This is a genomic window from Limnoglobus sp. (genome assembly GCF_059499385.1).
In genome coordinates this window covers 1-55315 of sequence record NZ_JCABYM010000042.1, presented here as the reverse complement: position 1 = coordinate 55315, position 55315 = coordinate 1, and the positions used below count along the sequence as shown (strand labels likewise).

Below are 55315 nucleotides of genomic sequence, written 5' to 3'. Positions count from 1 at the left end.
ACCACGAACCGGCCGAAGGTCGGCGAGGACCTGGCGGCGGAGCTGGAAGCGGAGGCGGGCGGCACGACGGTCGCGCTCGGCCTGCGGGTCGTCCACGCGACGCCGGTGCCGACCGGCGACTGCCTCGTCGGGGCGCGGTTCGACCGGCCGCTGACGGAGGCCGAGTTGCAGCACTTCGTCACCCCGCCGGAGACGGCGAAGGCGGTGAGCGCCGGGCTGCTGGAAGGCTGGAAGCCGCCGAAGAAGGGGTAATCACTCGCGGGCCAATTCGCGAAGCAGTTCGTCGTACCGCGGCCCGTGGCCGTGGATGACGAACCGCCGTTCCGTTTCGCCGACGACCTCGATCCGAACCTCCAGCCGTTCGGCCGGCATCGCCCCCGGCACGCGGTCGGCCCATTCGACGATGCTGACGCCGTCGCCGGAAAAGTACTCGTCCGCGCCGAGGTCGAGGAACTCGCGGTCGCCGGACAGGCGGTAGGCGTCGAAGTGATAGATCGGCAGCCGGGCCGCGTACTCCTGGATAAGCACGAACGTCGGGCTGGTGACGGCCGCCGGGTTGCGGACGCTCAGGCCCTCGGCGATGGCCCGCGTCAGGTGCGTCTTGCCCGCGCCGAGCTGGCCGATCAGGGAGATGACCGCGCCGGGGAAGAAGAGGGAGCCGAGCCGACGGCCGAAGGACTCGGTGGCATTGAGATCGGGGATGTCAAACGAGAGGGACGACATGATCTGGCGAGCCGAGCGGCGTAAGCCGCCGGGTGAGCGCCCCTCACCCGGCGGCTTACGCCGCTCGGCTCGCCGGTCTCCGAGCTTACTAAGAAGCCTTCGCCACCTTGTGGGCCTTCGCGGTCCTGTGGCGCAAATACGCGTACATGAACTCGTCCAGGTCGCCGTCGAGCGTCGCCTGCACGGCCGGGGACTTCATCTCGATCCCGTCCCGCTCGTCCCGGACCAGCGTGTAGGGCTGCATCACGTAACTACGAATCTGACTGCCGAACGCGATCTCCCCCTTCGCGTCGTACCGGTTCGCCAGGTCGCCGAGCCGCTTCTGCTCCTCGATCTGGTACACGCGGGCCTTCAAGAGCGCCAGCGCGTTCGCGTAGTTCTTCGGCTGGCTCCGCTCCGTGCGGCTCTCGCCGCGGACCTCCTGCCCCTTGTAGTTGTAGATCAGCCGCACGCCGGACTGCGTCTTGTTCTGGTGCTGGCCGCCGGGGCCGCCGGAGCAGAACGTCTGCATCTCCAGTTGCTTCTCGGGGATTTCGATCTCGATCGTGTCGTCCAGTTCCGGCGTCACGTCCACGGCGGCGAACGACGTCTGCCGCGTGCCGCCGTCGCCGAACGGGCTGATGCGGACGAGCCGATGGACGCCGATCTCGCTCTGCAGGTAGCCGTAGGCGTACTCGCCGGCCACGCGGAACTGCACGCTCTGGATGCCGGCCTCAAGGTTCGGCTCCTTGTCCAACTCCTCGACGGCGAACCCGTGCTTCTGCGCCCACCGGACGTACATCCGGTAGAGCATTTCCGCCCAGTCGCACGCCTCGGTCCCGCCGGCCCCCGGCTTGATCGTCACGACGGCGTTGTTCGCGTCCTGCTTGCCGCTCATCATCGCCTGCAGCTCGAACGCCTCGTACTTCTTCGCGGCCTTCGCCAGCTCACCTTCCAGCTCCGCCGCGAACGACGGGTCGTCTTCGGCCAGCTCGATCATCGCGTTCAGGTCGTCGGTCGCCTTCGCCAACTCCTCGTAGGGCTTGAGCAGGGCGTTCAGCACCTTCACCTTCTGAATGGTCTTCTGGGCCGCGTCCGGGTTGTCCCAGAACGAGCCTTCGTTCATCTTGGCCTCGAAGCCTTCCCGCTGTTTCAGCTTGCCCGCGATGTCAAAGAGACCCCCGGAGTTGGGCCAAGCCGGCGGTGAGTTCTTCGGTCTTGCGGCGTGTTTCCGGACTCAGCATCTCGATTTCTCCAGGTTCTCGACATCGGAAGCGGGCCGTAGCATACCTACGGGGTGCGCCCGGCGGCCCACCACTAATATACGACGCGAAGGAACCGACGATGGGCAAGCTAACCGGCAAAGTGGCCGTCATCACCGGCGGCGGGTCGGGCGTGGGCAAGGCGACGGCCGCCGCGTACCTGACGGAAGGGGCGAGCGTCGTCATCGCCGGCCGCGACCAGGCGAAATTGGACGCCGCGGCCGCGGAACTCGGCGGGCAAATCCTGGCCGTACCGTGCGACGTGGCGGACGCCGCGCAGTGCAAGTCCCTCATCGAGACGGCGACGAACCGGTTCGGGAAGGTGGACATCCTGTTTAACAACGCCGGGGCGAACCTGAAGGCTCGCACCATCCGCGAGCTGACGCCGGAGGCGTGGGACAAGCTAATTCGGGCGAACCTGGACGGCACGTTCTACTGCACGCACTACGTGCTGCCGCAGATGTTCGAGCGGCGGGACGGGGTGATCGTGAACCTCGTGTCCGTGGCCGGGAAGCGGGCGAACCCGCTCGGCGGGGCGGCCTACGTGGCGTCGAAGTTCGGGCAGGGCGGCCTCGGCATGTGCCTGTCGAACGAGGAGCGGGAGAGCGGCGTGCGGGTGAGCAACGTCTACCCCGGCGAGATCGACACCCCGATCCTGGAGCACCGGCCGAAGCCGGTGACGGACGACCACCGGGCGGTCATCCTGAAGCCGGAGGACGTGGCGGCCGCGATCCTGTTCGTGACGACGCTCCCGCCGCACGTCTCGATCCCGGAGCTGGTCATCAAGCCGACCGTGCACCCCTACTGGTAAAAACCGTTTTCACCGCGGAGGGCACATGAGGGCACGAGAGGAAAGACCAAGAAGAGATTTCAAAGAGTGGGTTTTGAACTCTTCTCTCTCTTCTGTCTTCTCACGTGCTCTCTCGTGCCCTCTGCGGCGAAAATATCTTCACTTCCGCAGCCCGTCCACGAACTTCTGCAAGTCCGGCGGCAACGGCATCGTCCAGTGCAGGTGCTCGCCGGTGACGGGGTGCTCGAACCCCAACTCGGTCGCGTGCAGGGCCAGCCGCGGGGCCGGCGTCTCCGGCAGCGGGTCGCCGCCGGCCGTCCGCGTGTACACCTTCTCGCCGCACACCGGGTGGCCGGCCTCCGACAGGTGAATCCGAATCTGGTGCGTGCGGCCGGTCTCCAGCCGGCACGACAGGACCGAGTGCCGCGGTAGCCGCTCCTCGACGGCGACGTGCGTGACGGCTTCCTTCCCGGTGGCGTCCGGCTGCTTCGTGCTGCCCCGGCGGCCGTCCCCGCGGTCGCGGATGAGCGTCGTGCGGATCGTCTGCGGCGAGAGGAACCCCGGCACGACGGCGAGGTACCGGCGGACGACCGTGTGCTTGCGGAACTGCAACCCCAGCCCCCGCTCCGCGAGGACGCTCCGGGCGAAGACGAGCAGGCCGCTCGTCTCCTTGTCGAGCCGGTGGACGATCCGCAGCGGCGGCAGCGACCGGGCCGGGCGGTCGAGCGTGTTCGCGACGGCCCACTGCGCCACGTCCTGGAGTGTCGGGTCGAGCTGCCGCCGCTTCTCGCCCCACTCGAGTTCGGCCGGGTGGCGGACGCTGCTAATCCCGGACGGCTTCTCGACGACGACGACGTGGTCGTCCAGGTGGCGGACGACGAGCGTGTCGGCCGACGCGTTCCGCGGCCGGGCGGTCGGCTTCGCGAGCAGCTCGACGACCTCCCCCTCGTGGACGCGGCGGGCCGGGTCAGTGCAGACGCTCCCGCCGACGGTGACGCGGCGGCCCTCGATCAGGGCACGCACGTCGTTCCACGACGGCTGCCGTTCGTGCAGCCGCGACCGCAGCACCTTCGCGAGGGTGTGCTCCGCCTCGGCGGCGATGACGGCGAAGGGGGGGAGTGTCATTTCTTGAAGAAGAGGAGGACGATCTGAACGGAGAGGGTAATAACCCCGCCGACGAAGAGCATGACGAACTGGAACAGCCGCGTGTCGCCGAGTTTCTTTTGCTCTTCGAGTTGAGCCAATCGGTTCTCCAAAACTGGAAACTGTTTATGCTCTTCAATCGCCCGGTCCAGGCGGTTGAGGCGTTCGTCGATGACGGCCAACCGCTCCCTGACCCGGTGGACGTCGGAACGATCAATGTCCTTCTGAATGGCCAGAATTTGAGCCTTAAGAACGAGTACCTCTTCCTGGAGAATCCGAACCTTCTCGGTCGGGCTAGGATTGGGCATTGACCGGCTCCTCGGATACGTCGAGTATTTCCAAACGTTCTTCCAGATTCGCGTAGCGGTTCCACATCACGTTCTGCCAGAGGCGAAGCATCCGCCGCTCGCGGGAGGTCGGGTCGAGGAACTCACCAGGCTCGATTCCGTCCACGAAGCCTTTGCCGCCGAAGTCGTCCATCAGCATCAAGTGGGCGGCCAAGAACTCTTGCCCTTGATGTGTGTTTCGGAGGGCGAGCGAGAGCGTCAGATCGCCGGCAAACGCGGGGTAAGCTTCGGCGGTCAGCCCCTTCACGAAGTCAACGGCCGAGCGGGCCGCCGAAAGGATTTCTGGGCGTTGCTGTACCGACGGGTCGGTTTCAAGGTAGGCTCTCGTGGCGGCCGTCGTGCTCATTGCTTATCCTCCGTTCCACCTCAGTATACCACGTTGCAACGTCGCGAATGACGGCACGACGGCCCGGCCCAGCGGCCCTGCCCCTTGCGGAGGAACACCTCGATCCCGTCGATGTTGCAGTCGAGCCGGCCATCGGCCGTCAGCCCGCTACCGAGCGCGGTACCTTCTTCGCGAGCGTGTGCTCGGCCTCGGCGGCGATGACGGTGAAGAGGGGGAGTTGGGTCATGGCGATCGGGGTTACCGCACCGAATGCTTGGCGGGCGTGGTAACTCCCGTTCTACCACTTGCGGGCGGCGTTGACCCGGCCCGCCGCCCGCCCGGACGTGCCGCCGGGCTACTTCTTCGGCCGGAACAGCCGCGGCGCGAAGTCGTGGAAGGCAATCCGCCACGTCAGCCACTCGTGGCCCAGCCCCTTCGCGTCGCGGAACACGACGTTCTTCGACCCGCCCTTCTGAAGGTAGTCGTGCAGGTCGCTCGCGGCCTTGTGGATGCCCGCGTCCAGCCCCTGGTCGCCGGAGTGCAGGTACAGCAGGCTCATCTTCTTGTCGAACGCCACCGGGTCGGCGAACACCCCGCCGAAGGCGGCCTTCACGTCCCCCTGACGGAACACCCCGCTGAACGCCCCGACGGCCGAGAACGTGTCCGTGTGGGTGAGCCCGATCTGCATCGCCTGCCCGGACCCCATGCTCAGCCCGGCGACGGCCCGGTGCTCGCGGTCGGCGAGCGTGCGGTACGTCGCGTCGATCATCGGGACCAGGTCCTTGACGACCACGTCCTCGAACGCCCCGCCGCCGAACCCGCGGCCGGGCGTCGGGGCCGCCGGCCGCTCCCCGGCCCGCGTCGCGTACCCCTTCTCCATCACCACGACCATCGGCACCGCCTTCCCCTCCGCAATCAGGTTGTCGAGGATGAAGTTCATGTGCCCCTGCTTGACCCACCCGGTCTCGTCCTCCCCGCCGCCGTGTTGCAGGTACAGCACCGGGTACTTCTTGTTCGGGTCGGCGTCGTACCCCGGCGGGGTGTAGACGAACGCCCGCCGGGTCTGGCCCGTGACCTTCGACGTGTACCACCGCGCCCGCACCTCGCCGTGCGGCACGTCCTTGGCGTGGAAGAAGTCCACGTCCTTCTGGGGGATTTCGATCCCGCTCGTCGGCTTGCTCGTGCCGAAGAACGTGTCGGTGCCGGGGTCGTTGACGAGCACCCCGTCCACGAGGAAGGCGTAGTAGTGAAAGCCGGGGACGATCGGCGGGGACGTGAACGACCAGACGCCGTCGCCGCCCTTCGCCATGTCCCAGTGCCCGCGCGGCCCCAGCCCGTAGTTCGTGAACACCTGCACCTTCTTGGCCTCCGGGGCCTTGAACCGGAACGTCGCCCGGCCGTCGGCGTGGACCCGCGGGTACTGGGCGTTCGGCAGGTTCGTCGCGGACGGCTTCCCCTCGTCGGCCGGCTTGTCGGCGTCCTTCTTCTCAACCCTGGATTCGTCGCGCTTCCCGCCATCCTGGAACACGAGCCGGGCGAAGTGGTAGAGGTCGCTCTTCCAGACCTTGAAGTCGTGCCCGCCGCCGCGGATGACGCGGTACTCGTGCGGCACGTTCTTCTCGTCGAGCATCTTGTGGACGTTCTCGCTGATACGGAACAGCCCGTCCTTGTCCCCGCACGCGACGTACAGCAGCTTCAGCTTCTTCGCGGCGTCGGCGTGGTCCTTGACCAGCTCGGCCGGCCGCCGGGTGTTCGGGGCGGAGGAGAAGCCGCCGACCCAGGCGAACGTGTCGAGGTTGCCCAGCCCGAAGTTGAGCGACTGCCCGCCGCCCATCGACAGGCCGGCGATGGCCCGACTCTCGCGGTCGGCCTTCACGGGGTAGGTCTTCTCGACGAACGGGATCAGGTCGGTCAGCAGGTCCTTCTCGAACGCGGCGAACGCCGGCCCCTGCTTGGGGATCGGGTCGCGGGCGGTCACGTCCGTCGCCGCCCGGCCGTTCGGCATCACCACGATCATCGGCGCGGCCTTCTTGTCCGCGTACAGGTTGTCCAGGACGACGTTCGGCACGCCGCCCCGCGGCCACTCGTTCTCGTCCCCGCCGATGCCGTGCAGCAGGTAGAGGACCGGGTACTTGGCGTCCTTCGCGAACCCCGGCGGGGTGTACACCGTCGCCTTCCGCTTCGCCCCGACGGTGGCGCTGTCGTACTCGACGACCTCCACCTTGCCCCGCGGAACGTCGTCCCGCTTCTGGTCGTAGCCCGTCGGCGGATCGGGGTACTTGTCGGCCGTCTCGGCCGGCTTCGTCTCGGCCTTCGACTGGGCGAGCACCGGCCCGCAGGCCAGGGCGGCCCACGCCGCCAGCGCCAGGATTCGCACGCTCATCGTTCGTCCTCCGGGGAGTGAAGGGGCGTCGATCCGCCGACCGGCACGCCGTCCGCGTTCAGGGCACCGGCGACCCGTCCCAGCACTTCCACGAGCGTCTCCGCCTCGTCGGGCCGGAGCGCCGCGAGCAGTTGCTGCCGAATCGGCTCTCCCGCCGTCCAGAGTTTGCGGCACGTCCGCCGTCCCGCGGCCGTGAGGGCGACCGTCCGGGCGCGGGCGTCGGTCGGGTGGGCGGCCCGCGCGACCAGCCCCCGGTCCGCCAGCAGCACGAGCATGGCCCGCACGGTGCTGGGGTCGGACCCCATGCGGCGGGCGAGTTCCCGCTGCGTCAGGGCGTGCCCGCCGCGGGCGAGGGTGGCGAGGAGAACGAACTGGTCCGCGGTGGTGCCCCGCGGCGCGAGCCGTTCCTCCGTTCGCCGGTGGAGGGCGAGGTACGCCCCGCGGAGGGCGATCGCGATGTCGTGGCCGGCGGTCATGGCGGGGCCGGAGGGGATTCCGTGCGTATACGCACGATACGGGCGCGATGGTACACCGGCGGCGAAGTCGGTGCGAGTGAGAATCCGGTGAGAAGTATTTTCCCGTGAAGGGCGGCGGGACCGGGTTCGACCGCCGGGGGCAATCCCGTCTTGCACGCGGCCTTCCGGCCGTGGTACTTCTTCCCCATGACCGCCTGGACCCCGCGTCACAAACTCGCCGACTGGCCGACCCTGCTGGCCGCGCGGGACCGCGCCCGCGCGGACGGGCGGACGGTCGTGTGGACCAACGGCTGCTTCGACCTGCTGCACCCCGGTCACCTCGCGAGCCTCGCGGCCGCGCGGCAGCTGGGGGATGTCCTCGTCGTCGGGCTGAACTCGGACGCCTCGGTGCAAGTCAACAAGGGGCCGCTCCGCCCGATCCTCTCGGAGGCGGAGCGGGCGGCGATGCTCGCGGCCGTCGAGTGCGTGGACTACGTCATCGTCTTCGACGAGCAGACGCCGGAGGCGGCGCTCGCGAAGCTGAAGCCGGACATCCACTGCAAGGGCGCAGAGTACGCCCCGCCCCACGGCCGACCCGTTCCGGAACGGGCGGTCGTCGAAGGCTACGGCGGGCGGGTCGCGTACCTGCCACTCGTGCCGGGGCTGTCCACGACGGACCTGATCGCCCGCGTCCGCGCCAAGACCGAGATCAACCGTGCCGCGTGACGTGCTGCTCTTGCTCGACCGCGACGGCACGTTGATGGACGACGTGGGCTACCCGAACGACCCGGCCGCCGTTCGCCTGATCCCCGGCGCGGCGAACGCGGTCCGCGAGTTGGTGGGGCGCGGGTTCGTGCCGGCCGTCGTGAGCAACCAGTCCGGCCTCGCCCGCGGGTTGATTTCGCCCGAACTGGCGGTCGCGGTTCACGCGCGGTTCGTCGAACTCTTCGAGAATGAATCCGGCGTGCGGCTGCCGTGCTTCTACTGCCCGCACGGGCCGGCCGACGGGTGCGATTGCCGGAAGCCGCAGCAGGGGCTGTTGAAGCAAGCCGCCGAGGCGCTCGGCATGGTCGGCCGGCCGGCCGTGATGGTCGGCGACAAGCCGGCGGACGTGGAGGCGGGGAAGCGGTTCGGGGCGATGACCTTCTTCCTTCGCCAATCGCACGTCTACCCGAATCAGCTGCCGCCCCCCGACTTCAGCGCGAGCGACTGGACAGAGATTCTGTGGCGGCTGCAAGCGTCCGGAGGACTCACATGACCCCCATCGACCTCCTGCCCCGGTTCCGCGGCTGCCCGGTCCTCGTCGTCGGCGACCTGATGCTCGACGAGTTCGTCTGGGGCAGCGTCGCCCGCATCTCGCCGGAGGCCCCCGTCCCCGTGGTGGAAGTGCAGCGGCGGACGTTCGTGGCCGGCGGCGCGGCGAACACGGCGGCGAACGTCGCGGCCCTCGGCGGCACGCCGTTCCTCGCCGGCCTCGTCGGTGACGACGCGCAGGGCGAGCGGGTGTGCGAGCTGCTTCGCACGAACAACGTCGATGTCGGCCCGGTCGTCCGCGACCGCCACCGGCCGACGACGACGAAGACCCGCGTGATCGCGCACAGCCAGCAGATGCTCCGCGTGGACCACGAGAAGCCGGGGGCGATTCCCAAAGAGATCGAGGACGCGCTGCTCGGCCGGATCGCGACGGTGCTGCCGGTCGTCCGCGGGTGCGTGGTGTCGGACTACGGCAAAGGCGTCGTCACGCCGCGGTTCGTCGGCGAGCTGATCGCGACGTGCCGGGCCGCCCGCGTGCCGGTCGTCGTGGACCCGAAGGGCGTCGATTACCAGAAGTACCGCGGGGCGACGGTCATCAAGCCGAACCAACTGGAAGCGGGGAAGGTGCTGAACCGCGACCTCCGCGACGCCGACGCGGTACGAACCGCCGGCCGCGACCTGGTCGAGCAACTCGGCACGTCGATCCTGATTACGCAGGGGGCGGCCGGGATGTCGCTGTTCGAGAAGGGCCGGCCGATGGTCCACGTCCCGGCGCAGGCCCGCGAGGTGTTCGACGTGACCGGCGCGGGCGACACGGTCGCCGGCACGCTGGCGTTGGCGCTGACCGGCGGCGGCCCGCTGGAGGCGGCGTGCCGGCTGGCGAGCGCGGCCGCGGCCGTCGTGGTCGGCAAGGTCGGCACGGCGACGGTGAGCGTCGAGGAGCTGGCCGCGGCCGTCGGCGGAGCCGCGAAGCGGGCCGCGGCATGATCGTGTACAATGCCGGCGAGGGGGACATGCGATGCCGCTCCGCGACCACTTTCATCCGCCGTTAACGGATCGGTACAGTTGGGACGTGTTCCACGGCCAGTGGCCGGCCATGATCGTTCTCGCCCTCGGCCGCGTCCTGCCGCCGAACTACTACGCCGGGCCGACGGTTCGGCTGGGGGCCGGGATCGAGCTCGATGTCGGCACGTACGAAACGCCAGAAGCGGTCGAACCGGTTCCCGTCGGGGAGAGTGGAACCGCTTTGACCGCCTTGCCGGAATCGACGCTAACGGTGGTTTCCGAGGTGCCGACGGCCGACGAGTACGAGGTGCGGGTTTACAACGTCGCGAAAGCCCGCGAGCTGGTGGCGGCCATCGAAATCGTCAGCCCGTCGAACAAGGACCGGCCCGAACACCGCCGCGAGTTCGTGGCGAAGTGTGCGTCTCTGATCCGCCAAGGGGTGTGCGTCTCCGTCATCGACCTCGTCACCGAGCGACGGGCGAACTTGTACCTCGACCTGCTCGACTTCTTGGGTGAAAGCGATCCGGAATTCGAACGGCACGGGGCCCCACTTTACGCGGTGACCTGCGCGGGGCGTGTTCAAGCCGGAAAGTGGGCGCTGAAGACGTGGGCCTACCCGCTTACCATCGGCCAACCGCTGCCGACCTTGCCGATCAGGCTGTCGGAGTGGCGGGGCGTCTCGCTCGACCTGGAAACCCCGTACGAGGAAACGTGTCGGGCGTTGCGCATGCCGAAGTAACCGCACCCGACGAAACCCGCCGGGCGCGATCGGGCGTTAGGTACGGTTACTTCTTCACCCCCGTCATCCCGACCGTTTCCACCGTCACGCCCTTGCGGAAGTCGGCCGCGGACAGCTTCTCGGCCGCGTCCAGGTGGGCCTTCTTCGCCGTCAGGATGATCTTCGCCGGGACCGGCGGGCCGGCCGAACCCGACGGCTTCGCGTCCGTCCCGGTTACCCGGATTTGGATGTTCTTGGCCAGGTCCAACGCCCGCTTCGCCTCGTCCAGGTTGCCGGCCCCGATGTGCGCCTGGGCCAGCGACTTGTAAGCACTGGTTACGCCCGTGCGCAGCTCCTTGACCGCGGCCGCCACGTCGTCCTCCTTCATCCCCTTCGGGAAGTCCCCCTTCACCGCGGCAACCGTGGTCACCATGTCCGGATAGCGGGCCAGGGCCGTCTGGTACGCCTTGACCGCGTCGGCGTGCTTCCCTTGCTTGAGGTGCAGGTCGCCGAGGACGATTTGCTTCGCCTCGTCCGGCGTGAACCCCAACCGCGTGCCGGTCGGGGCCGACGGCGTCCACAGGTTCGGGTCGGCCATCGTGCCGGTGGCGCGGTCGTGGGCCGGGCCGGAAACGCCGTCGTAGGTGACGACCACGCTCACCGCCTCGTCGGCCGTCAGGTGGCGGAGGTGGCGGCCGTTCGCGGCCAGCACCTTCGTGACCGTCTCCGTCAGGTTGCCGGGGGCGCACATGACGGCCAGGTTCGGCTTGCCGCCGTCCGCGTCCGCCTTCGGCGGCACGCCGCGGAGTTCGTCGCGGGCCTTCTCCCAGTCCGTCTGCGGCTTCGCCAGGGTCGCGGCCGCGGCCAGGTCGAATTTTGCCACGGCATCCCAGGTGTGACACTTCTGGCAGGTTACCCCCAGGGCGAGCGTCTTCTCGTGCGGCGGTAGGGCGTCGCGCGAATGCCCGGACACGCGGATCGTGTACGCGACGCCGTGGCCCTTGAGGTAAACGCCGTCGAACGACTCGGCCGACGGGCCGGCCGCGTGTTGGGTCGCCCAGTGGTAAGTGAGCGCGAGGTTCGACCCGGCCGTCGGGTTGCCGGTCGTCGCGTCGAAGACCGCCGAGTACGGCATCGGGGTTCCGCCGGTGTGGACCGCGGCCGTCTGCTTCCGCGGGAAGCCGAACGATTTGTTCAACAGCAGCCGCAGGACTTCCACGTCCTCCGTCATCTCCGCGGCCTTCGTGACGGCGGCCGCCCGCCGCTCTGCCAACAACTGCGATTCCGAGACGGCCGGCGGCAGGTCCGTGGTTGTCGGCGGCGCGCCCTTGTCCTGGCCGACGAGCGGCAGGGCGACCAGCACGACGAGAACGGCCGTGGCAAACTTGAACGCGGTCATCGGTTCGTCTCCTTCCGCGAGGACTGGTGGAGGATGTACAGGGCGTCGGTCGTGTTCTTCGCCTCCGTCCACCGGCTGTCGGAGAGCGACCGCAGTTCGCCGACCTGTTTCGCCAGCGTGCGGAGGGCCAGCCGTTGCTTCTCGTCCCGCTCGCTCACGTCGGCGGCGACGGTCAAGAGCAGGTCGTTGATCTCGGTCAGCTTCGCGTCCAGCTTCGCCGTGTCCGGCGGCTCCGGCACGGGGGCGGCTTCGAGCTTCGCCAGCCGCGCCCGCAGTTGGTCGAGGTCCGTCGGCGGTTCCGGCCGCGTCCCGCCGAGGCCGACGGCCAGCAGCACGCCGGCCGCGAGGCTCGCGCTCGCGCCCGCGGCCCACTTCCAGAACCGGGCCGCGGCCTTCTGTCGTTCGACTTCCTTCCCCAGGATCGCGGCCACGTCCACCAGCGGCAGGTCCGGCGACGGGAGTGCGTCGAGCAGGCGGCGAACGTCCGGCGGGATGTCATCGGTGTTCATCGTGGTCCTCCGGCGCGTACCCGGCGAGTCGGTCGGCCAGCTGGCGGAGGGCGACGCCGAACCGGGACTTCAGCGTGCTCGCCGGAACGTCCAGCGTGCGGGCCATGTCCTCGAAGCTGAACCCCTCGTAGTGCCGCAGCACGACGACCTCTTGCAGCGGCGGCGGCAGCGCGTTCAGGGCGGCCGTCACCTTCGCGACCGCCTCGTTCCGCTCGGCCCACCCGTCGGCCGACGGCTCGAGGCACGCGAGTTCGGCCTCCGGGTACGGCTCCGTGGGCCGCTTCGCCCGCCGGGCCGCGTCGCGGGCGGCGTTCAGGGCGACGCGGTACAGCCACGTCCCGAAGTGCCCGCGGTCGCGGTACGTGTGCCGGGCGAGGTAGACGCGGGTGAACACGTCCTGCGTCAGGTCGCGGGCCGTCTCGGCGGACCGCGTCATGCGGAACAGGAAGCGGCCGATCTTGGCCTCCCAGGCGCGCACGAGTTCGGCGAACGCGGCGGGGTCGCCCTGCTGCCACCGGCGGATCGTCTCAGCGCGCGGCTCGTCGGCCCCCATCCCACCTCCGGGCCACCGGGATGCTACCTGTCCTAACGCGAGAACGGCGGGAAGTGACGAAGGGAAAGTGAGGCGATCTGTTCAGGCGGGGGAATTATTGCGTCTCATCCGCGACGCCGCCTTGCCGGGGCGACGGCCATGACGAGGACCGTCATCGCGTCCGCGTCCACCTGGTAGTAGACGCCGAGCAGGTCGCCGTACCAAAGTCGATCCCTCCCGCCGCGGGATTCGCCCAGGTCGCCGGGTATCCGCCGAAGCCCGTAGTCGATCCAGACGGAGGCTTGGCGGAACGAGTCGCGGTCGGGGGCCGCCTGTTCGAGGCGGTGCAACTCGGCGACGGCCGAGGCCGTCCATCGAACGATGTACGTCATTCCCAACCCAACCGCTTCTTCACTTCCTCGAACGTGTAACTCGGCTCGGCCGCCCGGCGGTCGAGTTCCTCGCGGGTCAAGGTCGGGTCCCACGGCACGAGTGGGGCGTTCGGGTCCGGCTCACCCTGCGGATAGATTTTCGCCAACGACCGACCGGACTCGTCGCAGATTTCGACGTTCTGCCCCTTCGCTCGAAGCTCGGGCAACAGCTTCTCGAGATCGGCGAGCGTGCCGATCTTCTCCCCGCCGACGTAGAGTTCAGCCATAACTGTTCCTCCTCAACCGGGATTATAGCCGACTCAATACGCCCGTGCGAACACCACCCGCTTCGCGCTCGGCCGGCCGGTCACCATGCACGCCCCCGGCGTCGGGTCGCCGTCGAAGGGCATGCACCGGATCGTCGCTTTCGTTTCCTCCTGAATCTTTAGCTCGGTTTCGCACGTGCCGTCCCAGTGCGCCCAGATGAAGCCGGGCTGCTCGATCAGCTCCTTGAACTCGGCGTAGCTGTTCGCCGTGCGGGTCGTCGATTCGCGGTAGCTTTTCGCCTTCTCGAACAAAGATTTTTGGATGTCCCGCAGCAGCGCGTTGATGTGCTGCGCCGCCTCCGTGAGGAGGATGCCGAACTTCTTCCCGTCCTTGCCGGGCACGTCGCGGCGGGCGACGGCGCACGCCGACTTCTCCAGGTCCTTCGGCCCGATCTCCACCCGCACCGGCACGCCGCGGAGTTCGTACTCCGCGTACCGGAAGCCGGGCTGCTTGTCGAACATCGTGTCGATCTTCACGCTGATCGGCTCGTACCCGAAGAAGTCGTCCCGCGGCAACTCCCGCAACTCCTTCGCCAGCTTCTCGGCGGCGGCGATGCACGGGCCGCGCTCCGCGTCGTTGCGGCCGAGCGGGCAGACGACGACGTGCAGCGGCGCGAGCCGCGGCGGCACGACCAGGCCGTTGTCGTCCGAGTGCGTCATGATGAGGCCGCCGATCAGCCGCGTGCTGACGCCCCAGCTCGTCGCCCAGGCGTGCTCGACCTTGTTGTCCACGTTCGTGAACGTCACGTCGAACGCCTTCGCGAAGTTCTGGCCGAGGAAGTGGCTCGTCCCGGCCTGCAGCGCCTTGCCGTCCTGCATCAGCGCCTCGATGCAGAGCGTGTACACCGCGCCGGGGAACTTCTGCCCGTCCGACTTCGGCCCGACGAGCACCGGCATCGCCATGAACTCCTCGGCGAACTGCTGGTACACCCGCACCATCCGCAGCGTCTCCTCCTCGGCCTCCTTCGCGGTGGCGTGGGCCGTGTGCCCCTCCTGCCACAGGAACTCGGCCGTGCGGAGGAACAGCCGCGTCCGCATCTCCCACCGGACGACGTTGCACCACTGGTTGATGAGCAGCGGCAGGTCGCGGTAGCTCTGAATCCAGTTCTTGTACGTCTTCCAGATGATCGTCTCGGAGGTCGGCCGGACGATGAGCGGTTCCTCCAGCTTCGCCGCCGGATCGACGGCGAGCGGCTGCCCCTTCTCGGCCTTGAGCCGGTAGTGCGTGACGACGGCGCACTCCTTGGCGAACCCCTCGGCCATCTCCTCTTCCTTGGCGAGGTAGCTCATGGGGATGAAGAGGGGGAAGTAGGCGTTGACGTGGCCGGTGTCCTTGAACAGCCGGTCGAGGCCGCGCTGCATCTTCTCCCAGAGGGCGTACCCGGTCGGCTTGATGACCATGCACCCGCGGACGTCGGAGTTGTCCGCGAGGCCGGCCTCCTGGACGACGTCGAGGTACCACTGGGGGTAGTCCTTGCCGCGCGGCGTGATCTTCTCGGCCATGATTCGGTTGTCCTGAACACGAGGCTGTTGGAAGGGATAGTTATAGGACCGCGTCGGTTCGGTTGCGGCCGGTCGGCGGTCGCGGTAAACTCACGGGAACGGAATTCCGTCGGGAGATGTTCATGTCGGCCCTTGCCAACACGACCGAGAAGCAGATCGCGCTCGACGCGCTGGACCGCCTGCCCGCCACGGCGACGCTCGAAGAGATGATCGAGGAGCTGGCGATCCTGGCGGCCATCCGCCGCGGCGAAGCGGCGGCCGACGCCGGCCGCGTCGTCTCGCACGCGGAGGTCGAACGGAGGTCGGCGCTGTGGACTTCCAAGTAGTCTGGACCGAACCCGCGCTGGATCAGTTCGAGGAAGCGGTCCGGTACGCCGCGACCGAAAGCCCGGCCTGGGCGGAGAAGTTACGGGCGGAACTGCTGGAAACCGTCGCCACGTTGGCGAGACTCCCCTTCCTCGGGCCGGTTTACGAACGCGACCGGCGGGGCCGGACCCGCGAAGTCATGTGCCAGATGTACCGCGTTTTCTACCGCGTCGATGAACCCGCCGCGCGGGTCGAGGTATTGTCCGTCTGGCACGCCGCCCGCCCCGAACCGCGACTGCCCCGCTGATGCCGATTTCGCGTTCCCCTTTTCGACCCGTCGTGTTAAACCACCCCTCATGAAGAACCCCTACCCGCTCCAGTTCGAACCGATCTTCAAGACCATGCTCTGGGGCGGCGCGCGGTTGCGGCCGTTCCTCGGGAAGCCGCCGGCCGACGAGCCGACCGGCGAGGCGTGGGTGCTGTCGGACGTGGACGGCAGCCCCAGCCGCGTCAGCAACGGGCCGCTCGCCGGGGCGACGCTCCGCGAGCTGCTCGCCGCCGACGCGCCGGGCATCCTCGGCGACGCGAAGCTGTCCAACGGCCGGTTCCCGTTGCTGCTCAAGTTCCTCGACGCGAAGCAAGAGTTGTCCGTGCAGGTTCACCCGACCGACGAACAGGCGGCGGCGAAGAAGCCGGGGGCGCTCGGCAAGACGGAGGCGTGGGTCGTGCTGGACGCGAACCCGAAGACGAGCAAGCTGTACGCCGGGTTCCGCCCCGGCGTGACGGCCGACGGGTTCCGGGCCGCGATGGCGGGCAAGACGACGCCCGAGACGCTGCACACGTTCGTGCCGAAGCCCGGCGACTGCGTGTTCCTGGAGGCGGGCACGGTCCACGCCATCGGGCGGGACTTGATGCTGTTCGAGGTGCAGCAGACCAGCGACATCACGTACCGGCTGTACGACTGGGACCGGGTGGACGCGAAAACCGGCCGGCCGCGGGAACTGCACGTCGAGGACGGGCTCGCGTGCTCGAACTTCGCGCTCGGCCCGTGCGACCCGGTGACGCCGGTGAAGGACGGGGAGCGGGATCGGCTGGTGAGCTGCCGGTACTTCACGCTGCACCACCGGCACGAGACGAAGCGGTTCACCGTCGGCGAGAAGGGGAAGTGCCGACTGCTCGTGGTGCTGGAGGCGGACGGGCGGTCGGAGATCGAGTGGGAGGACGTGACCGGCCTCCGCAGCGGCGACGTGTTCCTGCTGCCGGCGAGTTTGGACGAGTGCTCGATCCTGCCGGCCGGCCGCGTGCGCGTGCTGGAGATCGGGTTAACCTGACTTCCGAAGTCCGGCTTCGACTTCGGAAGTCGATCCCCCGCAGAGGCGTTCGCGGCAACGGCAACCGCCCCTCCGCCCGTTCGACTTCCGAAGTCGAAGCCGGACTTCGGAAGTCAGGTGTTTCACATCTTGCGCATCTTCCGCGCCTGACTACCATTTCCCCATGCGGATCGACCTGAACGCGGACCTCGGCGAAGGGGCCGGCACCGACGCCGACCTGCTGCCGCTCGTGTCGTCCGCGAACGTCAGCTGCGGGTTCCACGCCGGCGACGCCGACACCGTTCGCGCGACGCTGGAGCTGGCCGCCCAGCACGGCGTCACCGTCGGGGCGCACCCCGGCTACGCGGACCGCGAGCACTTCGGCCGCCGGGAACTCGCCCTCACGGACAAGCAGGTCGCCACGCTCCTGATCCACCAGTTGGGCGCGATCGTCGGGTTGTCGCGAATCTGCCGGTCGGTCGTGCGGTACCTGAAGCCGCACGGGGCGCTGTACAACCAGGCGTGCCGCGACCCGGCCTACGCGAAGCCGGTCGCCGCGGCCGCGTTCCTGTACGGGCTGTCGCTCGTCGGGCTGCCGGGGTCGGAGTTGGAAAAGGCGGCCGCGGCGGTCGGGCTGCCGTTCGTGCCGGAGGGGTTCGCCGACCGGCGGTACCGGCCCGACGGGTCGCTCGTGCCGCGGGCCGAGCCGGACGCGCTGATCCGCGACCCGAAGGACGCGGTCGAGCAGGTCGAGTGGCTGATCCGCGACCGCGGCGTGCGGACCGTCTGCGTCCACGGCGACACGCCGGACGCGGTCGCGTTCGTGCGGGCCGTGCGGACCAGTTTGGAGGCCCGCGGGCACGAGATTTGCGCACACACGGGGTGTGCCTGACGGGCAGTTTCGCGACCCGATTTCGATCGTTCGACGAAACGATTCCGCCCGATTTTCAAGCAAAAACCGCGCGCTTGCGCAGGCGCAAAAGGTTGCCCACTCCAGTGCAGTCCCTTTATCCGGCGCAACCGGCCGGGGATTCGGTAAAAATGACCCGTTTGGCTCAAGTCTCGACTAGGATCGCGTTGACCGCGCTCTACCGTCAACGTAGACTTCCGCGATTGAACCCGAATCGCCTCGCAGTCACCATCCCGACGACCGCCGCTCGGACGACCCCCTCGCCGACCGCCGGCCCCAACCGTCGGGAAATTTCTAGGGAAATAGGTAGCCCATGCCGGACATGAACCACTGGCGGACGGATCGCCTCGTCGAGGGGGATGATCTCGCGGCCGAACCGATGCTCGGCCTGCCGATCCGGACGCTCCTCCCCGAGTCCTACGAACCCGGTTACGCGTACCCGCTGCTCGTGCTGTTCCACGGCCGCGGCGGGAACGAGGAACAGGTTCTGCGGATCGCGCCGAAGATTTCGACCCAGAACTTCATCTACCTCAGCCTCCGCGGGCCGGAGCCGTTGGGCCGTCGGCCGAGCGGGCAGCGGGGGTTCGGGTGGAAGCACGCGAGCGCCGACGAGATGTTCGGCGAGTACGTGCGGCTGGCCGTCGAGCTGACCCGGCGGACGTACCACATCCACTCGGAGCGGGTCTACCTCGTCGGCGTGAACGAAGGCGCGGACGCCGCGTACCGGGCCGGGTTCGCCCTGGCCGGGAAGGTGGCGGGTGTGGTCGCCCTGAACGGGACGATGCCGCGGCCGGCGGACGGGCGGCCGGTCTTCAACATGGCCGACGCCCGGCAGATGAAGGTGTTCCTCGGCCAGAGCCTGAACAACCCGGCGGCCGACCCGTCCGGGATGGCGCAGGACTACACGGCCCTGTACGCGGCCGGGGCGGACGTGCGGTTCTTCGAGTACGCGAACGCGACGAAGCTGCACGCCGGGATGCTCCGGGACATCAACCGGTGGGTCGTCGGCGCGGTGAACGCCGAGCACGACCTGTACGCCGTGCGGGACTAGGGCAGGGTCTGGGGTATGGGGTCTAGGGTCTGGGGGTAAAACCCCGGACCCTTTTTGCTTTACCCCAGACCCCAAACCCCATACCCCAGACCCCATGAACAGAGTCATTCTTGCCGTCCTCGCCCACCCGGACGACGCCGAGTTCCTGTGCGGCGGCACGCTCGTGCGGCTGATGCGGGAGCACGGGTGGGCGGCCCACGTCGCGACGATGACGGCCGGCGACTGCGGGTCGGCCGAGCACCCGCCGGAGGAAATCGCCCGCATCCGTCGTGCGGAGGGGGCGGCCGCGGCGACGGCCATCGGCGCGACGTACCACTGCCTGGAGGAGCTGGACCTGCGGGTGGTGTACAGCGACGAGACGGTCGAGAAGGTGGTGCGGCTGATTAACCAGGTGAAGGCGGACGTGGTGCTGACGCACAGCCCGGACGACTACCACTTGGATCACGAGCAGACGAGCAAGGTCGTCCGGGCCGCGACGTTCGCCGCGCCGATCCCGAACTTCCTGCACGGCCGCCACGTGCACCCGCCGATCCCGCACATCCCGCACCTGTACTACTGCGACCCGCTGGAGGGCAAGGACGCATTCGGGAACGCGATCCCGCCGTCGTTCCGGATCGACATCTCGGGCGCGATCGACGACAAGGGGCGGATGCTGGAGTGCCACGAGAGCCAGCGGGCGTGGCTGCGGCACCACCACGGCGTGGACAGCCTCGTGCAGTCGATGCGGGACTGGGCCGCCGCGCAGGCGAGTGGCCGCGGCGTGGCGTTCGCCGAGGGCTACCGCCAGCACCTGGGGCACAGCTACCCGCAGGGGAATTTGCTGGGCGAGCTGCTGAAGACGGTGTAACCTCGCGGGCACACCGAGGGCCGTCCGATGCAACTGCCCGGCAAGCCGTGCGCGATCTGCGACCAACCGATCTCCGGCCGCTCCGACGGCGAGTTCTGCTACCGGTGCGGCGTCCCGGTCCACCGGCGGTGCATGCCGGCCGAGCGGGTGGAAGCAGCGGACCGCTGCCCCGTGTGCGGGGCGGACCGCGCGGCGGTCAAGACCTGGGAGGGGAAACGCGACGCGGCGGCCGGCCGGAGCCTGTGGGCGGACGGGGCGTCCCTGTCGCGACACGCCCTCGGGCTGATCGGGTTGGGCGGCCTCCTCTTCTGTTGGTCGAACCTCGTCGGCCTCGTCTTCATCGGGATCGGCGTGGCCGTATTCCTCGCCGGGTGGCGGCAGCGAAAGCTCGCCCGCCGCCTGATTCCCGCGGGCCACGGGCAACCCGACCGCCCGGCCGAGTGACGGTCATTTCGCCGGCTCGACCAGCTCCCGGATCGGTTCCGGCGACACGGCCCACGTGGCTAGGTACGTCGTTTCGAGCGGCACCTGGATGTACTCGCTCGCGCCGAGGAACAGCGGCATGTCCGGCAGCGCGTCGCCGACCGCGACCGGCTCGATGTACGCGGTGAGCGTCGGCCGCGCGACGTAGCTCACGAGCGTCAGCGGCTTGTCGGCCGGCGGGTCGAACGGCACGTCCTCGAACTCGTCCCAGATGGCCTTGTGGATGCCCTTCGGGTCACGCACCGTCGGCGGGAACAGATCGACGACCAGCAAGTTGATGTCGTGCGTCAGCGCAGCGACCGCGTGTCGCACGAACGCCTCCCAACGATACCGACTCCTCTTCTCTTGCGGGGAAACGATCGTGATCCCGGCGACAACGACGTGCGTGTCGGCGTCGCGGATCGAGATGACCCGGTTGGCGTACTCGACAACATCACGCCGTGCGACCAGCCGCGTTCCGGGTTCATCTTGTTCAATCGTCGTGTTGTGACGCCGAAGTCGGGTTTCTTCCGACTCCTCCGGCTCTGGCATGTCCAAGAAGCCCGGAGGGGGTCGCAGCTCGAGCGTCTCGCTCAGGGCGAAATGAGTCTTCGGGAGGCGGTCGTTCAACCGCCGGGACAGTTCCGCGACCCAACCCAGATGGAAGTCGTGGAACACGTAGTCCGGCACGCGGGTCCAGTCGTGGATCGGCATCGTTACCTCCCTCGCCCGAAGTATACTCCGCCCGGAGAAGTTCGCCCCTGGAACCGCCCGCCGCGGACCACCTAGAATGGGACGCCGCCCGCGCGAGGTTCCGTTGCGTTCCCCCTTGGTTGAACTCACCGACGACGGCCTGTACTGCCCGGCCGGGCGGTTCCACATCGACCCCTGGAAGCCCGTGCCGCGGGCCGTTGTGACGCACGCCCACGCCGACCACGCCCGCTGGGGGTGCGGATCGTACCTCGCCGCCGAACCCGGCCGCCACCTGCTGAACGTCCGCCTCGGCTCGCCGAACCTCGCCACCCTCCGCTACGGCGAGCAGCTCGACCACAACGGCGTCATCGTCTCGTTCCACCCGGCCGGGCACGTCCTCGGCTCGGCGCAGATTCGACTGGAGCATAAGGGTGAAGTTTGGGTCGTCAGCGGCGACTACAAGCTCGACCCGGACCCGACGTGTACGCCGTTCGAGCCGGTCCGCTGCCACACGTTCATCACCGAATCGACGTTCGGCCTGCCGGTCTACCGGTGGGACCCGTCCGAGGCGCTGTTCGCCGAGATCAACGGCTGGTGGCGGGCGAACCGCGACGCCGGGCTGGCGAGCGTCATCTTCGCGTACGCGCTGGGGAAGGCGCAGCGCGTCCTCGCGGGCGTCGATCCGTCCATCGGGCCGATCTACACGCACGGGGCGGTCGAGAAGCTGACCGCGGCGTACCGCGAGAGCGGCGTGCCGCTGCCGGCGACGCTGCCGGTCGGCGAGTCGGTCCGCGGGGGCAAGAAGGCGTGGGCCGGGGCGCTCGTCCTCGCGCCGCCGTCGGCCGACGGGTCGCCGTGGATGAAGAAGTTCGAGCCGGCCTCGACCGCGATGGCGTCCGGCTGGATGCGGGTCCGTGGGGCGCGGCGGCGGCGGGCGCTCGACCGCGGGTTCGTCCTGTCCGATCACGCCGACTGGCCGGGCCTGCTGACGGCCGTGCGGGAGACCGGGGCCGAGCGGGTGCTGGCCACGCACGGGTTCGCGGCGGTTCTGGCCCGCTGGTTGCGGGACCACGGGACGAGCGCCGATGTGATCGCCACCCGGTTCGGCGACGAGGAAGATCCGCTGCCGCCGGAGGGCACGCCGCCGTGAAGGCGTTCGCCGACCTGTTCGCGGAACTGGACCAGACGACCCGCACCGGCCGGAAGGTCGAGGCACTGGCCCGCTACTTCGCCGCCGTGCCGCCGGCGGACGCGGCGTGGGCGGTCTACTTCCTCAGCGGCCGCAAGCCCCGGCAGGCGGTCCCGTCGAAGCGGTTGCGCGAGTGGGCGCGGGAGCTGGCGGACATCCCGGAGTGGCTGTTCGACGAGTGCTACCACAGCGTCGGCGACGTGGCCGAGACGATGGCCCTGCTGCTGCCGACGGCCGAGGCGAGTTCCAACCGGCCGCTCGCCGAATGGGTGGAAGAGAGGTTGCTTCCGCTCCGCGATCTTCCGGAGGCAGAACAGAAGGCGTCCGTCCTGGCGGCGTGGGCGGAACTCGACACGCGGCAGCGGTTCGTCTGGAACAAGCTCATCACCGGCGAGTTCCGCGTCGGTGTCTCGCAGCTCCTCGTCACCCGCGCCGTCGCGAAGGTGGCGACCCTCGATTCTGACGTGATCGCGCATCGCCTCATGGGTCACTGGGAGCCGACGGCCGCGTTCTACGCGGCGCTCACCGCCCCGGACGCGGCCGACGCGGAGAAGAGTCGGCCGTACCCGTTCTTCCTCGCGCACCCGATCGAGGGCGACCCGGCGGCGCTCGGTCCCCCGGACGAGTGGCAGGCCGAGTGGAAGTGGGACGGCATCCGGTCGCAGGTCGTCCGCCGCGGCGGGCAGGCGTTCGTCTGGTCCCGCGGCGAGGAACTCGTCACCGACCGCTACCCGGAGTTGGTCACGATGGCCGACCGACTGCCGGACGGGACGGTGATCGACGGCGAAATCCTGCCGTGGAAGGCCGGGGCCGTGCGGCCGTTCGCCGACCTGCAGAAGCGGATCGGCCGCAAGACCGTCGGCAAGAAGCTGCTCGCCGACGTGCCGGTCGTCGTCATGGCCTACGACCTGATCGAGTTCGCCGGCGCGGACCTACGCGACCGGCCGCTGTCGGAACGGCGCGGGACGTTGGAAGAACTCGTCCGCGCAGTCGATCATCCCGCGCTGGTGCTATCGCCGCGGATCGCGTTCGAGAGTTGGACCTCCCTGGCGGTGGAGCGGGAAGCGAGCCGGACCCGCGGGGTCGAGGGAATGATGCTGAAGCGCCGGGCGTCGCCGTACCGCGTCGGCCGGGTCCGCGGCGACTGGTGGAAGTGGAAGGTCGAGCCGTACACGGTGGACGCCGTGCTGATCTACGCCCAGCAAGGGCACGGCAAACGGAGCGGGCTGTTCACCGACTACACGTTCGGCGTGTGGGACGCCGGCGCGCTCGTCCCGTTCGCGAAGGCGTACAGCGGGCTGACGGACGCGGAGATCGCGCGGGTCGATGCGTTCGTGCGGCGGAACACGCTCGAAAAGTTCGGCCCGGTCCGCACGGTGACGCCGGAGCTGGTGTTCGAGCTGGGGTTCGAGGGCATCCAGCGCTCGACCCGGCACAAGTCCGGGGTGGCCGTCCGGTTCCCGCGGATGCTGCGATGGCGGACGGACAAGAAGCCGCAGGACGCGGACACGCTGGACCGGGCGAAGGCGCTGTTGCCGCCGGGGTGAACCCTGACTTCCGAAGTCCGGCTTCGACTTCGGAAGTCGAGCGCGGCCAGTACGCATTCGGGTGGGAAGGAGCGCTTCGGCGCGGGATCGACTTCCGAAGTCGAAGCCGGACTTCGGAAGTCAGGGCGTTGATTCCTCCGAGAATTCCGGTGACCAGAACCCGCTCAAAATCCCTGCCGCCCCCGGCCCCGCTCTCCGTCGCGGCGTGGATGGCGGCGCGCGGGTGGTCGCCGTTTCCGTTCCAGGAAGAAGTCTGGGCCGCGTACCGCGGCGGCGAGAGCGGCCTCATCCACTCCGCCACCGGCACGGGCAAGACCTACGCCGCGTTCCTCGGCCCCGTCCTCGAAGCCCTCGCCGAGCCATCGACCGTCACGCCGCCGCTCCGCGTCCTGTGGCTCACGCCGCTGCGGGCGCTCTCCACTGACACCGCACTGTCACTCGAAGCCCCGCTGAACTCCCTTGGCCTGAACTGGACCGTCGGCGTCCGCACCGGCGACACGTCGTCGTCCGCCCGCGCCAAACAGCGGAAGCAGCTCCCGACGGTCCTCGTGACCACGCCGGAGAGCCTGTCGCTGCTGCTGACGCACCCGGACGCCCGCGAGAAGTTTGCCGGGCTGCGGTGCGTCGTCGTGGACGAGTGGCACGAACTCCTCGGCTCCAAGCGGGGCGTCCTGACGGAACTCGCCCTCGCCCGGCTACGGTCGTTCCAGCCGGCCCTCCGCACCTGGGGCCTGTCCGCCACGCTCGGCAATTTGGACGTTGCCCTCGAAACACTCCTCGGCGCGAGCCGTCCCGGCCGCGTCGTCCGCGGGCACGTCCCGAAGCCGGTCGCCATCGACAGCGTCATCCCGCCGAAGATCGACCGCTTCCCGTGGGCCGGCCACCTCGGCCTACGGCTGCTCCCGGAGGTGATCGCGGCCGTCGAAGAGAGTCGCTCCGTCCTGCTGTTCACGAACACGCGGTCGCACACGGAGATTTGGTATCAGGCGCTCCTCGCCGCGCGGCCGGACTGGGCCGGGGTCATCGCGCTGCACCACGGGTCGCTCGACCGCAAGACGCGGGACTGGGTGGAAGACCAACTGCGGCTCGGCACGTTGCGGTGCGTCGTCTGCACGTCCAGCCTCGACCTCGGCGTCGATTTCGCCCCGGTGGACCGCGTGTTGCAAGTCGGCAGCCCGAAGGGCGTGGCGCGGCTGCTCCAGCGGGCCGGGCGGAGCGGCCACCAGCCGGGGACGACGAGCCGGGTGACGTGCGTGCCGACGAACGCGCTGGAGCTGATCGAGGTCGCGGCCGTGCGGGCGGCCGTCGCCCGCGGCGAGATCGAGGGCCGCGAGCCGGTGGCGAAGCCGCTCGACGTGCTGGCCCAACACGCCGTCAGCTCCGCCGTCGCCGGCGGGTTCCGGGCCGAAGAACTGCTCGCGGAGGTGCGGACGACGCGGGCCTACAAGGACCTGTCGGACGCGGAGTGGGAGTGGGTTCTCGACTTCGTTACCCGCGGCGGCGAGGCGCTGCGGGCGTACCCGGAGTACCGCCGCGTGGTGTTCGACGGCGACCGGTTCACCGTGCCGGACGAGCGGACGGCGCGGCGGCATCGGATGTCCGTCGGCACGATCACGAGTGACGCCACGATCGAGGTCCGGTTCCTCCGCGGCGGCCGGCTGGGGTCGGTGGAGGAATCGTTCGCGGCGAAGCTAAAACAGGGCGACCGGTTCACGTTCGCCGGGCGGGTGCTCGAGTTCGTCCGCATCCACCAGATGACGGTGTTGGTCCGCCGCACCACGCGGCCGGCGAACACCGTGCCGCGCTGGTCCGGCGGCCGCATCCCGCTGTCCGGGGCGCTCGCCGCGTCCTTCCGCCGGCAGCTCGACGCCGCGAGCCGTGGCGTCTTCGCCGAGCCGGAGATGGCTGCCGTTCGCCCGATCCTGGGCGTGCAGGCCCGGTGGTCGCGGGTGCCGCGGCTGCACGAACTGCTCGTCGAGACGCTGACGACGCGGGCCGGGCGACACCTGTTCCTCTACCCGTTCGAGGGGCGGCTCGTCCACGAGGGCCTCGCGGCCGTGCTCGCGCTGCGGCTCGCCCGATTGCGGCCGCAGACGTTCACCCTCGCGGCCAGCGACTACGGGCTGGAACTCGTTTCCCCGGACCCCATCGACCTCGACTCGGCGAGTTTGAAGCAGATACTTTCGCCCAACGGGCTGGCCGCCGACGTGACGGAATCGCTGAACGCGGCGGAGCTGGCGAAGCGGCAGTTTCGGGAGGTCGCCCGCGTCGCCGGCCTCGTGTCGCCGGGGCTGCCGAACGCCGGCCGCACGGCGAAGCAACTCCAGGCGTCCAGCGGCCTCTTCTACGACGTGTTCCGCGAGTACGACCCGCAGAACCTGCTCCTATTCCAGGCGCGGCAGGAGGTGCTCGACCGGCAGTTGGAATTCGACCGCCTGCGGACGGCCCTCGTGCGGATCGCGGACAGCGAGCTGGTCATCGCGGACCTCGACCGGCCGTCGCCGTTGGCGTTCCCGCTGCTCGTGGACCGGATGCGGGAGTCCGTGTCGTCCGAGACGCTGGCCGACCGGGTGAAGCGGATGGCCGCCGCCCTCGAACGCCAGGCGGGGGAGGACGCGGCGTGATCGTCGAAGTCGCGGGCGAGGAGGTCGAGCTGCGGGCGGACCGGTCGCTGTTCTGGCCGCGCCGGCGGACGCTGATCGTCGCGGACCTGCACTTCGGCAAGGCCGACACGTTCCGGGCCGCGGCCGTGCCCGTCCCCGGCGGCGCGGACGAAACGCTGGCGCGGCTCGACCGGGCGGTCGACGCGACGGCCGCGGAGCGGCTCGTCGTCCTCGGCGACTTCTGGCACGCCCGCCCCGGCCGGACGCCGCAACTCGTCAACGAGTTGTCCGCGTGGCGGCGGGCGCGGGCCGCGCTGGAAGTCGTCCTGGTCCGCGGGAACCACGACGCGGCCGGCCCGCCGCCGTGGGCCGACGCGTGGCCCGGCGAAACAGCAGACCCGCCGTTCGCGTTCGCGCACTACCCGGACGAATCCCCCGCCGGGTACGTGCTGGCCGGCCACCTGCACCCCGGCGTCCGGCTCGGCGGGCCGGGCCGCCAGAGCGTCCGGCTGCCGTGCTTCTGGCTCCGCGACCGGTCCGCGGTGCTGCCGGCGTTCGGCTCCTTCACCGGCTCGGCCGCCGTCGCCCCGACGCCAGGGGACCGCGTGTTCGCCATTGCGGACGCCGAGGTGATTCGCATCCCGACGTGAGGGGATTGAACTTCGGGTCGTCGGGGGAAACCGCTCACTTCTGAAGGTTCTCTCACGCCTTACCGTGTCCGCCCACCTGTCGGGATTTTTGGGGCACATGTCGGAGGCGACGACAGGTTTTTCGGGACGCGCCGCGGCGAGCCGATCGAGAATTGAGAACGCAAGCAGTTCGCCATAAACAATTTGCGATCATTCGGGCAAAAATTCTTTTCGCCGGCACTCCTCGTGCTTCTTAGGTCCATCATTCGAGTCGCCCACTCGAACTCGCCCTCGCCCAGGATCGCCCGCAGTCGCCCGAATCGCCCAACGGTTCGCCCGACCGTCGCCCACGCCCAGCAGTCGCCCTCGCCCGAGAGCTGCCCAGGCTCGATGTTCGCCCGCAGTTGAGTTCGCCCGGTTTTTTCTCGCCCGAGTTCGCCCTCATTCGCTTGGCGGGTGTTCCCCAGCACCCGGCCAAACCTTCGCCCCGAACCACCGCTTATGCTCCGTTCGCCCCGGAGCGACGCCCCTTGCCGGGTCGTCCGGACGCCCACCCGGACGGCCCGGTTCTTTTTTCCCGTCCGGACCGGTCGCGGGTTTTAATAATTTCGACCGCTTCTCACAATCTGCACGTCTCGACCGGGGTTCGTCCGCTAGTCTAGAATAACCCGCCCGCTCGCTACCGCCCGGCGATTCGAGACCGCCACGTCATGACTGCGCTTACGTTCGCCTGCCCGAAGTGTGGCCGCCGCATGGGCGTCGGCTTCGACATGGCCGGCAAGCCGGTCCGCTGCCCGCATTGCCGACAGGTCGTGACCGCCCCCGCCCCCGCCGGCCGGGCGGTCGGCGGGCCGCCGGACACGCCGTCCCAGCACCGGGTCAAGCACACGCCGCCGGAGGCCGCGGCCCCCGCCCCCAGCGACTACCCGATGCCGAAGTCCCCGCGGCCGCCGCGGCCGGAGGGGGCCGAGAGCATCTTCGGCGAGCCCGAGCACGACGAGGACAGCCTGTTCTCGTCCCAGCCGCCGCGGCCGCAACTGCGGCCAGAGCTGCCGGAGCCGTCGTCCGGCAAGATCGACTTCCCGGCCCGGCCCGAATCCGGCCCCGAGGGGATGCAGTCCACCGACGAGTTGAAGGCCGGCGACGTCGTCCGGCCGATCCTCGGCCCGCCGACGCCGTTCATCAAGAAGGACCTGTCGCAGCCGGACTTCGCGCTGTTCCCGAAGGCGGACGCCCCGTCCGTGGCCCCGCCACCGCCGCCACCGCCACCGGTGTTCCCGCCCCCGGCCAAGCCGGAGGAGGCGGCCAACCCGTGGGCGAAGCTGCCGCCGGCGGACCTGCCGCTGTCCGCGTCGTCGGCGTCCGGCAAGAAGCTCGGCTTCCCGCCCGAGCCGTCGCGCCGAGGCCGGCTCTTCTGGGTGCTCGTCGGCTACGCGGTGTTGATGACGGTGCTCGCCGCGTGGGGCTGGCTGCTCGGCCGGCCGCACCCGTTGTCGGTCGTCCCGGACTTCTTCGGCCAGTACCGGCAGGCGGAGCGGAAGAAGGTGTCCGCGCTGCCGGTGGACGCGAACCAGCCGATCCCGGCCGCCCTGCGGGTGAAGCTGGGGCAGCGGCTCGCGGTCGGCGACCTGGAATTCGAGCCGGTGGCCGTCGAGGAGCGGAAGACAGAGTGGAAGGGGGACGGCGACTGGAAGCGGCACTTGGAGTGCCTGGTGTTGACGGTCCGCGTGCGGAACCGGTCGGCCGGGGTGTCGTTCCACCCGCTCGACCCGGCGTACAACCGGTACGCGACGGTCGCCGGCGAGCCGCCGCTGACCGGCGTGGTCGTCGGCGGCGAGCGGTTCCCCGGCGGGCCGATCCCGTGGCCGTTCGTGCAAGGGCGGGAGTTCGTGCTCGGCCAGGAGCAGGACGACGCGCCGCTCGAGCCGGGCCAGGAGCGGACGACGGTGATCCCGGCCATCGACGGCGAAAAGGGGAAGAAGCTGATGCAGCTGGTCCGGGCGGCGACCGGGCCGGTGCTGTGGCAGGTCCACGTCCGCCGCGGGCTGATCGAGTATCGGGGCGAGGACGTGTCCGTCGGCGCGGTGATCGGCGTCGAGTTCGACGCGGGCCAGGTCAAACATTAAGAATGGCCCGCAGATGACGCAGACTTCGACGCAGATGAAAACCGGATAAAGCAAGAAATTAAATCTTTGGTGTTGATCCTCTTCATCTGCGTCGAAGTCTGCGTCATCTGCGGGCCATTTTTCACTTCGCCCCCAACTCCGTTCGCAGCTTCTCCAGCTTCGCCTTCATCTCGTCCGCCGTCGCCTTGTGCTTCGGCCGGTTCGCCAGGTTCTCCTTCTCGTCCGGGTCGGCCTGCAGGTCGTACAGCTCGAACTCCTCGCGGAACTTGAACGGCGGCTCGTAGTAGTGGATGAACTTGTACTTCTCGGTCCGCACGCCGCGGTGCTTGTTCACGTTGTGCGACGGGTCCGGGAACTCGTGGTACTCGTAGTACCACGCATCCCGCCACGGCTTCGCGTTGTCCGCCTTCGGCTCCGCGACCAACTGCGTCACGCTCCGGCCGTGCATCTCGTTCGGGTACGGGAGGTTGGCGAAGTTCAGCACCGTCGGCGCTACGTCCACGTTCAGCACCATCCCCGTCGGCGTCTGCCCGGCCTTCACCGACTTCGGGTGGCGGATCAGCATCGGCACGCGGATGGACACCTCGTGCATGAACCGCTTGTCGAACCGCTGCCACTCGCCGAGGAAGAACCCGTTGTCCGACGTGTACATCACCATCGTGTCGTCGGCGGCCTTCAGCTCGTCGAGCGCGGCCAGCACCTTGCCGACGTTGTCGTCCACGCCGGTGATGCACCGGCAGTAGTCGCGGATCATCTCCTCGTAGTTCTTCGTGTCCGGGTACTGGCCGAACATGTTCGCGGCCTGGAGAAACGCCCGCGGCTTGCCCTGGCCCGGATCGTCCCACAGGGCCGGCTTCTTCACGGCCGCGTCCTTGTACAGCTCCTTGTGGCGGGCCGGCGGGTTCCACTGCCGGTGCGGGGCCTTGAAGAACAGGAACAGCGCGAACGGCTTCTCCCCGCGGTCCTTCTTCATCCACTTGACCGCGTGGTCCGTGGTGATGTCGTCCATCCACCCCTCGTAGGGCTTGTCCGGGCCGAGTTTGCCGTCCGGCCCCGTCTCGGCGATGCGGGCGTTCGTGTAGTTCCCCTGGCCGGTGAACCCGAAGTAGTAGTCCCACGCCTTCTCGCGGAAGTGCCCCGGCACGTGCGACTTGCCGACGAACGCGACCTCGTACCCGTTGGCCTTGAGGATGTCCGGCATCCAGACGGCCTGCGGGTTGAGCTTCGACCCCATGTTGTCGAGGACGCCGTTGGCGTGCGAGTACAGCCCGGTCATCATCGTCGCCCGGCTGGGGGCGCACAAGGCGTTCGTGACGAAGGCGTTCTTGAAGTGCGCTCCTTCCCGGCCGATGCGGTCCATGTTCGGCGTCTTGAGGAAGGGGTGGCCGGCGAGGCTCATGAAGTCGGCCCGCTGGTCGTCGGTCATCATGACGACGACGTTCGGCCGTTTCGCGGCGGCGGCCGGAGTTGCGGCGAGCAGCAAGGCTGCGAGGGGAATCAGGTGGCGCATGGCGGGACCCGTGGGAAAGGAGCGTGGGCACAGTATCGGCGAAGGGCTGGCGGATGGCAACGGCGCACATAGTAGTAGGCACACGCCGTGTGCCGTCTCCTCGGCGTGTCGGCGGGTTCGTCCGAGTCGCCGCGGCCGACAGGAGACGGCACACGGCGTGTGCCTGCTACTTTGAGGCTTCACCGTGGCCACGTACCTCATCACCGGCGCGACCGGGTTCGTCGGCAGCCACGTCGCCGACCGCGCGAAGGCCCGCGGCTACGCCGTCCGCGCCCTCGCCCGGCCGACCGCCGACCTGACGCACCTCAAGTCGCTCGACGCGGAAATCATCCCCGGCGACGTGACCGACCCGGCCGCCGTCGCGAAGGCCGTCGAGGGCGTGGATGTGATCGTCCACGCCGCCGCGAAGGTCGGCGACTGGGGACCGGCCGACGAGTACCGCGCCGTCAACGTCGAGGGGCTTCGCAACCTGCTCGAAGCGGTCCGCGGCAAGCCGCTGAAGCGGTTCGTCCACGTCTCCAGCCTCGGCGTGTACGCGGCCCGCCACCACCACGGCACGGACGAGGGCGAACCGCTGCCGGACCACCACATCGACGGGTACACGCAGTCGAAGGTCGAGAGCGAGAAGCTGGCCCTCGAATACGTCCGCAAGCACAACCTTCCCATCACCGTCCTCCGCCCCGGCTTCGTGTACGGCCCCCGCGACCGGTCGGTGCTCCCCCGCTTGGCCGAGCGGCTGAAGGAGCGGAGCATCATCTACATCGCCGGCGGCCGGTACGCGCTGAACACCACCTACGTCGGCAACATCGCGGACGCCTGCTTCCTGGCCGCCGAGAACGACGCGGCCGTCGGCGAAGTCTTCAACATCACGGACGGCGAGTTCGTGTCGAAGCGGCAGTTCTTCGAGGCGGTCGCGGACGGGCTGGGGCTGCCGCGGCCGAAGCTGTCGATCCCGCTGTGGCTGGCCTGGCGGCTGGCGGCGTGGCGGGAGCGGGTGTTCCGGCGGCGGAACAAGCCGCACCCGCCGCGGATCACGCAGGCGACGCTGAAGTTCGCCGGGCTGAACCTCGACTTCAGCATCGCGAAGGCCCGCACGGTGCTCGGGTACGAGCCGAAGGTGCATTTCGCCGAGGGCATGGCGCTGGCGCTCGAATCGTTCAAGGCGGCCGTTTAGCCGCGACCCGGAGGCTTTGCCGAGGGGAGTGCGAGCGCCCGACTTCCGAAGTCCGGCTTCGACTTCGGAAGTCGAACGGGCGGAGGAGCGTATGCCGGCCCCGTGAACGCTCCGGCGAGCGCCCGACTTCCAGCCGGACTTCGGAAGTCTAGGTCTTCTTCCCGCGCGCCCATGTCCCGGATTCGTGCGTGCCCCGCGCTCCCCTCCGCCGAGCCTCCGGGTCGCGGCTAAACGAATTCCTTCGCCGCGATACGCGCGATAGAATCCCCTCTCCACCCCACCGGAGGCCCCTTCGCCATGCGGTCGCTCGCTCTCCTCGCGCTGCTCGCCTCGCCGGCGCTCGCCCAGCCGCCCGTCGCACCCACCGACGCCCGCAGCCCGGCCGACGAACTCAAGTCGTTCAAGCTCCCGCCGGGGTTCGCCGCCCAGCTCGTCGCGTCCGAACCCGATATCCAGAAGCCGATGCAGCACACCTTCGACGCGAAGGGCCGGCTGTGGGTCACCACCAGCTACCACTACCCGTTCGCCGCCGAGCCGGGCAAGGCGGCCGACAAGCTGTTCGTCCTCTCCGACATCGGCGACGACGGCAAGGCGAAGAAGGTCGAGGTCTTTTACGACAAGCTCAATATCCCCATCGGCATCCTCCCGTTGCCGGACTGCAAGAGCTGCATCGTCTCCAGCGTCGGCGAAATCCTGAAGCTCACCGACACCGACGGCGACGGCAAGGCCGACAAGCGGGAGGTCCTGTTCGCCGGGTTCGGCACGCGGGACACGCACGGCATGACGAACTCGTTCACGCACATGCCGGACGGCTGGGTGTACGCCTGCCACGGGTTCGCCAACGACTCGAAGGTGAAGGGGACGGACGGGCACGAAATCCAGATGAACTCCGGGCACACGTTCCGGTTCCGGCCGGACGGGTCGCGGATCGAGGTGTACACCCGCGGGCAGGTGAACCCGTTCGGCATGGCGGTGGACCCGTGGTTCAACCTGTACACGGCCGACTGCCACTCGAAGCCGATCACGCAGCTCATCAAGGGGGCGTACTACGACAGCTTCGGCAAGCCGCACGACGGCCTGGGGTACGCCCCGCACGTCACCCGGCACGACCACGGCAGCACCGGCCTGTGCGGCCTGACGTGGTACGACGCCGACCACTTCCCGAAGGAGTGGGCGGGGTGCATGTTCCTGGGGAACGTGGTGACGAGCCGGATCAACGCCGACCGGATCGAGTGGAAGGGGAGCACCCCGGTGGCGAAGGAGTTGCCGGACTTTTTGGTGAGTTCGGACCCGTGGTTCCGGCCGACGGACATCAAGCTCGGCCCGGACGGGGCGCTGTACGTGACGGACTTTTACAACAAGATCGTCGGCCACTACGAGGTGGACCTGAAGCACCCACAGCGGGACAAGACGCACGGCCGCGTCTGGCGGATCGTCGCGACGGCCGGGGGCGCGCCGAAGATGCCGTTCGCGGATTTGACGAAGGAAAAGATGGATAGGCTGGTAGACTTGGCGTACAGCAAGAACATTACAACTCGACTTTTGGCAGTCCTGCAAATTAATAGCCGCCTCAAAAGTGAACCAAAAAGTTTATTAGAGTTGATGCCTGTATTTGAGCGACAAGGCAATATGATCGAAGCAAAGCCAGTATTGCTAAGGCAGTTTGTGGTATCCTGGTGTGAGATTGCGGAGCTGGCCGGGGCCAATACTATGGTTGACTTAGCCGGCATGTCGTCCGTTTACTCCATAGCGGTGAATCCACTTGAAGTTGATCCGGCTGGAATCATTGACGTTCACGGCCTTCGTGCTCTTGCAGATTACCCCCCCAATCGATTTGGGGAGGATATCTATGACAAGGTTCACAAGCATCTCTCATTTAAAAATGCACGTTCTCCAGTGATCGCTCGTGCGGCCGTGGACTTGATCGCCGCCCGTCCGCATCACCAAAGTATCTTACCTCTTGCAAAATTCATCCCATCGATACCGAACGAAGACATTGGGCTTCGACATGCGGCCCGTGTCGCACTGCGGAACACGTTGGCAACCGACGAATCGCAGGCTCAACTCGTGTGGCTGTTGAAAGACTCGGTCAAATCTGGTGAACCGGCCGCAAAGGACCTCGACGACGTGTTTCTCGGCGTGCCGACCGCCTACGCCGGGTGGTGGCTCTCCGAGCGACTGAAGGCGGGCACTCTCGACGCCGCGTTCGCGGAGCGTGCTTACCAGCACGTCGGCCGGTACGGGTGTGATTGTCACCGTCAAATCGCGTGGCTTGCCGCTCAAGGCGTGAAGGACACGAACTCACAGGTCGCAATGCTCCAGGCCCTCAAGCGGGGAATCGAGACAGCCGGAGCAACCTTCAAGCCGAGTGAAGCGGCTTTGCTGGTTAAGAAAACACGGGAAGGATTGATCTCGCCCGACGACGCCACCGTGGTTCAGAGTTTCCAACTCGCCACGGCCATCGGATTCGATGTCGTAGGGGCTTCCATCAACCTCGGCCCCAACCCGTTCAAGGACGGGACGGGGAACGACTTCGACGTGATGAAGGTCGCGTATGACCACCTGCGGAACGTGAAGCGGTCCGAGGCCGTTCGCATGGCGGCCTTCACCGCCATCGAGAAACTGCCGAAGGAACAAATCCTTCCCGTATGCAGCGAAATCCTCGCCGATACGACTTCGCCGATCGCGGTTCGCGAGAAGGCGATTTCCATCCTCGTCACGTCCACGAAGCTGCTCGACCAGATCGCCCTGACCGAGCAACTCAAGACGGCCCCGTACCGGCAGTGCGTGACCATCGCGACGGGGCTGGCCGGGAGCAAGGCGGGGGCCGAACAACTCCTCGCGGCCGTCCGCGGCGGCAAGGGTTCGGCACGGTTGCTGCAAGAGAAGACCGTGCTCGACCGGCTGAAGGCGACCGACGCCCCGAACTGGCAGGCCGCCGTGAAGGAGCTGACCGCCGGGCTGCCGTCCGCCGACGCCCGGCTCGCCGCCCTCATCAAGCAGCGCGGCGACGGCTACCGCAAGGCAAAGATCGACCCGGACGCGGGCAAGAAGGTGTTCGCCACCACCTGCGCCAACTGCCACCAGATCGGCGGGCAGGGGGCGAAGGTCGGCCCGCAGCTCGACGGCATCGGCAACCGCGGCATCGAGCGGCTGCTGGAAGACGTGCTCGACCCGAACCGGAACGTCGATCACGCCTTCCACACGACGACGCTGGAGCTGAACGACGGCCGCCAACTGTCCGGCCTCCTGCGGGTGGAGGGCCAGGTGCTGATCCTGATCGACCCGCAGGCGAAGGAGACGCGGGTGAGCGCCGACGACGTGGACAAGAAGCGAACGTCGCCGCTGTCGCCGATGCCGAGCGACATCGCGGAGAAGCTCAAGCCGCAGGACTTTTATGATTTGATCGGCTACTTGGCGGGGCAGAAGGCTAAATAGCCGAAGAAGGAAAGCGAATTCACCGCAGAGGACGCAGAGAGCACAGAGAAAGCAACAGAAATTGTTTTCAATCAATTCTTCATGTCTTTTCTCTGTGCTCTCTGCGTCCTCTGCGGTGAAAAATCTCTTGTTTCCGGAGCAGTCATGATCGGCGGCGGGCTACGGCAGGCGTGGGACGTGGTGAAGGCGGTGTGGAACACGGACGCCACACCCGAAGGGTTGGACGCCGCGCTCGCCGAACTCCGCACGCAGTCGCCGACGCCCGTGTTCTGGCTGTTCGGCAAGACGCAGTCCGGCAAGACGACCATCATCAAGCACCTCACCGGGGCCGAGGAAGCCGCCATCGGCAACGGCTTCCGCCCCACCACCCGCACCAGCCGCGAGTATCCTTTTCCAACTGCGGATGCGCCGCTGTTGAAGTTTTTGGACACCCGCGGGCTGGACGAGGCCGGGTACGACCCGGAGCCGGACGTGGCCGCGTTCGACTCGCAAGCGCACCTGATGGTCGTCACCGCGAAGCTGACCGACATGGCCCAGGGGAACGTCCGCGAGGGGCTGCGCCGCATCCGCGGGTTCAACTCGCGGCGGCCGGTCGTCCTCGTGCTGACCTGCCTGCACGAGGCGTACCCGCAACAGCAGCACCCGCAGCCGTACCCCGCGGCGGCGGAGCTGCCGGAGGTGAAGCGCCGCATCGACGAGCACGCGAAGGCGTTCGACGGGTTGTATGACGTGATCGTGCCGATCGACATCACGAAGCCGGAGGAGGGGTTCGACGACCCGAACTACGGCGGCGAGCACCTGAAGCAGACGCTGTTGAACTACCTCCCCGAGGCGTACCGGCAGTCGCTGGCGCGGACGACGCACCTGACGGAGAAGCTGAAGGACATCCACTCGGACCACGCCGGGCCGATCATCCTCGGGTACACGTCGCTGGCGGCGACGGCCGGGGCGCTGCCGATCCCGCTGGTCGATCTCGTACTGCTGCCGGCCGTGCAGACGCGGATGGTCTACCACCTCGCCCGCATCTACGGGCAGGAGATGTCGGCCGCGCGGTTCCTCGAACTGGCCGGGTCGCTGGGCCTGGGGCTGCTCGCGCGGACGGCCGTGCGGCAGGTGGCGAAGCTGATCCCCGGCGTCGGCAGCGCCGTCGGCGCGACGTTCGCGGCCGCGTCCACGTTCGCTTTGGGCAAGGCGTTCTGCCTGTACTACGAGGAGGTCCACGCCGGCCACGTCCCGGACGCGCACCGGCTGAAGAGCTTCTACCAGCAGCAACTGACGGAAGCCCACCGCCAGTGGAACCGGCCGTCATGACCCGCAACCGCATCTTAATTTTGATGGCGCTCGTCCTCGCGCCGTTCGTGTTCTTGGTCGGCGTCGGGACGTACCACCTCTGGATCACCGGCTGGACTCTCATCGTCTGGTGGCCGATGGCCGCGTGCCTCACCGCCGCCTACGGCCTCAGTTGGTACTGGACCCGCAAGAAACTGACGGAAGCCCACCGCCAGTGGAGCCGCCCGTCATGACCGAATCGAACACGGCCGCCGGGTTTTCAGGCCAACGGCCTGGGAGCGCTCAGCCCAGGGCAACGCCCTGGGTGGGGCGTACCACCGAAGGCAGGCTGAAAGCCTGCGAGCGGCAACCTGTCCCGCCCAAGGCGTTGCCCTGGGCTAAGCGCTCCCACCCCTTCGGGGTGAAAACCTGTCTCGCCGACCGCGGGGCTTCCCTATGACCCGCAACCGCATCCTGATCCTCGCGGCGCTCGTGCTCGCGCCGTTCGCGTTCCTCGTCGGCGTCGGCACGTACCACCTGTTCCACACCGGGTGGACGTTCATCGCGTGGTGGCCGATGGCCGCGTGCCTCGTTGCCGCCTACGGGCTGAGCTGGCACTGGACCCGCAAGAAGACAAAGCTCTTGCCGAACACCGGGTTCGAGAAGCCGCCCGACCTGTGGACCGACCGCGACGCCGCGGCGTGGCAGCTCGTCGAGAAGCGGGCGAACGCCATCGTCGCCATCACCGCCGACGAGATGGCCGACCCGAAGCGGTACTCGGACCTCGCGATCGCCATGTCGCAGGAGATCGCCCGCGTTTACAACCCCGGCGCGGCCGACCCGTTCGGCCACCTCACGCTGCCGGAAATCCTCACCTGCTTCGAGTTGGTTGCCGGCGACTTGTCCCGCAAGGTGAACCAGTACGTCCCCGGCAGCCACATCCTGACCGTCAACCAATGGAAGCAGACCCGCAAGGCCATCGACTGGGGGCAGACGGCGCTCAACATCTCGTGGCTCGCGCGGGCGGTGTTCAACCCGCTGACGACCGGCGTGCAGTACCTCGCGTCGAAGGCGAGCGGCAAGGTGTTCGAGCAGGCGCAGCAGAACGTGATGCTCTGGTTCCAGGTCGCGTTCGTCCACGAACTCGGCCGGCATTTAATTGAGTTGAACAGCGGCCGCCTCAAAGTGGGCGCTCTCAAGTACCGGGAGTTAATGCAACAAGTCGAAAGCCCCGGCACGACCGTGCCCGGGCAGTCGGCCCCGTCCCTCTCCGTCGTCGTCATCGGCCAGGTGAAGGCCGGCAAGTCCAGCCTCGTGAACGCGCTGCTCGGCGACCACCAAGCCGCCACGGACGTGATCCCCGCGACCGTCGGCTCCACACGGTACGAGCTGAAGCTGCCGGACTTCCCGCCGCTCGTGATCGTGGACACCGCCGGGTACGGCGTCAACGGCCCGACTGAAGCCGAGGTCCGGAACGCCGTCGAGTCGGCCGGCCACGCCGACCTGATCCTGTTCGTCGCCCACGCCCGCACCGCCGCCCGGTCCGCGGACGCGGACATGCTGTCGAAGCTCACGTCCGCCATCGCGCTCAACCCGCAGTTGAAGTTCCCGCACATGCTCGGCGTGCTGACGCACACCGACCTGCTGTCGCCGGTGATGGAGTGGCAGCCGCCGTACAACTGGCAGACCGGCTCGCGGCCGAAGGAAGTGCAAATGCGCGAGGCCGCGACGCTCGCGCAAGATTCCGTCGGCCCGCGGGTGGAGGGGTTTGTCCCGGTCTGCACGGCCGCCGGCAAGGAGTGGAACGTCCGCGACGGCTTGACGGAGTTGATGGCCGCCGCGATGGACGACGCCCGCGGCACGGCCCTGCTGAAGATGTTCCACCGCGAGGGCCGGGCCGGGGCCGGGCGGAAGGCCGTCGATCAGCTCCTGTCCGCCGGCCGCGAGGCGCTGCGGATACTGTGGGAAAGCTCGAAGCGACGATAGTAGTAGGCACACTCCGTGTGCCGTTTGCTGTCGGTCGCAGCGGCTCGGACGAACTCGCCGGCAGCATGAACGAGACGGCACACGGAGTGTGCCTACTACTATCTTGCCGCCGCCCCGCTCACTTCGTTTCCTGTCAACACGTCACTTCACCGAGGATTTTCCCATGCCGACCGCCGCCGACCTCGCCGCCGCGTACCGCCAGGGGGCCGCCGACCTGCGGGCCGCCGTCGCCGGGATGACCCGCGAACAACTGACCGCCCGCCCCGTCGCCGGGAAGTGGAGCACGCTGGAAGTCGTCGCCCACATCGCCGACTTCGAGCCGATCCTCGTCGAGCGGATGAAGCGGATCATCGCCCTGGATTCGCCGAAGTTGCTGGCCGCGGACGAGAACCTGTTCGTGAAGGAACTGCACTACCACGACCGCGACATCAACGAGGAACTGGCCCTGGTGGACGCGACCCGCGCGGCGATGGCCCGGATCATCGAGAAGCTGACGCCGGAGCAACTCGCCCGCACCGGCGAGCACAGCATCAAGGGGCCGGTCACGCTGGCGTCGGTGATTCAAGGCGCGATCAACCACGTCAACAACCACCGCCCGTTCATCGACGCGAAGCGGGCGGCGCTGGGGATTTAACCGGACAACCCTTTCGAGGAGCGATCATGGTAGCCCGACTCGTCGCCGCCGCCTTCGCGGCCCTGCTCGGCTCGGCCGCCGCGGCCCAGGAGAAGCCGGACCGTCAATTACGGATCATCGTGTTCGGCGCACACCCGGACGACGCCGAGTTGAAGGCCGGCGGCACGGCCGCCAAGTGGACGAAGCGCGGGCACGCCGTCAAGATGGTGTCCGTCACCAACGGCGACATCGGGCACTGGAAGATGAAGGGCGAGGAACTCGCGAAGCGGCGGCTCGCCGAGGTCAAGGCCGCGGACAAAATCCTCGGCGCGGAGACGGAGGTGCTGCCGATCCACGACGGCGAGTTGGAGCCGACCCTCGCGAACCGCAAAACGGTCACCCGGCTCATCCGCGAGTGGAAGGCGGACGTGGTAATTTCCCACCGGCCGTGGGACTACCACCCGGACCACCGGTACGTCGGCGTACTCGTGCAGGACGCGGCGTACATGGTGGCCGTGCCGTTCGCCGACGAGGGGTCGAAGCCGCTCGCCCGCAACCCGGTGTTCCTGTACTCCAGCGACCGGTTCCAGAAGCCGACCCGGTTCCGCCCGGACATCGTCGTGGACATCTCCGACGTGATCGACACGAAGCTCGACGCGATCCACGAGCTGGAGTCGCAACTGTACGAGGGCGGCGCGCTCGGCAGCGAGGAGGCGACGCGGAAGGTTCCGGCGGACGCGGCCAAGCGGAAGGAATGGCTGCGGTCCCACCCGTGGGGCACGCGGGCCGCCCAGGACGCGGCGCTGTTCCGCGACGCGATCGACAAGGTGTACGGCCCGGACCGGGGCAAGGCGGTCAAGCACGTCGAGGCGTTCGAGCTGTGCGAGTACGGCCACCAGCCGACGGCCGAGGAGCTGAAGCGGCTGTTCCCGTTCGCCGAACACGCGAAGCGATGAGTTCTCGACCCCACGTCATCCCCCCGACCCGCCACCGCGGGTCGTGATTTTTTTACACTTCCCCTGGCCGCATTTCGACGCCCGTGCGGATGTACCCGAATGAAGGGCGGGACCGGCCCGCCGCCGAACATCACTTCCGAGGGTCATCCACACCGCGAGGTTTCCCATGCCACTGCGCGAGCGCGTCGGCCGGTACGTCGAAACCGGCAAGAATTGCTGGAACCTGGAGGGCGACCAGCAGACGGTCATCGGGCTGTTGAACCGCATCCCGGTCACGAACGGCGGGACCGAGGGGCTGCTCGGCACGGCCGTCAAGGCCCCGATCGTCCGGGGCCTCGCCAGCGACGAACTGTACAAGGCCATCACGTTCTTTCAGAAGAAGCAGTTCGGCACGATCACCGGGTTCATCGACCCCGCCGGCCGCGACCTGTCCCGGCTGGAGTCCCTGGCCGCGCGGACGCCGGACCCGCCGCCGCCCGCCCAGGACCAGTGGGCGGACCTGAAGAGCAAGTCGATCCACGCCGCGCTCACGAAGGCCCTCGACGGCGACCTCGCCCTCAGCCACGCGGAAGTGATAGAGATCATCCGCGCCTCGCTCAGCGACGGCATGGTCGTGGCGAACGAGCTGCACGACCTGTCGGCCATCGCGACCCGGTCCCGGACGATGTCGCCGCGGTCGAAGAGGCTGCTGGAGGCGTTCGTGAAGGCCGTGGAAGCGACGGCCGGCAGCAAGGGGCCGTTCCAACTCCCGCAGGAAGGGCAGCGGGTCGCGGCCAACGCCATTTGCGACTTCCTCAAGCGGTCCGGCGGGACGTACTTCCCGCACCTCAGCAGGGAAGAGGTCGGGATCGGGCTGCTCATGCGGGTCGCGAAGCCCGGCCTGATGCGGCAAGGGAGCACGAGCCTGTGCGGCCCGGCCGCGCTGCTGTTCAACGTCGCCACGGACGCCCCGGCGTACTACGCCCGGTTCGGCATCGAGCTGTTCGAGAAGGGCAAGGGGATCATCCACCGGCTGGTCATCAAGCCGGGGAAGGACTGCCGCGAGTACCAGCCGGCTTCGCACCACATCGACCCGGTGGACTGGCTGACGCTGGCCAGCGTCCGCGACTCGGAGAACTGGTTCTTCGACTACGACACGGTCGGGAAGGAGGCGCTCGGGTTATCCCCGTTCGACATGACCGCCGGCCCGACGCTCCCGAACGAGATGGTCCGGTGGTTCCAGTTGTCGGGCTTCCACGACGTGCGGGACGCCACCAACCTTTCCGCCGTCACGTTACCCCAAGACCCCTGGCCGCGGATCGAGGCGGCGAACGGCCTCCTCGCCCGGGGTTACCGTGTCGTCTTGCTCATCAACGACAACATGCTGGACAAGGACGAGCAGACGAAGGGGTCGGCCATCCCGATGCACTGGGTCGGCCTCCGCGCGCCGATCGCGCGGACCGGCGGGACCGTGACCACGACCGTCTTCACCTGGGGGCGGGGGGACTACAAGGTCCCGCAGGGCGCACCCCTGTCCGAAGGGGACTTCACCAAGAACTTCTACGGGTACGTGGCGGCCAAACCGTAGTTCGGCGGTCACGCCAGGATTTCGCTCACCACGCGGCCGTGAACGTCGGTCAGCCGGAAGTCGCGGCCGCTGTACCGGTACGTCAGCTTCTCGTGGTCCAACCCCAGCAGGTGCAGGACGGTCGCGTGCAGGTCGTGGACGCTGACCTTGTCGTCCGCGGCCTTGAACCCGAACTCGTCGGTCGCGCCGTGGGCGAACCCGGCCTTCACGCCGCCGCCGGCCAGGAACATCGTGAACCCGTAGTGGTTGTGGTCCCGGCCGTCGCCGTTCTCGGACACCGGCGTGCGGCCGAACTCTCCGCCCCAGATCACGAGCGTGTCGTCCAACAGCCCGCGCTGCCGCAGGTCCTTCAGGAGTGCCGCGACCGGGCGGTCGATCTCCTCGCATTTCTTCTTTAGCTCGCGGCTGATGTTCCCGTGGTGGTCCCACCCGCCGTTGGAGACCTGCACGAACCGCACGCCGCGCTCGACCAGCCGGCGGGCGAGCAGGCAGCTCCGGGCGAACTCGCCGGGGCCGTAAGCCTCCCGCACCTTGACCGGCTCGCGGCGGGTGTCGAACGCGTCGCCGGCGGCCGTCTGCATGCGGAACGCCGTCTCCATCGCCTTGACGCGGGCCTCCAGCTGCGGGTCGTTCCCGTTCGCCGCGGCGTGGGCCTTGTTGAACGCCTGGATCGCGTCGAGCTGCCGCTTCTGGTCCGCCGGCGAAAGGGCCGGGTTCTTCAGGTGGCGGATCATCTTCTCGGGGTCGGCCTCGGCGGCCGCCACGCGGGTCGCCTGGAACTGGCCTGGCAGGTACCCGCTTCGCTCGAACCCGTTCTGGCCGAACCCGCCGCCGAGCGACACGAACCCCGGCAGGTCCGCGTTCTCCGTGCCGAGGCCGTAGGACACCCAAGCCCCGAGACCCGGATGGACGGCGTCGATCCGGCCGGTGGCAAGGAAGTTCGCGGCCGGCGAGTGGTTCGGGTTCGTCGCGTGGACCGACCGCAGGACGCACAGGTCGTCGGCGCAGGTGCGGACGTTCGGCAGCAGGTCGCTGACCGGCAGCCCGGACTGGCCGCCGGGTTGGAACTTGAACGGCGACGGCATCAGCCCGCCGGTGACGCGCTCGGTCCGCAGGTCGGCCGCGCCCGGCCGCTGCCCGGCGTGCTTGGCGAGTGCCGGCTTCGGGTCGAACGTGTCGAGGTGGCTCGGGCCGCCGGCCATGAACAGGAAGATGACCCGCTTCGCCCGCGGCTTGAAGTGGGGCGTCTTCGCGGGCGCGTCCGCGGCTTGTAGGAAGCTCGTCAGCCCGAGTAGGCCGACGCTCCCGCCGAGGTTGGAGAGGAACGTGCGGCGGGTCGCGGCGAAGGGGTCGGACGAAAGCATGGCGTCTCTTCCCTGGAACCCGGAGCGGAAGCGATGGGGTGGGTGACTAACACCCCATCGCTTCCGCTCCGGGTTCCACAATCAGATCAAGTACAGGAACTCGTTGCTCGCCAAGAGCGCCTGCGCCAGCAGCGCCCACGCGGGCGGGTCGTCGTCGCTCGGCGGGTCGATCAACGCCAGCGCCGTCGTCAACTCGTCGGCCGTCGGGTCGCGGAGCAGCACGCGGTGGAACAGCGCCTTCGTTCCCTCGTCCGCCGACTTCCCGTCCACGGTCTTCGCCAGCGCCGTCGCGGCTTGGCGGACGAACGGGCTGTTCAGGAAGTAGAGCTGCTGCACGGGCGTGGTCGTCGCTTCCCGCTTCTCGCCGTGCGCCTTCGGGTCCGGCAGGTCGAACAGCCGATGCACGTCCGACGGCCGCTGCCGGCTCACCTTGCCGTAGACCGTGCGGCGGCCGGTCCGCGACCGGTCGAGGTCGTCCGACGGTCCGCCGCCGGCGAGGTCCAGTTGCCCGCTGACTTGCAGCATAGCGTCCCGCCACGCCTCCACGTCCAGCCGCTTCCGCTGCGCCCGCCAGAGCCAACGGGAATCCGGATCGACCGCGGCCGCCTTCTCGTCGTGCCGGCTGGACTGGCGGTAGGTCGAAGAGAGCACCAACTCGCGGACGAGCCACTTCACGGACCACCGGTTCGCGACGAACCGGGCCGCGAGGTCGTCGAGCAGTTCGGGGTGCGTCGGCCGCTCGCCGAGCGCGCCGAAGTTGCTCGGCGTGCCGACGAGGTGGCGGCCGAACACCCACCCCCAGGCGCGGTTGACGAACACCCGCGCCGTCAGCCCGGCCGCGTCCGTCACGATCGCGTCGGCCAGCTCCTTCCGCCCGCTGCCGGTCCGCAGCGCCCGCGGCTCGCCGGGCGAGAGCGCCGTCAGGAAGCGGCGCGGCACGACCTCGCCGGGCCGGGCCGGGTTGCCGCGGACGAAGACGGGCAGGTCGCGGAACTCGCCGGGCTTGTAGACGAGGGCCGTCCACGCCGGGTCGTCGCCGTTTACCCACGTCCCGGCGTCGCGGACGACGTTCGCGATAGGGCCGCGGTCCAGCTCCTTCTCCCGCTTCTTCAACTCCGCGACCTTCGCCTCGTAGTCCTTGATCGATTGGTCGAACGGCTTCGGGTCGCGCTTCTCCTTCACGGCCGTGCCGCGCATCTCCTTCGCGTAGCTCAGCCGCAGCGTCGCGTCCACGAGGTCGAGGCGGACCGACGTGAGCGCGCCCTCGGCGGCGGCGTCCCGGTCCAGCGGCCGCTCGGCGAGTTGCGTGTTCGCCATCACGCCGGCGATGGCGTAGTAGTCGGCCGCGGGGATCGGGTCGAACTTGTGGTCGTGGCACCGGGCGCACGCGACGGTCAGGCCGAGGAACCCGCGGGTGACGGCGTCCACCCGCTCGTCCCACTCGTCCGCGACGATGCCGGCGATCACGTCCTTCGACAGCTTCGGCTCCTTGTGGTACACCGGCGACAGCCCGAGGAACCCGAGGGCCGCGTTGTCCGCCGGCGGCGTGCCGGGCAACAGGTCGGCGGCGAGTTGCAGCCGGACGAACCGGTCGAACGGCACGTCGGCGTTCATCGCGGCGATCACCCAGTCGCGGTAGCGGTACGGGAACCGCGGCGGCTTGCACGTCGATTCGCTCGTCGAGTTGTCCTCCGCGTACCGGGTCACGTCCAACCAGTGCCGGCCCCACTTCTCCCCGAACCGCGGCGACGCGAGCAGCTCGTCCACGAGCTTCTCGTAAGCGTCCGGTCGGTCGTCCTTCGCGAACGCCTCGACCTGCTCGAACGTCGGCGGCAGGCCGATCAGGTCGAAGTACGCGCGGCGGATCAGCGTCCGCTTGTCGGCCGGCGGCGCGGGCGAGAGCTTTTGCTCGTCGAGCTTTTTGAGGACGAAGAAGTCCGTCTTCGTCGCCGGCCACTTCGCGTCGGACACCGCGGGCGTCGGCCGCTCGGCGACGGGCTGGAACGACCAGAACGCACGGCCGTTGTCGCCGGCCGCGGGCTTCGCCGGGGTCGCGGCCGGGAGCGGTGCGCCCATCCTCACCCACGCCCGGAGGTCGGCGACCGCGGCGTCCGGCAGCTTCCCCTTCGGGGGCATGGCCGGCGCGTCCGCGGCGTGCGCCACGGCCTTGAGCAAGAGGCTGTTCTCGTCCTTCGCGGTGACGGCCGGGCCGGACGTGCCGCCCTGGCGGATGCCGGCCGGCGTGTCGAGTTCGAGGCCGCCCTTCGACTTCTTCTTGGCCGCCGAGTGGCACGAGTAGCAGTGGTCGGCGAGGACGGGGCGGACCTTCTTCTCGAAGAAGTCCGTCCCGTCGTCGGCGCGGCCGGCGGCCGGCAGGAACAGCAAGGCCGCGGCGAGGGTCGTGAGCGTTCCGGCGTGCGTCATGAGGGAAGAGCGCGGGTGGCGGGGGTGGACGAGAACATTGTAAGTGCGTGGCGGCCGGCCCTCCAGGTGAATCCAAAGACGGTCTTGTTCGCGCCCGGCCTCGCCCCTACACCTCCTGCGATTCCCCCGTTCCCACCCGGAGCCGCCATGACCCTTTCCCTCCTGGCCCTCGCCGCGGCCCTGGCCGCGCCGCCCGGCGTCGAGATCGTCGGCCACCGCGGGGCGTCCTACGACGCCCCGGAGAACACCGTCGCGGCCGTCAAGCTCGCCTGGGACCAGAAGGCCGACGCCGCCGAGTTCGACGTGTACCTCAGCAAGGACGGCAAGGTCGTCGTCCTCCACGACAAGACGCTCAAGCGGACCGCGGGGATCGACAAGGCCGTCACCGACCTCACGGCCGAGGAGTTGGGCCGGCTGGAGGTCGGCCGGTGGAAGGGCGACTGGTTCGCCGGCGAGCGGCTGCCGATGCTCGAGGACGTGCTCGCGACCGTGCCGGCCGGGAAGCGGGTGTTCGTCGAGGTCAAGTGCGGGCCGGAGATCGTGCCAGAACTCGACCGCGTGCTGAAGGCGAGCGGCCTCAAGCCGGAGCAGACGGCGATCATCAGCTTCTCGGCGGAGGTCGTCGCGGCGGCGAAGAAGGCCCGGCCGGACCTGAAGGCGTACTGGATCGTGTCGCTCGCCGCGAAGAAGGACAAGCCGCCGCCGACGGCCGCGGACCTGATCGCGAAGGCGAAGGAGATTCAAGCGGACGGCCTCGACCTGTCCGCGACGCCGGCGGTGCTGACGGCCGAGTTCGCGCGGGCGGTCAAGGCCGCGAACTTGAAGCTCTACGTCTGGACCGTCAACGACGTGGAGTTGGCCCGGAAGATGGTCGCCGTCGGCGTCGAGGCGATCACCACGGACCGGCCGCTGTGGTTGCGTTCGCGCCTCGCGGACGACCCGAACGACGTTCGCGTCATGAGCTTCAACGTCCGGTTCAGCACGGCGAAGGACGGCGTCAACAACTGGGACAACCGCAAGGATTTCCTGGGGGAGACGGTCCTCGCGTTCGACCCGGACCTGCTCGGCACGCAGGAGACGCTGGCCGACCAACGGGACTTCCTCGCGAAGAAGCTGCCCGGCCACGGCGGGCTGTCGGCCGGCCGCGACGACGGCAAGGAGGCCGGCGAGATGATGGCCGTCTACTTCCGCAAGGACCGGTTCGAGAAACTCGACGGCGGGCACTTCTGGCTGAGCGAGACGCCGGACACGGTCGGCTCGAAAAGCTGGGACAGCTCGCTGCCGCGGATGGCGACGTGGGTGAAGCTGAAGGACAAGAAGGCCCCGGCCGCCGCGCCGATCTTTTACGTCAACACGCACTTCGACCACCGCGGCCCGACGGCGCGGCTGGAGTCGGCGAAGCTGATGCGGGCCAAGATCGCCGAGTTGGGGAAGGGCTGTCGCGTCATCGTGACGGGCGACTTCAACAGCGGCGAGGGGAGCGAGCCGTACAAGGCGCTGTTCGGCGGGATGTCGCCGGTGGTTGACACGTACCGCGTGGCGCACCCGACGCCGACGAAGGAGGAGGGCACGGCCACCGGGTTCAAGGCGTCGGCCACGACCGGGGCGCGGATCGACTGGATCGGCTGCTCGAAGGAGTGGACGGTCGTGTCGGCGGCCATCGACCGCACGGCCCGCGACGGCCGCACGCCGTCGGACCACTTCCCGGTCACGGCCGTGCTGAAGCCGAAGGCCGAGCGGGTGATGCTCCGCGTCCTGAGTTACAACATCCACCACGGCGAGGGGACGGACGGCAAGGTCGATCTGCCGCGGATCGCGAAGGTGATCGCCGCGTGTGACCCGGACTTCGTGGCCGTGCAGGAGGTGGACCACAAGACGAAGCGGACCGGCGGCGTGGACCAGGCGGCGGAACTCGCCCGGCTGACCGGCCTGCACGGGCGGTTCTGCAAGCAGATCGACTACGACGGCGGCGAGTACGGCCAGTTCATCCTGTCGCGGTTCCCGATCAGTTCGCCGACGGTCCACAACCTACCTGGGCAGCCGAACCGCGAACAGCGGATCGCGGGGGAGGTCCGGGCGACGGTCGGCGGCCGCGAAATCGCGTTCGTGACGACGCACCTCAACCACCAGAGCGAGGACAACCGCCGGCAGCAGGCGGAGAAGCTGAACGAGCTGTTCGGCACGGCGGCCCACCCCGTCATCCTGGCTGGCGACCTGAACGCGAACCCGGACAGCCAGCCGCTGGCGATCCTCTCGAAGGCGTGGGCCGTCGCGACGAGCGACAAGGCGCTGCTGACGTACCCGTCGGCGAAGCCGGCGAAGCAAATCGACTACGTCCTGGTCCGGCCGGGCGACCGGTTCCGCGTAGTCGAGACGAAGGTGATCGAGGAGGCCGTCGCGTCCGACCACCGGCCGGTGCTGGCGGTGCTGGAGGTCGGCGCTCCGTAGGGCGGGTCAAGGCTTTGCGCCGACCCGCCGGGGTATCGGGCGCGTCGGCGGGTCGGCGCAAAGCCTTGACCCGCCCTACGAACTACTCCTTCTTCCCGTCCGCCTTCGGCTTCTCGGCCTCCTGCTGGACGGCCTTCACGAACTCGCCGAGCGTCAGCGCCCCCTCCGGCCGGCCGCTCGACGAGAACAACAGTCCGTACTCGCGGACGTACCACTCGTGCGGCTTCACGTCCGGCGCGACCGCCGCCGCACCGTTCCACTCGTCTCGTAGGAGTTCGAGCCACGCGGCAAGGGGGAGGTCTTCCTTCCCGAGCGTTAATGACAGGTTGAAGTCGGGCACACGGAACAACACGTCCGCCCCGGCCGCCTTCCTGAGAGCGGCTGTAACGTCACGGAACCCTTGGTTCTTGCATTCAAACACGACTGACTTCGTCAGAGCAGTCCGCAACCGGTCCGCGACGGAGCCGGGTTTCGACCGCAGGTAGGCTAAGGCTCGCTTCTGCTGCACGTCGTAAACGTCAAGCAATCCCTGCCGCGGCTCGTCGAACTTGACATTCACGTTGACCGTCTTCGCGGCCGCAGCCTTGCCGACGAGCGTGTCGTAGGCGGCTTCCGCGGCCGCGACCTTCGCCTTCGCCAGTTCGATCGCCTGTTCCGATTCAATGAACCCCTGCCGGGCCTTCTCGTACACCAGTTCGTGCTGCGCCAGTTCCAGGGTCGCCGCCCGTCCCATCCCCTGAAGCTGCTTGATCGTCTGGAACTGCTTCTCGTTCACATCCAGTGTCCGCTTCGCCGACTCCAGCCGCTTCATCGCCAGGGTCAGGTCGGCGGCGGCCTGCTCCTTCTCCCCTTTCGCGGCCGTCACCCGCTGGCTGACGGCGAGCTTCGCCTGTTGCAACTTCGCGTTCGCCAGCTGCGCCTCCGCCTCCGCGACGTGCACGTCTGGGTGCGTGCGGAGCGCCCGCGTGATGTCGTCCTCCAACGTCGCCTTCTTCGGCGGCGTCGCCGGGACGTTGGCCGGGGGAATGTTCGCCGGCGGCTGGCCCACCGCGGCGACGCCGAGCAGCCCGCAGACGAGCGCCACGCCGAGTAATCGTTTCGACATCAGCCGGGAGGCAATCCTGGGACCGCGGGCGTCCCGCCCGCCCACCTCCACGCCGCGGGGACCCGGCTCAAGAGGCCGGGGGCGTGGCGGGCGGGACGCCCGCGGTCCCAGGGCCGTGGACCCATCGCTAAGAGCCTGCGTTCGCATGGTCGTTCTCCGTTCGTTTCGAGTTCTTGAGGGACGTGAGCAGCCAGGTGTCGTCGGCCCGCACGGCCCGCCCGTCGGCCCCGGCTTCCGCCAGGTGCTGCCGGTAGCAGCGGATCGCGGACTCGATCTTGCTCGCCTTCAGGTACGCGTCCCCCGCCTGCTGGAACAACCTTGCGGACGCGGCCGCCTCCGTCGCCTTCTCGGCTTCCAGTTCCAACCGGTCCGGCGTCACCTCCGCCAGCGTTTCGGCGGGCGACGGCACTTCCACCGGCACGGGAACCCGCTCGATCACCGTCTCGATGACCCGCTCCGGCGGCGGGGCCGGGGGCGTCGGCTTCGCGAACCAGCCGATGGCAACGCCGACGCCCAGGACCGCGGCCGCCTTCGCGATGCCGCGCCACCGGGGCCGGCGCAGCTGCCGCGCCGACCTCGCGAAGATCGCTTCCCGCGTCGTGGCGTCCGGCGGCACGTCGTGCGGCGTCAACAGGGCGTCGAGGTCGTCGTCGGTCATGATTCGTGCTCGTACTGGTCGCGGAACGCCTGCCGGGCGCGGGACAGCAGCGACTCGATCGCCTTCGCCGTCTCGCCCCACTCGTCCGCAATCTGTTGCACTGTCAACCGGTCGAAGTACTTCGCCCGCAGCACCTGCTCGCACCGGTCCGGGATGACGGCGAGGGCGGCGGCCACCCGCTCGGCCCGGTCGCGGGCGGCGTCCCCGGCCGGGGCGAGGGGGTCGGCGTCGCCCAGCGGCCCGACCCGGCGGCGGTAGCGGGTCCGCGACCGCAGGTGGTGGCGGAGGACGTTCGTGGCGATGCCGCACACCCACGCGGCGAACCGGCACTTGTGCGGGTCGAACGCGGCCAGCCGCCGGGCGGCCGTCATCCAGGCGTCCTGCAGCACGTCGTCCACCAGGTCCGCCAGGCCGCTGGCCCGCCACCGGACGTACCCGGCGACGCGGTCGAAGGCGCGGTCGTACAGGTTGCGCCATGCGGCGGCGTCGCCGCCGAGGGCCGCGTCTCGCAATCCCCGCTCGGCCCACGCCTCGTTGGCATCGGTCATGCGTCATCCTGTACCGAACGCCCACGGAGTGCCCGCGGCTGCCGAAATCCTTCGCGGGCGCGCCTAAAAACTGAACAGAATTTGCTTGCTTTCGACCCACTTGTCCGGAACTCGGACATCGGTGTCTTGTTGAAACGAGGGCTTGTCCGTAAATTGTCTCGTGCCCGGACAGCTTTCGCCACCGCGCGAGGCTCTTTGTAGGAATGGCGTCCGACCCCGTTACCCCGAACGAGACCGCGCCGGGCGAGCCGTTCGGCCGGTCGGTGCTGTTCGTCTGCACCGGCAACACCTGCCGCAGCCCCCTGGCGGAAGTGCTGTGTAAGAAGCTCCTGGCGGACCGGCTCGGCGTCCCGGCGGCCGACCTGCCGGCCCGCGGGTTCACGGTCCGGTCGGCCGGCGTGTCCGCGTTCCACGGGGACGCGGCCAGCCCGGACGCGGTCGAGGTCGCCGCCCGGTGGGGGGCGGACTTGGCCGGCCACCGCAGCCGGCCGGTAAACCCGGAGCTGCTGGCGGCCGCGACCGACGTGGTCGCCATGACCGCCGGTCACGTGGCCGTGCTGGCGATGCGGTATCCGGGGTACGGCCCGGCCCCGGTCGTCCTCGGCGGGGCGGACGACGTGCCGGACCCGATCGGCGGGGACCGGGCGGATTACGAAGCCTGTGCGTCGATGATCGCGGCGCACCTGAATCGCATGATTGCGGAGTGGACGAGGACATGAGAGTTGCTGTCGGCAACGACCACCGCGGGGTGGACGCGAAGCGGCGGGTGTTGGCCACGCTGACGACCCTGAACCACGCGCCCGCGGACCTCGGCACGAACGCGGCGGCCGGCGTCGATTACCCGGACTTCGCCATCGCCGTGAGCGAGGCCGTCGCGGCCGGGAAGGCCGACCGCGGGGTGCTCATCTGCGCGACCGGCCACGGGATGTGCATCACGGCGAACAAGGTGCTCGGCATCCGGGCGGTGAACTGCCGGGACGTGGTGGACGCGGAGATGAGCCGCACGCACAACGACGCGAACGTCCTCTGCCTGTCCGCGGACCTGCTGAGCGAGGACGTGATGGAGCAGATCGTCCGGAAGTGGCTGGAGACGCCGTTCGAGAACGGCAGCGGCCGCCACGCCCGCCGCAACGAGAAGATTTCGCAGTACGAGCAGGCGCACCAGAAGAAGTGACCGACTTCGCGAGCCGAGCGGCGTAAGCCGCCGGGTGGGTCGCGGACACTCAGCCGGCGGCTTACGCCGCTCGGCTCGCCTGTTGTTTTAGATGAAGTACATCCCCGCCTCGGCCTCCGTCAGGGCCGGGGCCTTGCTCCCCTTCACCCGCAGCTTCGGCTTCTCCAGCACCACCGTCGTGTCGGCCGGGACGCTCTCCGTGATCCACGTGTTCGACCCGATGACGGCCCGCTCGCCGATCGTCGTCGCCCCGCCCAGGATCGTCGCGTTCGCGTAGACGACCACGTTGTCCCGCAGCGTCGGGTGGCGCTTGTACGAGCCGTGGACCAACTCGCCGTTGTCCTGGCGCTCGAAACTCAGTGCGCCGAGCGTCACGCCTTGATACAACTTGACGTGTTCGCCGATGTCGCACGTCTCGCCGATGACGACGCCGGTGCCGTGGTCGATGAAGAAGCCGGGGCCGATGCGGGCACCGGGGTGGATGTCGATGCCGGTCTTCGAGTGGGCGTGTTCCGTCATCATTCGCGGGATGTACGGCACGCCGAGCGACTGCATCTGGTGCGCGACGCGATAGACGGTGATCGCCTCCAGGCCGGGGTAGCAGAAGATAATCTCGTGGCTGCTCTTCGCCGCCGGGTCGCCGCGGAACGCGGCCTCCACGTCCCGCTCGAGCGTCAGCCGGACGTTCGGCAGCCGCCGCAGTAACTCGATCGCCTTCTTCTGGGCGAGCGCCTGGAAGTCGGTGTGCGGGGACTCGGCCTTGAGGTCGTGCCGGAGGGCGCGGGCGATCTGCTCGGTCAGCCGGTCGTGCAGGGAATCGACGAGGCTGCCGACGTAGTAGCTGATGTTGCCGATGTGCAGGTTCTGCCGCTTCCCGTAGCCGGGGTATAGGATTTCGTGAAGGTCCGATGTAATCTCGGCGACGGCCTCGCGGCTGGGCAGCGGCTCGTGGCCGAGGTGGTTCAGCCGGCTGCACGCCGTGTACGTGTCCACCAGCTGCTCGGTGACGTACTGGAGTTCGGTTTCCTTGAGCGTCAGGTCGGTCGCCATGGGGTCCATCGCCGCGATGAAGGGGACGTGGGCATCGTAGGCGCGCGGGGCAACGCGGACAACGAACGCCCTTTAATCCCTTCGGCTCGTCGATCGGGAAAGTCGAGTAAAACCGGAGGTCGAGGTACGAATGCCGCGGGTGTTTGCGGACGCGGCACGGACTGCATGGGGCGTTAGCAAGAGACGCGATTTCGGACGTCGATGTCCGCGAGCGGCGAAAACTTCTTGACGTCGATTTCGCCTTGAAATTCAGGGCGAAACGGCGATTCGAGAAAAAACTCGGGGCGCGGAAACGGGATTGGCGCGGGGGGTGCAATTACTTCTCTCGCACGAGTGAATCGGGCAGATGGTTAACAGAGGGGAGAGGCTGTTAACTACCTGTGCCGAACCAACTCTCGCACTAACTGACCGGGTTTCGTGAACGGAGGGGAGAGGCCGTTCACGAACCCGGTCGGTTTGATTTTCCGACCACCCTCAAGCCCCGCGAGTGATCGCGGGGCTTGTTTCGTTTTCATATAGCCGCCGGCTTGCCGGCGGGGTTGGTGGCGTCGCAAAACCCCGCCGGCAAGCCGGCGGCTATATGCGGGCGACGGATTGGTTGTCACACGAACAGCCGCCCGATCGCGAACAGCCCGCCGGCCAGCAGCACGGTACACGGCAGCGTCAGGCACCACGCGAGCAGAATCTTCTTGCACGTCCCGCCCTGCACGCCGGACCCGTTCGCGGCCATCGTGCCGGCCACGCCGCTGCTGAGCACCTGCGTCGTGCTGACCGGGGCGTGGGCCACGTCCGCCGCGAGGATCGTCGCCGCCGCGACGACCTCCGCCACCGCCCCCTGGCCGTAGGTCAGGTGCGTCTTGCCGATCTTCTCCGCGACCGTCACGACGATCCGCTTGTACCCCACCATCGTCCCCAGGCCGAGGGCCAGCGCCGTGCCGAGCTTCGCCCAGAACGGGACGAACTCGACGGCCGACGCGAACGCCGCCCGCGGCTCCGCCTGCTTCGGCAGCGCCTTCGAGACGCGGTAGATCGCCTGCCGCACCTCCCACCGTTGGTTCTTGTCGAGCTGCTCGAACGAATCCTTCCCGGCGAGCGCCGCGTCCAGCATCGCCAGGTCCGCCTCCAGCCCGGAGGTCCACTTCTCCGGCGGGATCGCGGCCCGCGCCGCCGGGATCGCCGCGTACACGGCCCGCGCCTCGGTCGGGCTGTTCGTGTCCAGGGCGTAATGGAACGGCAGGAACCCGATCAGCACGAGCAGCAGCAGGCCCATCCCCTTCTGCCCGTCGTTGGACCCGTGGGCGAAGCTGACGCCGCCGCACGTCGCAATCAGCACGCCGCGGACCCACCGGGGCGGCCGGTCGTCGCCCTGCGGCGGCTCGTACAGCTTCGGCTCCTTCACGGTCCGCTTGAGCGCGAGCAGCAGCAGGAACGCGCATACGAACCCGATGACCGGGGACACGAGCAGGAACATCCCCGTCTCCCCTGCCTTCGCCCAGTTCACGCCGGACAGGCCGCGGCCCTCGATGAGACTGTTCGCGAGGCCGACGCCGAGGATGCTGCCGATGAGCGTGTGCGAGCTGCTGACCGGGATGCCGTAGTACCACGTGCCGAGGTTCCAGACGACGCCGGCGAGCAGGAGGGCGAGCACCATGACGAGCGCCGCCCCGGACCCGGCCCGGTCCACGAGCAGATCGACGGGGAGCAGGTTGACGATGCCGAAGGCGACGCCGGTGCCGGCGAGGATCACGCCGAGGAAGTTCATGAACCCCGAGTAAACGACGGCCGGCGTGGCGGCCATGGTGCGGGTGTAGATGACGGTCGTGACGGCGTTCGCGGTGTCGTGGAACCCGTTGATGAACTCGAACGCGAACGCGACGAGCAGGGCGATCGCGAAGAAGATGAGCGTCAGCGTGGGCAGTGACAGGGCGGCGTCCCAGAACCCCATGGGCGACCTCGGTTGGGTGGCGTTGTGTCTCCACAGGGTACTTCGCCGGCGGGCCGCGGACAAATGGCCGGCGGGCGGACATTCAACGAATCTTCATCCGGCCGCGCCCGACTTCCGAAGTCCGGCTTCGACTTCGGAAGTCGATCCCGCGCGGCGAGTGAATGTGTCCAGAAGGTGTCGATATCGTTCCTGTCGGGTGGAACCCGGAACCCGCATCTCGTCGAGGAGTGCGAACACCTGTTCCGGCTCCGGCAGCGTGCCCGTGCGTGTGTCGAGGTATTCCGGGCAACTCGAATAAGGCCACTCCTCCGGCCGCGCGACCAACCCGGCCCGCACGGGGTTGAGGTGGAGGTACGCCGTCAGGTGCAACAGGTACTCGTCGTAGGCCACCTCCTTCGCCCGGAACGGCCCCTGGAACAGCGCCCCGACGCGATCCCGTTCGCGGTTCACGATCTTGGCGAGCGAGATGGCGAACCGTTGCATCGCGTGGGCGAGGTCGTCGGTCATCGCCCTCACGAGCAAGTGATAGTGGTTCGGCATCAGGACGTAGGCCAGCGTCGTTGCGTGCGTCGGGCAGACGTACTGCCGGTACTTACGGAGGAAAAGGCCGTAGTGGTCGTGGCTGGTGAAAATCGGCTGACGGTTGTGACCGCGGTTGTAGACGTGGTAGAGGCGGCCGGCGACGAGCGGTTCCGGGCGACGGGGCATGAGGAACCCTCCGAGCGTCGGCGAGAGAACCCAGACTTCCGAAGTCCGGCTTCGACTTCGGAAGTCGATGGCGCGCAGGGACGTTTGTATTCCCGCCGGGGCGTTTCGGCTTCCGTTCGGCTCGCCGCGCGGGATCGACTTCCGAAGTCGAAGCCGGACTTCGGAAGTCTAGGTCTTTCCCAGCACCAGATCGACGACCCAGCACCCGCGGACGTGAACCTGCTGCGGGTCGCGGCAGTGGCCGAGGATGGCGGCGTCCTCGCACCCGGCGTCCTGCATCGCGTCGGCGAGGATGGGCATGGCACTGAACTCGCGGACGTCGTATATTCGTCGCGCCACACCGACGGCGGCGGAGCTGCGCCACGCGGGGTCAAACGCGACCGGGCGGAACGGATTGCCGAAGTGTCGCGGATGATGTCGGGACTACTCGCGTAAAACAACCGGTCGCGAAGCTGTTCGTATCGGTTGCTGCGCTTCTGAACATGGTTAAGTAGAGCCAACACTGAGGTTTCGTGACCTGTCTTCAACCAGTGAAGAGTGGCGGTAAACTTTAACCGCGCATCAGACAAGTCATGATCCGATATCCAGTGGTCGAGCCAATCCTCGACGGCCGCGACGGCCGATTGGTAGAGGCTGTTTCATAACAGCTTATTGAGTGTGATGAAGGCCATGGCGAGTTCG

Annotated in this window: 53 protein-coding genes (1 of these 53 cut by a window edge); 29 read left to right on the top strand and 24 right to left on the bottom strand. The window is 68.7% G+C overall.

Going from position 1 to position 55315, the window contains the following annotated elements:
- On the top strand, nt 1-252 hold the 3' portion of the coding sequence (locus tag AC5JJ2_RS07350; protein ID WP_495857324.1) for a PilZ domain-containing protein. Its footprint begins 159 nt before the window's first position; 252 of the gene's 411 nt are visible here — the last part of the coding sequence; its start codon lies off the left edge, out of view; its stop codon occupies nt 250-252.
- Here the strand turns inward: AC5JJ2_RS07350 and tsaE are convergent, their stop codons facing one another.
- Both tsaE and prfB read right to left on the bottom strand, forming a co-directional pair.
- A complete protein-coding gene (gene tsaE / locus AC5JJ2_RS07345) occupies nt 253-723 on the bottom strand; it encodes a tRNA (adenosine(37)-N6)-threonylcarbamoyltransferase complex ATPase subunit type 1 TsaE (RefSeq protein WP_495857323.1) in 471 nt (156 codons plus the stop codon).
- Nucleotides 724-811: 88 nt separating this feature from the next.
- Nucleotides 812-1946 (bottom strand): peptide chain release factor 2 gene (gene prfB, locus AC5JJ2_RS07340; protein WP_495857322.1). Its coding sequence is split into 2 segments (ribosomal slippage): nt 812-1873 and nt 1875-1946, totalling 1134 coding nucleotides; the frame shifts between segments, so codons are not numbered across the junction.
- Nucleotides 1947-2046: 100 nt separating this feature from the next.
- On the opposite strand from prfB, the gene AC5JJ2_RS07335 reads away from it, so the two are divergent.
- On the top strand, nt 2047-2775 hold the full coding sequence (locus tag AC5JJ2_RS07335) for an SDR family oxidoreductase (RefSeq protein ID WP_495857321.1): 729 nt from the start codon (nt 2047-2049) through the stop codon (nt 2773-2775).
- A 138-nt stretch (nt 2776-2913) separates the two neighbouring features.
- Here the strand turns inward: AC5JJ2_RS07335 and AC5JJ2_RS07330 are convergent, their stop codons facing one another.
- From AC5JJ2_RS07330 to AC5JJ2_RS07310, 5 genes are all read right to left on the bottom strand, one after another.
- Nucleotides 2914-3879 (bottom strand): RluA family pseudouridine synthase, encoded by a 966-nt coding sequence (locus tag AC5JJ2_RS07330; protein WP_495857320.1) that lies wholly within the window; start codon nt 3877-3879, stop codon nt 2914-2916.
- Nucleotides 3876-4205 (bottom strand): hypothetical protein, encoded by a 330-nt coding sequence (locus AC5JJ2_RS07325; RefSeq protein ID WP_495857319.1) that lies wholly within the window; start codon nt 4203-4205, stop codon nt 3876-3878. The genes AC5JJ2_RS07330 and AC5JJ2_RS07325 overlap by 4 nt, the downstream gene beginning before the upstream one ends.
- On the bottom strand, nt 4192-4590 hold the full coding sequence (locus AC5JJ2_RS07320; RefSeq protein ID WP_495857318.1) for a hypothetical protein: 399 nt from the start codon (nt 4588-4590) through the stop codon (nt 4192-4194). The genes AC5JJ2_RS07325 and AC5JJ2_RS07320 overlap by 14 nt, the downstream gene beginning before the upstream one ends.
- Before the next feature lie 334 nt (nt 4591-4924).
- Entirely contained in the window at nt 4925-6952 is a 2028-nt protein-coding gene (locus AC5JJ2_RS07315) for an alpha/beta hydrolase-fold protein (RefSeq protein ID WP_495857317.1), read from the bottom strand.
- On the bottom strand, nt 6949-7428 hold the full coding sequence (locus AC5JJ2_RS07310) for a MarR family winged helix-turn-helix transcriptional regulator (protein ID WP_495857316.1): 480 nt from the start codon (nt 7426-7428) through the stop codon (nt 6949-6951). The genes AC5JJ2_RS07315 and AC5JJ2_RS07310 overlap by 4 nt, the downstream gene beginning before the upstream one ends.
- A gap of 186 nt (nt 7429-7614) precedes the next feature.
- Between AC5JJ2_RS07310 and AC5JJ2_RS07305 the strand changes: the two genes are divergently transcribed.
- From AC5JJ2_RS07305 to AC5JJ2_RS07290, 4 genes are read left to right on the top strand one after another with little or no spacing between them, the layout of a single operon-like run.
- Nucleotides 7615-8133 carry an adenylyltransferase/cytidyltransferase family protein gene (locus tag AC5JJ2_RS07305; RefSeq protein WP_495857315.1) on the top strand — a complete coding sequence of 173 codons (519 nt, stop codon included), beginning with the start codon at nt 7615-7617 and terminating at the stop codon, nt 8131-8133.
- Nucleotides 8123-8665, top strand: coding sequence for a D-glycero-alpha-D-manno-heptose-1,7-bisphosphate 7-phosphatase (locus tag AC5JJ2_RS07300; protein ID WP_495857314.1), 543 nt, complete (start codon nt 8123-8125; stop codon nt 8663-8665). Before AC5JJ2_RS07305 ends, AC5JJ2_RS07300 begins: the two co-directional genes overlap by 11 nt.
- Nucleotides 8662-9648: a D-glycero-beta-D-manno-heptose-7-phosphate kinase gene (gene rfaE1 / locus AC5JJ2_RS07295; RefSeq protein ID WP_495857313.1), complete on the top strand. Its 987-nt coding sequence runs from the start codon at nt 8662-8664 to the stop codon at nt 9646-9648. Before AC5JJ2_RS07300 ends, rfaE1 begins: the two co-directional genes overlap by 4 nt.
- A 31-nt stretch (nt 9649-9679) precedes the next feature.
- Nucleotides 9680-10405 (top strand): DUF4058 family protein, encoded by a 726-nt coding sequence (locus tag AC5JJ2_RS07290; RefSeq protein ID WP_495857312.1) that lies wholly within the window; start codon nt 9680-9682, stop codon nt 10403-10405.
- Between the two features lie 46 nt (nt 10406-10451).
- Here AC5JJ2_RS07290 and AC5JJ2_RS07285 read toward each other — a convergent pair whose 3' ends face one another.
- From AC5JJ2_RS07285 to proS, 6 genes are all read right to left on the bottom strand, one after another.
- Nucleotides 10452-11783, bottom strand: a complete 1332-nt coding sequence (locus tag AC5JJ2_RS07285; RefSeq protein ID WP_495857311.1) for a hypothetical protein — start codon at nt 11781-11783, stop codon at nt 10452-10454.
- Nucleotides 11780-12292 (bottom strand): hypothetical protein, encoded by a 513-nt coding sequence (locus AC5JJ2_RS07280; RefSeq protein WP_495857310.1) that lies wholly within the window; start codon nt 12290-12292, stop codon nt 11780-11782. Before AC5JJ2_RS07280 ends, AC5JJ2_RS07285 begins: the two co-directional genes overlap by 4 nt.
- A complete protein-coding gene (locus AC5JJ2_RS07275; RefSeq protein WP_495857309.1) occupies nt 12279-12845 on the bottom strand; it encodes an RNA polymerase sigma factor in 567 nt (188 codons plus the stop codon). Before AC5JJ2_RS07275 ends, AC5JJ2_RS07280 begins: the two co-directional genes overlap by 14 nt.
- Nucleotides 12846-12949: 104 nt before the next feature.
- A complete protein-coding gene (locus AC5JJ2_RS07270) occupies nt 12950-13216 on the bottom strand; it encodes a hypothetical protein (RefSeq protein ID WP_495857308.1) in 267 nt (88 codons plus the stop codon).
- Entirely contained in the window at nt 13213-13482 is a 270-nt protein-coding gene (locus AC5JJ2_RS07265; protein ID WP_495857307.1) for a hypothetical protein, read from the bottom strand. Before AC5JJ2_RS07265 ends, AC5JJ2_RS07270 begins: the two co-directional genes overlap by 4 nt.
- A 33-nt stretch (nt 13483-13515) precedes the next feature.
- Nucleotides 13516-15024 (bottom strand): proline--tRNA ligase, encoded by a 1509-nt coding sequence (gene proS / locus AC5JJ2_RS07260; RefSeq protein WP_495857306.1) that lies wholly within the window; start codon nt 15022-15024, stop codon nt 13516-13518.
- Nucleotides 15025-15146: 122 nt separating this feature from the next.
- On the opposite strand from proS, the gene AC5JJ2_RS07255 reads away from it, so the two are divergent.
- The 7 genes from AC5JJ2_RS07255 (at nt 15147) to AC5JJ2_RS07225 (ending at nt 19892) form a co-directional block, all read left to right on the top strand.
- Nucleotides 15147-15350, top strand: a complete 204-nt coding sequence (locus AC5JJ2_RS07255; protein WP_495857305.1) for a hypothetical protein — start codon at nt 15147-15149, stop codon at nt 15348-15350.
- On the top strand, nt 15335-15637 hold the full coding sequence (locus AC5JJ2_RS07250; RefSeq protein ID WP_495857304.1) for a type II toxin-antitoxin system RelE/ParE family toxin: 303 nt from the start codon (nt 15335-15337) through the stop codon (nt 15635-15637). Before AC5JJ2_RS07255 ends, AC5JJ2_RS07250 begins: the two co-directional genes overlap by 16 nt.
- A 49-nt stretch (nt 15638-15686) precedes the next feature.
- Nucleotides 15687-16661, top strand: coding sequence for a type I phosphomannose isomerase catalytic subunit (locus AC5JJ2_RS07245; protein WP_495857303.1), 975 nt, complete (start codon nt 15687-15689; stop codon nt 16659-16661).
- Nucleotides 16662-16824: 163 nt separating this feature from the next.
- A complete protein-coding gene (locus AC5JJ2_RS07240; protein ID WP_495857302.1) occupies nt 16825-17532 on the top strand; it encodes a 5-oxoprolinase subunit PxpA in 708 nt (235 codons plus the stop codon).
- 331 nt (nt 17533-17863) lie between these two features.
- Entirely contained in the window at nt 17864-18601 is a 738-nt protein-coding gene (locus AC5JJ2_RS07235; RefSeq protein ID WP_495857301.1) for an alpha/beta hydrolase, read from the top strand.
- Between the two features lie 94 nt (nt 18602-18695).
- Entirely contained in the window at nt 18696-19448 is a 753-nt protein-coding gene (locus AC5JJ2_RS07230; protein ID WP_495857300.1) for a PIG-L deacetylase family protein, read from the top strand.
- Between the two features lie 27 nt (nt 19449-19475).
- Nucleotides 19476-19892, top strand: a complete 417-nt coding sequence (locus AC5JJ2_RS07225) for a hypothetical protein (protein ID WP_495857299.1) — start codon at nt 19476-19478, stop codon at nt 19890-19892.
- A gap of 3 nt (nt 19893-19895) precedes the next feature.
- Here AC5JJ2_RS07225 and AC5JJ2_RS07220 read toward each other — a convergent pair whose 3' ends face one another.
- Nucleotides 19896-20624, bottom strand: a complete 729-nt coding sequence (locus AC5JJ2_RS07220) for a DUF4058 family protein (protein ID WP_495857298.1) — start codon at nt 20622-20624, stop codon at nt 19896-19898.
- 76 nt (nt 20625-20700) lie between these two features.
- Between AC5JJ2_RS07220 and AC5JJ2_RS07215 the strand changes: the two genes are divergently transcribed.
- From AC5JJ2_RS07215 to AC5JJ2_RS07195, 5 genes are all read left to right on the top strand, one after another.
- Nucleotides 20701-21753, top strand: a complete 1053-nt coding sequence (locus AC5JJ2_RS07215) for a ligase-associated DNA damage response exonuclease (RefSeq protein WP_495857297.1) — start codon at nt 20701-20703, stop codon at nt 21751-21753.
- Nucleotides 21750-23339 (top strand): ATP-dependent DNA ligase, encoded by a 1590-nt coding sequence (locus tag AC5JJ2_RS07210; RefSeq protein ID WP_495857296.1) that lies wholly within the window; start codon nt 21750-21752, stop codon nt 23337-23339. Before AC5JJ2_RS07215 ends, AC5JJ2_RS07210 begins: the two co-directional genes overlap by 4 nt.
- A 149-nt stretch (nt 23340-23488) precedes the next feature.
- Entirely contained in the window at nt 23489-25963 is a 2475-nt protein-coding gene (locus tag AC5JJ2_RS07205) for a ligase-associated DNA damage response DEXH box helicase (RefSeq protein ID WP_495857295.1), read from the top strand.
- Nucleotides 25960-26592 (top strand): ligase-associated DNA damage response endonuclease PdeM, encoded by a 633-nt coding sequence (gene pdeM / locus AC5JJ2_RS07200; protein WP_495857294.1) that lies wholly within the window; start codon nt 25960-25962, stop codon nt 26590-26592. Before AC5JJ2_RS07205 ends, pdeM begins: the two co-directional genes overlap by 4 nt.
- 689 nt (nt 26593-27281) lie before the next feature.
- Nucleotides 27282-28697, top strand: a complete 1416-nt coding sequence (locus tag AC5JJ2_RS07195; protein ID WP_495857293.1) for a TFIIB-type zinc ribbon-containing protein — start codon at nt 27282-27284, stop codon at nt 28695-28697.
- 121 nt (nt 28698-28818) lie between these two features.
- Here the strand turns inward: AC5JJ2_RS07195 and AC5JJ2_RS07190 are convergent, their stop codons facing one another.
- A complete protein-coding gene (locus tag AC5JJ2_RS07190) occupies nt 28819-30207 on the bottom strand; it encodes a sulfatase family protein (RefSeq protein ID WP_495857292.1) in 1389 nt (462 codons plus the stop codon).
- A gap of 184 nt (nt 30208-30391) precedes the next feature.
- On the opposite strand from AC5JJ2_RS07190, the gene AC5JJ2_RS07185 reads away from it, so the two are divergent.
- From AC5JJ2_RS07185 to AC5JJ2_RS07150, 8 genes are all read left to right on the top strand, one after another.
- On the top strand, nt 30392-31381 hold the full coding sequence (locus tag AC5JJ2_RS07185; RefSeq protein WP_495857291.1) for an NAD-dependent epimerase/dehydratase family protein: 990 nt from the start codon (nt 30392-30394) through the stop codon (nt 31379-31381).
- Nucleotides 31382-31678: 297 nt separating this feature from the next.
- A complete protein-coding gene (locus AC5JJ2_RS07180) occupies nt 31679-34819 on the top strand; it encodes a PVC-type heme-binding CxxCH protein (RefSeq protein WP_495857290.1) in 3141 nt (1046 codons plus the stop codon).
- 144 nt (nt 34820-34963) lie between these two features.
- Entirely contained in the window at nt 34964-36130 is a 1167-nt protein-coding gene (locus AC5JJ2_RS07175; RefSeq protein WP_495857289.1) for a GTPase family protein, read from the top strand.
- Complete coding sequence (locus AC5JJ2_RS07170; RefSeq protein ID WP_495857288.1) at nt 36127-36342, top strand: hypothetical protein; 216 nt, start codon at nt 36127-36129, stop codon at nt 36340-36342. Before AC5JJ2_RS07175 ends, AC5JJ2_RS07170 begins: the two co-directional genes overlap by 4 nt.
- A 202-nt stretch (nt 36343-36544) precedes the next feature.
- A complete protein-coding gene (locus tag AC5JJ2_RS07165) occupies nt 36545-38074 on the top strand; it encodes a GTPase family protein (protein ID WP_495857287.1) in 1530 nt (509 codons plus the stop codon).
- A 163-nt stretch (nt 38075-38237) separates the two neighbouring features.
- On the top strand, nt 38238-38708 hold the full coding sequence (locus AC5JJ2_RS07160) for a DinB family protein (protein WP_495857286.1): 471 nt from the start codon (nt 38238-38240) through the stop codon (nt 38706-38708).
- Nucleotides 38709-38734: 26 nt separating this feature from the next.
- The gene (locus tag AC5JJ2_RS07155) at nt 38735-39643 is read left to right on the top strand and encodes a PIG-L deacetylase family protein (protein ID WP_495857285.1); all 909 of its coding nucleotides are present in this window, start codon (nt 38735-38737) and stop codon (nt 39641-39643) included.
- 166 nt (nt 39644-39809) lie between these two features.
- Nucleotides 39810-41210, top strand: coding sequence for a hypothetical protein (locus AC5JJ2_RS07150; RefSeq protein WP_495857284.1), 1401 nt, complete (start codon nt 39810-39812; stop codon nt 41208-41210).
- An 8-nt stretch (nt 41211-41218) separates the two neighbouring features.
- Here AC5JJ2_RS07150 and AC5JJ2_RS07145 read toward each other — a convergent pair whose 3' ends face one another.
- Both AC5JJ2_RS07145 and AC5JJ2_RS07140 read right to left on the bottom strand, forming a co-directional pair.
- Nucleotides 41219-42574, bottom strand: coding sequence for a DUF1501 domain-containing protein (locus AC5JJ2_RS07145; protein ID WP_495857283.1), 1356 nt, complete (start codon nt 42572-42574; stop codon nt 41219-41221).
- 81 nt (nt 42575-42655) lie between these two features.
- Nucleotides 42656-44998, bottom strand: a complete 2343-nt coding sequence (locus AC5JJ2_RS07140) for a PSD1 and planctomycete cytochrome C domain-containing protein (protein ID WP_495857282.1) — start codon at nt 44996-44998, stop codon at nt 42656-42658.
- A gap of 147 nt (nt 44999-45145) precedes the next feature.
- Here AC5JJ2_RS07140 and AC5JJ2_RS07135 point away from each other — a divergent pair, with 147 nt between their 5' ends.
- Nucleotides 45146-47446, top strand: a complete 2301-nt coding sequence (locus AC5JJ2_RS07135; protein WP_495857281.1) for a glycerophosphodiester phosphodiesterase family protein — start codon at nt 45146-45148, stop codon at nt 47444-47446.
- An 82-nt stretch (nt 47447-47528) separates the two neighbouring features.
- Here the strand turns inward: AC5JJ2_RS07135 and AC5JJ2_RS07130 are convergent, their stop codons facing one another.
- The 3 genes from AC5JJ2_RS07130 to AC5JJ2_RS07120 all read right to left on the bottom strand — a co-directional run bounded on the left by AC5JJ2_RS07130 (nt 47529) and on the right by AC5JJ2_RS07120 (nt 49757).
- Nucleotides 47529-48551 (bottom strand): hypothetical protein, encoded by a 1023-nt coding sequence (locus AC5JJ2_RS07130; protein WP_495857280.1) that lies wholly within the window; start codon nt 48549-48551, stop codon nt 47529-47531.
- Between the two features lie 127 nt (nt 48552-48678).
- Nucleotides 48679-49209, bottom strand: a complete 531-nt coding sequence (locus AC5JJ2_RS07125) for a hypothetical protein (RefSeq protein ID WP_495857279.1) — start codon at nt 49207-49209, stop codon at nt 48679-48681.
- On the bottom strand, nt 49206-49757 hold the full coding sequence (locus tag AC5JJ2_RS07120) for an RNA polymerase sigma factor (RefSeq protein ID WP_495857278.1): 552 nt from the start codon (nt 49755-49757) through the stop codon (nt 49206-49208). The genes AC5JJ2_RS07125 and AC5JJ2_RS07120 overlap by 4 nt, the downstream gene beginning before the upstream one ends.
- 203 nt (nt 49758-49960) lie before the next feature.
- Here AC5JJ2_RS07120 and AC5JJ2_RS07115 point away from each other — a divergent pair, with 203 nt between their 5' ends.
- The gene (locus AC5JJ2_RS07115; protein WP_495857277.1) at nt 49961-50476 is read left to right on the top strand and encodes an arsenate reductase/protein-tyrosine-phosphatase family protein; all 516 of its coding nucleotides are present in this window, start codon (nt 49961-49963) and stop codon (nt 50474-50476) included.
- Nucleotides 50473-50931, top strand: coding sequence for a ribose 5-phosphate isomerase B (rpiB, locus tag AC5JJ2_RS07110; protein ID WP_495857276.1), 459 nt, complete (start codon nt 50473-50475; stop codon nt 50929-50931). Before AC5JJ2_RS07115 ends, rpiB begins: the two co-directional genes overlap by 4 nt.
- An 87-nt stretch (nt 50932-51018) precedes the next feature.
- Here rpiB and epsC read toward each other — a convergent pair whose 3' ends face one another.
- The 4 genes from epsC to AC5JJ2_RS07090 all read right to left on the bottom strand — a co-directional run bounded on the left by epsC (nt 51019) and on the right by AC5JJ2_RS07090 (nt 54934).
- Nucleotides 51019-51981 carry a serine O-acetyltransferase EpsC gene (gene epsC / locus AC5JJ2_RS07105; RefSeq protein WP_495857275.1) on the bottom strand — a complete coding sequence of 321 codons (963 nt, stop codon included), beginning with the start codon at nt 51979-51981 and terminating at the stop codon, nt 51019-51021.
- A gap of 601 nt (nt 51982-52582) precedes the next feature.
- The gene (locus AC5JJ2_RS07100; protein WP_495857274.1) at nt 52583-53926 is read right to left on the bottom strand and encodes an inorganic phosphate transporter; all 1344 of its coding nucleotides are present in this window, start codon (nt 53924-53926) and stop codon (nt 52583-52585) included.
- A gap of 93 nt (nt 53927-54019) precedes the next feature.
- Entirely contained in the window at nt 54020-54634 is a 615-nt protein-coding gene (locus AC5JJ2_RS07095; protein WP_495857273.1) for an REP-associated tyrosine transposase, read from the bottom strand.
- A gap of 168 nt (nt 54635-54802) precedes the next feature.
- Nucleotides 54803-54934, bottom strand: a complete 132-nt coding sequence (locus AC5JJ2_RS07090; RefSeq protein WP_495857272.1) for a hypothetical protein — start codon at nt 54932-54934, stop codon at nt 54803-54805.
- Between the last annotated feature and the right edge of the window lie 381 nt (nt 54935-55315).

Bases quoted from the DNA above. Each gene is read 5' to 3' on its own strand.
- tsaE (WP_495857323.1), bottom strand. From the start codon at position 723: ATGTCGTCCCTCTCGTTTGACATCCCCGATCTCAATGCCACCGAGTCC.
- AC5JJ2_RS07335 (WP_495857321.1), top strand. From the start codon at position 2,047: ATGGGCAAGCTAACCGGCAAAGTGGCCGTCATCACCGGCGGCGGGTCG.
- AC5JJ2_RS07330 (WP_495857320.1), bottom strand. From the start codon at position 3,879: ATGACACTCCCCCCCTTCGCCGTCATCGCCGCCGAGGCGGAGCACACC.
- AC5JJ2_RS07325 (WP_495857319.1), bottom strand. From the start codon at position 4,205: ATGCCCAATCCTAGCCCGACCGAGAAGGTTCGGATTCTCCAGGAAGAG.
- AC5JJ2_RS07320 (WP_495857318.1), bottom strand. From the start codon at position 4,590: ATGAGCACGACGGCCGCCACGAGAGCCTACCTTGAAACCGACCCGTCG.
- AC5JJ2_RS07315 (WP_495857317.1), bottom strand. From the start codon at position 6,952: ATGAGCGTGCGAATCCTGGCGCTGGCGGCGTGGGCCGCCCTGGCCTGC.
- AC5JJ2_RS07310 (WP_495857316.1), bottom strand. From the start codon at position 7,428: ATGACCGCCGGCCACGACATCGCGATCGCCCTCCGCGGGGCGTACCTC.
- AC5JJ2_RS07305 (WP_495857315.1), top strand. From the start codon at position 7,615: ATGACCGCCTGGACCCCGCGTCACAAACTCGCCGACTGGCCGACCCTG.
- rfaE1 (WP_495857313.1), top strand. From the start codon at position 8,662: ATGACCCCCATCGACCTCCTGCCCCGGTTCCGCGGCTGCCCGGTCCTC.
- AC5JJ2_RS07290 (WP_495857312.1), top strand. From the start codon at position 9,680: ATGCCGCTCCGCGACCACTTTCATCCGCCGTTAACGGATCGGTACAGT.
- AC5JJ2_RS07285 (WP_495857311.1), bottom strand. From the start codon at position 11,783: ATGACCGCGTTCAAGTTTGCCACGGCCGTTCTCGTCGTGCTGGTCGCC.
- AC5JJ2_RS07280 (WP_495857310.1), bottom strand. From the start codon at position 12,292: ATGAACACCGATGACATCCCGCCGGACGTTCGCCGCCTGCTCGACGCA.
- AC5JJ2_RS07275 (WP_495857309.1), bottom strand. From the start codon at position 12,845: ATGGGGGCCGACGAGCCGCGCGCTGAGACGATCCGCCGGTGGCAGCAG.
- AC5JJ2_RS07270 (WP_495857308.1), bottom strand. From the start codon at position 13,216: ATGACGTACATCGTTCGATGGACGGCCTCGGCCGTCGCCGAGTTGCAC.
- AC5JJ2_RS07265 (WP_495857307.1), bottom strand. From the start codon at position 13,482: ATGGCTGAACTCTACGTCGGCGGGGAGAAGATCGGCACGCTCGCCGAT.
- proS (WP_495857306.1), bottom strand. From the start codon at position 15,024: ATGGCCGAGAAGATCACGCCGCGCGGCAAGGACTACCCCCAGTGGTAC.
- AC5JJ2_RS07255 (WP_495857305.1), top strand. From the start codon at position 15,147: ATGTCGGCCCTTGCCAACACGACCGAGAAGCAGATCGCGCTCGACGCG.
- AC5JJ2_RS07245 (WP_495857303.1), top strand. From the start codon at position 15,687: ATGAAGAACCCCTACCCGCTCCAGTTCGAACCGATCTTCAAGACCATG.
- AC5JJ2_RS07240 (WP_495857302.1), top strand. From the start codon at position 16,825: ATGCGGATCGACCTGAACGCGGACCTCGGCGAAGGGGCCGGCACCGAC.
- AC5JJ2_RS07235 (WP_495857301.1), top strand. From the start codon at position 17,864: ATGCCGGACATGAACCACTGGCGGACGGATCGCCTCGTCGAGGGGGAT.
- AC5JJ2_RS07230 (WP_495857300.1), top strand. From the start codon at position 18,696: ATGAACAGAGTCATTCTTGCCGTCCTCGCCCACCCGGACGACGCCGAG.
- AC5JJ2_RS07225 (WP_495857299.1), top strand. From the start codon at position 19,476: ATGCAACTGCCCGGCAAGCCGTGCGCGATCTGCGACCAACCGATCTCC.
- AC5JJ2_RS07220 (WP_495857298.1), bottom strand. From the start codon at position 20,624: ATGCCGATCCACGACTGGACCCGCGTGCCGGACTACGTGTTCCACGAC.
- AC5JJ2_RS07215 (WP_495857297.1), top strand. From the start codon at position 20,701: ATGGGACGCCGCCCGCGCGAGGTTCCGTTGCGTTCCCCCTTGGTTGAA.
- AC5JJ2_RS07195 (WP_495857293.1), top strand. From the start codon at position 27,282: ATGACTGCGCTTACGTTCGCCTGCCCGAAGTGTGGCCGCCGCATGGGC.
- AC5JJ2_RS07190 (WP_495857292.1), bottom strand. From the start codon at position 30,207: ATGCGCCACCTGATTCCCCTCGCAGCCTTGCTGCTCGCCGCAACTCCG.
- AC5JJ2_RS07180 (WP_495857290.1), top strand. From the start codon at position 31,679: ATGCGGTCGCTCGCTCTCCTCGCGCTGCTCGCCTCGCCGGCGCTCGCC.
- AC5JJ2_RS07175 (WP_495857289.1), top strand. From the start codon at position 34,964: ATGATCGGCGGCGGGCTACGGCAGGCGTGGGACGTGGTGAAGGCGGTG.
- AC5JJ2_RS07170 (WP_495857288.1), top strand. From the start codon at position 36,127: ATGACCCGCAACCGCATCTTAATTTTGATGGCGCTCGTCCTCGCGCCG.
- AC5JJ2_RS07165 (WP_495857287.1), top strand. From the start codon at position 36,545: ATGACCCGCAACCGCATCCTGATCCTCGCGGCGCTCGTGCTCGCGCCG.
- AC5JJ2_RS07160 (WP_495857286.1), top strand. From the start codon at position 38,238: ATGCCGACCGCCGCCGACCTCGCCGCCGCGTACCGCCAGGGGGCCGCC.
- AC5JJ2_RS07155 (WP_495857285.1), top strand. From the start codon at position 38,735: ATGGTAGCCCGACTCGTCGCCGCCGCCTTCGCGGCCCTGCTCGGCTCG.
- AC5JJ2_RS07150 (WP_495857284.1), top strand. From the start codon at position 39,810: ATGCCACTGCGCGAGCGCGTCGGCCGGTACGTCGAAACCGGCAAGAAT.
- AC5JJ2_RS07145 (WP_495857283.1), bottom strand. From the start codon at position 42,574: ATGCTTTCGTCCGACCCCTTCGCCGCGACCCGCCGCACGTTCCTCTCC.
- AC5JJ2_RS07140 (WP_495857282.1), bottom strand. From the start codon at position 44,998: ATGACGCACGCCGGAACGCTCACGACCCTCGCCGCGGCCTTGCTGTTC.
- AC5JJ2_RS07135 (WP_495857281.1), top strand. From the start codon at position 45,146: ATGACCCTTTCCCTCCTGGCCCTCGCCGCGGCCCTGGCCGCGCCGCCC.
- AC5JJ2_RS07130 (WP_495857280.1), bottom strand. From the start codon at position 48,551: ATGTCGAAACGATTACTCGGCGTGGCGCTCGTCTGCGGGCTGCTCGGC.
- AC5JJ2_RS07125 (WP_495857279.1), bottom strand. From the start codon at position 49,209: ATGACCGACGACGACCTCGACGCCCTGTTGACGCCGCACGACGTGCCG.
- AC5JJ2_RS07120 (WP_495857278.1), bottom strand. From the start codon at position 49,757: ATGACCGATGCCAACGAGGCGTGGGCCGAGCGGGGATTGCGAGACGCG.
- AC5JJ2_RS07115 (WP_495857277.1), top strand. From the start codon at position 49,961: ATGGCGTCCGACCCCGTTACCCCGAACGAGACCGCGCCGGGCGAGCCG.
- rpiB (WP_495857276.1), top strand. From the start codon at position 50,473: ATGAGAGTTGCTGTCGGCAACGACCACCGCGGGGTGGACGCGAAGCGG.
- epsC (WP_495857275.1), bottom strand. From the start codon at position 51,981: ATGGCGACCGACCTGACGCTCAAGGAAACCGAACTCCAGTACGTCACC.
- AC5JJ2_RS07100 (WP_495857274.1), bottom strand. From the start codon at position 53,926: ATGGGGTTCTGGGACGCCGCCCTGTCACTGCCCACGCTGACGCTCATC.
- AC5JJ2_RS07095 (WP_495857273.1), bottom strand. From the start codon at position 54,634: ATGCCCCGTCGCCCGGAACCGCTCGTCGCCGGCCGCCTCTACCACGTC.
- AC5JJ2_RS07090 (WP_495857272.1), bottom strand. From the start codon at position 54,934: ATGCCCATCCTCGCCGACGCGATGCAGGACGCCGGGTGCGAGGACGCC.